This is a genomic window from Cumulibacter manganitolerans (assembly GCF_009602465.1).
Lineage (GTDB): Bacteria > Actinomycetota > Actinomycetes > Mycobacteriales > Antricoccaceae > Cumulibacter > Cumulibacter manganitolerans.
On record NZ_WBKP01000034.1, the window covers coordinates 1 to 43,101 of the forward strand.

The 43,101-nt window shown below is 72.1% G+C and carries 36 protein-coding genes and 1 pseudogene; 14 read left to right on the forward strand and 23 right to left on the reverse strand.

Annotated elements, in window-relative coordinates:
* The 3 genes and pseudogenes from F8A92_RS12400 to F8A92_RS12410 all read right to left on the reverse strand — a co-directional run.
* Positions 1-296: pseudogene (locus tag F8A92_RS12400) on the reverse strand (NAD(P)/FAD-dependent oxidoreductase); the annotation flags it as partial.
* A complete protein-coding gene (locus tag F8A92_RS12405) occupies positions 293-2,395 on the reverse strand; it encodes a molybdopterin oxidoreductase family protein (protein WP_153505483.1) in 2,103 nt (700 codons plus the stop codon). The gene F8A92_RS12405 and the pseudogene F8A92_RS12400, both read right to left, overlap by 4 nt.
* Before the next feature lie 2 nt (positions 2,396-2,397).
* Positions 2,398-3,795 carry an MFS transporter gene (locus F8A92_RS12410; RefSeq protein WP_228389414.1) on the reverse strand — a complete coding sequence of 466 codons (1,398 nt, stop codon included), beginning with the start codon at positions 3,793-3,795 and terminating at the stop codon, positions 2,398-2,400.
* A 149-nt stretch (positions 3,796-3,944) separates the two neighbouring features.
* Between F8A92_RS12410 and F8A92_RS12415 the strand changes: the two genes are divergently transcribed.
* On the forward strand, positions 3,945-4,703 hold the full coding sequence (locus F8A92_RS12415) for an SIR2 family NAD-dependent protein deacylase (protein ID WP_153505484.1): 759 nt from the start codon (positions 3,945-3,947) through the stop codon (positions 4,701-4,703).
* 126 nt (positions 4,704-4,829) lie between these two features.
* Here the strand turns inward: F8A92_RS12415 and F8A92_RS12420 are convergent, their stop codons facing one another.
* Entirely contained in the window at positions 4,830-5,468 is a 639-nt protein-coding gene (locus tag F8A92_RS12420; RefSeq protein WP_228389415.1) for an FMN-binding negative transcriptional regulator, read from the reverse strand.
* 96 nt (positions 5,469-5,564) lie between these two features.
* Here F8A92_RS12420 and F8A92_RS12425 point away from each other — a divergent pair, with 96 nt between their 5' ends.
* Complete coding sequence (locus tag F8A92_RS12425) at positions 5,565-6,569, forward strand: hypothetical protein (protein ID WP_153505485.1); 1,005 nt, start codon at positions 5,565-5,567, stop codon at positions 6,567-6,569.
* Between the two features lie 24 nt (positions 6,570-6,593).
* Here the strand turns inward: F8A92_RS12425 and F8A92_RS12430 are convergent, their stop codons facing one another.
* The 3 genes from F8A92_RS12430 to F8A92_RS12440 all read right to left on the reverse strand — a co-directional run bounded on the left by F8A92_RS12430 (position 6,594) and on the right by F8A92_RS12440 (position 10,446).
* Positions 6,594-7,607, reverse strand: a complete 1,014-nt coding sequence (locus F8A92_RS12430; RefSeq protein WP_153505486.1) for a hypothetical protein — start codon at positions 7,605-7,607, stop codon at positions 6,594-6,596.
* Between the two features lie 9 nt (positions 7,608-7,616).
* Positions 7,617-8,837 (reverse strand): chromate efflux transporter, encoded by a 1,221-nt coding sequence (gene chrA / locus F8A92_RS12435; RefSeq protein WP_228389416.1) that lies wholly within the window; start codon positions 8,835-8,837, stop codon positions 7,617-7,619.
* Positions 8,838-8,949: 112 nt separating this feature from the next.
* Positions 8,950-10,446 (reverse strand): amidohydrolase, encoded by a 1,497-nt coding sequence (locus tag F8A92_RS12440; protein WP_228389417.1) that lies wholly within the window; start codon positions 10,444-10,446, stop codon positions 8,950-8,952.
* A 95-nt stretch (positions 10,447-10,541) separates the two neighbouring features.
* On the opposite strand from F8A92_RS12440, the gene F8A92_RS12445 reads away from it, so the two are divergent.
* On the forward strand, positions 10,542-11,714 hold the full coding sequence (locus F8A92_RS12445) for a PucR family transcriptional regulator (protein WP_153505488.1): 1,173 nt from the start codon (positions 10,542-10,544) through the stop codon (positions 11,712-11,714).
* Here F8A92_RS12445 and ilvD read toward each other — a convergent pair.
* Entirely contained in the window at positions 11,711-13,753 is a 2,043-nt protein-coding gene (ilvD, locus tag F8A92_RS12450; RefSeq protein WP_323368437.1) for a dihydroxy-acid dehydratase, read from the reverse strand. The genes F8A92_RS12445 and ilvD overlap by 4 nt on opposite strands.
* Between ilvD and F8A92_RS12455 the strand changes: the two genes are divergently transcribed.
* Genes F8A92_RS12455 through F8A92_RS12480 form a run of 6 tightly spaced genes read left to right on the forward strand, consistent with a single transcriptional unit; the run spans position 13,650 to position 22,484 of the window.
* On the forward strand, positions 13,650-14,999 hold the full coding sequence (locus tag F8A92_RS12455) for an MFS transporter (protein ID WP_153505489.1): 1,350 nt from the start codon (positions 13,650-13,652) through the stop codon (positions 14,997-14,999). The two genes, ilvD and F8A92_RS12455, sit on opposite strands and share 104 nt — an antisense overlap.
* A 31-nt stretch (positions 15,000-15,030) precedes the next feature.
* Entirely contained in the window at positions 15,031-18,564 is a 3,534-nt protein-coding gene (locus tag F8A92_RS12460) for an indolepyruvate ferredoxin oxidoreductase family protein (RefSeq protein ID WP_153505490.1), read from the forward strand.
* Complete coding sequence (locus F8A92_RS12465) at positions 18,548-19,393, forward strand: 2-keto-4-pentenoate hydratase (RefSeq protein ID WP_153505491.1); 846 nt, start codon at positions 18,548-18,550, stop codon at positions 19,391-19,393. The genes F8A92_RS12460 and F8A92_RS12465 overlap by 17 nt, the downstream gene beginning before the upstream one ends.
* Positions 19,394-19,416: 23 nt before the next feature.
* Positions 19,417-20,202: an SDR family oxidoreductase gene (locus F8A92_RS12470; RefSeq protein ID WP_153505492.1), complete on the forward strand. Its 786-nt coding sequence runs from the start codon at positions 19,417-19,419 to the stop codon at positions 20,200-20,202.
* A gap of 16 nt (positions 20,203-20,218) precedes the next feature.
* A complete protein-coding gene (locus F8A92_RS12475) occupies positions 20,219-21,493 on the forward strand; it encodes an alpha-hydroxy acid oxidase (RefSeq protein WP_153505493.1) in 1,275 nt (424 codons plus the stop codon).
* A complete protein-coding gene (locus F8A92_RS12480; protein ID WP_153505494.1) occupies positions 21,474-22,484 on the forward strand; it encodes an alcohol dehydrogenase catalytic domain-containing protein in 1,011 nt (336 codons plus the stop codon). The genes F8A92_RS12475 and F8A92_RS12480 overlap by 20 nt, the downstream gene beginning before the upstream one ends.
* 59 nt (positions 22,485-22,543) lie before the next feature.
* Here the strand turns inward: F8A92_RS12480 and F8A92_RS12485 are convergent, their stop codons facing one another.
* The 4 genes from F8A92_RS12485 to F8A92_RS12500 all read right to left on the reverse strand — a co-directional run bounded on the left by F8A92_RS12485 (position 22,544) and on the right by F8A92_RS12500 (position 26,803).
* Positions 22,544-22,804 carry an HPr family phosphocarrier protein gene (locus F8A92_RS12485; protein WP_153505495.1) on the reverse strand — a complete coding sequence of 87 codons (261 nt, stop codon included), beginning with the start codon at positions 22,802-22,804 and terminating at the stop codon, positions 22,544-22,546.
* Positions 22,805-22,867: 63 nt separating this feature from the next.
* The gene (locus tag F8A92_RS12490) at positions 22,868-25,057 is read right to left on the reverse strand and encodes a PTS fructose transporter subunit IIABC (protein WP_153505496.1); all 2,190 of its coding nucleotides are present in this window, start codon (positions 25,055-25,057) and stop codon (positions 22,868-22,870) included.
* Entirely contained in the window at positions 25,050-26,039 is a 990-nt protein-coding gene (locus tag F8A92_RS12495) for a 1-phosphofructokinase family hexose kinase (RefSeq protein ID WP_153505497.1), read from the reverse strand. The genes F8A92_RS12490 and F8A92_RS12495 overlap by 8 nt, the downstream gene beginning before the upstream one ends.
* Positions 26,036-26,803 carry a DeoR/GlpR family DNA-binding transcription regulator gene (locus F8A92_RS12500; protein WP_153505498.1) on the reverse strand — a complete coding sequence of 256 codons (768 nt, stop codon included), beginning with the start codon at positions 26,801-26,803 and terminating at the stop codon, positions 26,036-26,038. The genes F8A92_RS12495 and F8A92_RS12500 overlap by 4 nt, the downstream gene beginning before the upstream one ends.
* A 160-nt stretch (positions 26,804-26,963) precedes the next feature.
* On the opposite strand from F8A92_RS12500, the gene ptsP reads away from it, so the two are divergent.
* Positions 26,964-28,625, forward strand: coding sequence for a phosphoenolpyruvate--protein phosphotransferase (gene ptsP / locus F8A92_RS12505; RefSeq protein ID WP_153505499.1), 1,662 nt, complete (start codon positions 26,964-26,966; stop codon positions 28,623-28,625).
* A 61-nt stretch (positions 28,626-28,686) separates the two neighbouring features.
* Positions 28,687-29,655, forward strand: coding sequence for a zinc-binding dehydrogenase (locus tag F8A92_RS12510; RefSeq protein WP_153505500.1), 969 nt, complete (start codon positions 28,687-28,689; stop codon positions 29,653-29,655).
* 193 nt (positions 29,656-29,848) lie between these two features.
* Here F8A92_RS12510 and tuf read toward each other — a convergent pair whose 3' ends face one another.
* The 6 genes from tuf to F8A92_RS12540 all read right to left on the reverse strand — a co-directional run bounded on the left by tuf (position 29,849) and on the right by F8A92_RS12540 (position 35,799).
* On the reverse strand, positions 29,849-31,045 hold the full coding sequence (gene tuf, locus F8A92_RS12515) for an elongation factor Tu (RefSeq protein ID WP_153505501.1): 1,197 nt from the start codon (positions 31,043-31,045) through the stop codon (positions 29,849-29,851).
* A gap of 121 nt (positions 31,046-31,166) precedes the next feature.
* Positions 31,167-33,257, reverse strand: coding sequence for an elongation factor G (gene fusA, locus F8A92_RS12520; RefSeq protein WP_153505502.1), 2,091 nt, complete (start codon positions 33,255-33,257; stop codon positions 31,167-31,169).
* 88 nt (positions 33,258-33,345) lie between these two features.
* Entirely contained in the window at positions 33,346-33,819 is a 474-nt protein-coding gene (gene rpsG / locus F8A92_RS12525) for a 30S ribosomal protein S7 (RefSeq protein WP_153505503.1), read from the reverse strand.
* On the reverse strand, positions 33,819-34,193 hold the full coding sequence (gene rpsL / locus F8A92_RS12530) for a 30S ribosomal protein S12 (RefSeq protein ID WP_106849762.1): 375 nt from the start codon (positions 34,191-34,193) through the stop codon (positions 33,819-33,821). The genes rpsG and rpsL overlap by 1 nt, the downstream gene beginning before the upstream one ends.
* A 296-nt stretch (positions 34,194-34,489) precedes the next feature.
* Positions 34,490-34,912 carry a hypothetical protein gene (locus F8A92_RS12535; protein WP_153505504.1) on the reverse strand — a complete coding sequence of 141 codons (423 nt, stop codon included), beginning with the start codon at positions 34,910-34,912 and terminating at the stop codon, positions 34,490-34,492.
* Between the two features lie 59 nt (positions 34,913-34,971).
* Positions 34,972-35,799, reverse strand: coding sequence for an isoprenyl transferase (locus F8A92_RS12540; RefSeq protein ID WP_228389418.1), 828 nt, complete (start codon positions 35,797-35,799; stop codon positions 34,972-34,974).
* 104 nt (positions 35,800-35,903) lie between these two features.
* Between F8A92_RS12540 and trhA the strand changes: the two genes are divergently transcribed.
* Positions 35,904-36,641: a PAQR family membrane homeostasis protein TrhA gene (trhA, locus tag F8A92_RS12545; RefSeq protein WP_153505505.1), complete on the forward strand. Its 738-nt coding sequence runs from the start codon at positions 35,904-35,906 to the stop codon at positions 36,639-36,641.
* Positions 36,642-36,651: 10 nt separating this feature from the next.
* On the opposite strand, the gene F8A92_RS12550 is transcribed toward trhA, so the two are convergent.
* Complete coding sequence (locus tag F8A92_RS12550) at positions 36,652-37,695, reverse strand: serine/threonine-protein kinase (RefSeq protein ID WP_153505506.1); 1,044 nt, start codon at positions 37,693-37,695, stop codon at positions 36,652-36,654.
* Positions 37,696-37,864: 169 nt separating this feature from the next.
* Complete coding sequence (locus F8A92_RS12555) at positions 37,865-38,641, reverse strand: 3-hydroxybutyrate dehydrogenase (RefSeq protein WP_153505507.1); 777 nt, start codon at positions 38,639-38,641, stop codon at positions 37,865-37,867.
* 107 nt (positions 38,642-38,748) lie between these two features.
* On the opposite strand from F8A92_RS12555, the gene F8A92_RS12560 reads away from it, so the two are divergent.
* Positions 38,749-39,741, forward strand: coding sequence for an NAD(P)/FAD-dependent oxidoreductase (locus F8A92_RS12560; protein WP_153505508.1), 993 nt, complete (start codon positions 38,749-38,751; stop codon positions 39,739-39,741).
* A 4-nt stretch (positions 39,742-39,745) separates the two neighbouring features.
* Here F8A92_RS12560 and F8A92_RS12565 read toward each other — a convergent pair whose 3' ends face one another.
* A complete protein-coding gene (locus tag F8A92_RS12565) occupies positions 39,746-40,132 on the reverse strand; it encodes a hypothetical protein (protein WP_153505509.1) in 387 nt (128 codons plus the stop codon).
* Positions 40,129-41,028 carry a mycothiol conjugate amidase Mca gene (gene mca / locus F8A92_RS12570; protein WP_153505510.1) on the reverse strand — a complete coding sequence of 300 codons (900 nt, stop codon included), beginning with the start codon at positions 41,026-41,028 and terminating at the stop codon, positions 40,129-40,131. The genes F8A92_RS12565 and mca overlap by 4 nt, the downstream gene beginning before the upstream one ends.
* Before the next feature lie 129 nt (positions 41,029-41,157).
* On the opposite strand from mca, the gene greA reads away from it, so the two are divergent.
* Positions 41,158-41,646, forward strand: coding sequence for a transcription elongation factor GreA (gene greA / locus F8A92_RS12575; protein ID WP_153505511.1), 489 nt, complete (start codon positions 41,158-41,160; stop codon positions 41,644-41,646).
* On the opposite strand, the gene ilvA is transcribed toward greA, so the two are convergent.
* Positions 41,647-42,894 (reverse strand): threonine ammonia-lyase, encoded by a 1,248-nt coding sequence (ilvA, locus tag F8A92_RS12580; protein ID WP_228389419.1) that lies wholly within the window; start codon positions 42,892-42,894, stop codon positions 41,647-41,649.
* Between the last annotated feature and the right edge of the window lie 207 nt (positions 42,895-43,101).

Sequence of the window (43,101 nt, forward strand, 5' to 3'; positions counted from 1 at the left end):
ACCGACGTGCCGTCCTCGAGCAGCACCGTGCGGCGTGCCCGATCGAGCGCCCGCACCGCGACCCCGCGCAGCACCCGCACCCCCGGCGGCGGCGCGGGCAGCGCCAGCGCACCGAGCTCGGCGCGGCCGGCGACCACGTCGCTGAGCAGCACCCGGTTGTACGGCGCGTGCGGCTCGTCGCCGACGAGCGTGATGCTGACCGGGCGACCGGTCCGGCGCGCCGCGGCGTCCAGGTCGGCGACGAACCGGGCGCCGACCATCCCGGCGCCGGCCACCACCACGCGGTGCGGGGTCATCGGGCGACCGCCGGACGCACCGCGACCGCGCAGACCTTGAGCTCCGGCATCCCGCTGACCGGATCGACCGCGGGGTTCGTGGCCCGGTTCACCGACCCGGCTCCGGCGAAGTGGAACGGCATGAACACCGAGTCGGGCCGGACGTCGTGCGAGAGCCGCGCCGGCGCGGTGACCACGGCGCGCGCCGAGACGACGTCCACGTCGTCCCCGTCGGCGATGCCGAGCCGGTCGGCGGTCAGCGGGTGGATCTGCACGTACGGCGACCGGCTCGCGGAGACCAGCTCGGCGACCCGCCTGGTCTGCGCGCCCGACTGGTAGTGCTGCAGCACCCGGCCGGTGATCAGGTACAGCGGCGCGTCCGCCCGCACGTCGTCCGCGGGCGGGCTCTCCTCGACGACGTGCATGCGGGCCTTCCCGTCGGCGTGCGCGAACCGCTCGGTGAACAGCCGCGGGGTCCCCGCCGTGCCCGCGGCGTACGGCCAGTGGGCGGCGACGCCGGCGTCCAGGTCGGCGTACCGGATGCCCGTGTAGTCCGCGGGGCCGCCCGCGCTGGCGGCCCGCAGCTCGTCGAACGCCGCGGCCGCGTCGGTGGGGAACGCGGCCGCCGACCCGAGCCGCCGCGCGAGGTCGTTGAGGACGCTGAGCTCGTCGCGGACGCCGTCCGGCGGCGGCCGCAGCCGGCGCCGGCGCAGCACCCGGCCCTCGAGGTTGGTCATGGTGCCCTCCTCCTCGGCCCATTGGGTGACCGGCAGGACGACGTCGGCCAGCAGCGCCGTCTCGGAGGGGACGAAGTCGCACACCACGAGCAGGTCGAGCGCGCCGAGCCGGCGGCGGACGTCGTCGGCGTCCGGCGCGCTGACGAGCAGGTTGGCGCCGTGCACCAGCAGGGCCCGCGGACCGCCCGGCTCACCGATCGAGCGCAGCAGCGTCATCGCCGGGACGCCGGCGCTGGGCAGCGACTCGGGGGCGACGCCCCACACGCCGGCGACGTGCGCGCGGGCGGCCGGGTCGGTGATCGAGCGGTACCCAGGGAGCTGGTCGGCCTTCTGGCCGTGCTCGCGGCCGCCCTGCCCGTTGCCCTGCCCGGTCAGGCAGCCGTAGCCGCTCCCGGCGCGGCCCGGCAGCCCGAGAGCGAGGGCCAGGTTGATCGCGGCCTGCACGGTGTCGGTCCCGTTGACGTGCTGCTCGGCGCCGCGACCGGTGAGCACGTACGCGCCGCGGCCGCCGCGGGCCGGGGCGGCGTCCGCCAGCAGCCGGGTGGCCTGCCGGATCTGCTCGGCCGGGACGCCGGTGACCCGCTCGGCACGCTCGGGCCACCACGCGCCCGCCGCGGCGCACGCCTCGGCGACGCCGGTCACCCGCCGCGCGAGGTAGTCGGCGTCCGTCACGCCGTCGGCGAGGGCGCAGTGCAGCATGGCCAGCAGCAGCGGGATGTCGGTGCCCGGCAGCGGCTGCAGGTGCACGCCGCCGCCGTCGGCGGTGAGGGCCGCGGTCGCGCTGCGCCGCGGGTCGATCACGATCAGCGCACCGCGGCGGCGCGCGCCGGCGAGGTGCTGCACGAACGGCGGCATCGTCTCCGCGACGTTGCTGCCGGCGAGCAGCACGGCGTCCGCGCCGCCGATGTCGCCGACCGGGAACGGAAGGCCGCGGTCCACGCCGAAGGTGCGGTTGCCGGCCGCGGCCGCGGACGACATGCAGAACCGGCCGTTGTAGTCGATGCGCGAGGTGCCGATCGCCACGCGCGCGAGCTTGCCGAGCAGGTAGGCCTTCTCGTTGGTGAGGCCGCCGCCGCCGAACACCGCGACCGTGTCGGGACCGTGGATGCCTTGCAGGGCGCGGATGCGGCTGGCGACGAAGGACATCGCCACGTCCCACCCGACCGGTACGAGCTCGCCGGCCGCGTCGCGCATCAGCGGCTGGCGGAGCCGGTCGGCGACGTCGAGCAGCCGGGCACTCGTCCAGCCCTTCTGGCACAGGCCGCCGCGGTTGGTCGGGAAGTCCCGCGCGTCGACCTGCACCGCGCCGGCGTCGTCCTCGCGGAGGGTCATCGCGCACTGCAGGGCGCAGTACGGGCAGTGCGTATCGACCGTCACCGCCATGGCTAGATCACCCCCGAGCCGAGGGCGCCGGCCCTGCGGCAGTACACCGCCCAGGTCACCGCGGTCATCACGGCGTACGCGCCGATGAACACGCCGATCGCCGGGACGATGCTGCCGGCGGCGGTGGTCGACAGCGCGAAGCCGCGCGGGATGAGGAACCCGCCGAACGCGCCGATCGCACCGGCGATGCCGATGCAGCCCGCGGCGGTCCGCTTGGCCGCGAGCAGCCCGCTCGGGCTGCGGTCGGCCGCGGTGGCGCTGAAGACGGCCGGGATCATCCGGTAGATCGAGCCGTTGCCGACGCCGGTGAACACGAACAGCCACAGGAACGCGCCGAAGAACAGCCCGAACGAGTGGGCGCGCAGGCCGAGGATCACCCCGCCCGCGCCGGCGATCATCGCGGCGAACGACGCGACGGTGACGACCCCACCGCCCATCCGGTCGGCGAGGACGCCGCCCAGGGGCCGGGCCAGCGAGCCGACGAGCGCGCCGAGGAACGCGATCGACAGCCCCATCTCGGGGAACTGCGACTTCAGCAGCGTCGGGAAGGCGCCGGAGTAGCCGATGAACGAGCCGAAGGTGCCGATGTACAGGAAGGACAGCAGCCAGGTGTGCCGCACGCGGATGGCCGCGGCGAAGCTCCGGGCGTCGGCCTTGGCGTCGGCGACGTTGTGCATGAGCCGCCAGGCGAGCAGCGCCGCGAGCAGCGCGAACGGGATGAAGACCAGCCCGGCGCGATCGAGGGCGATCCCGGCGCCGGCGGTGATGATCAGCGGCACGGCGAGCTGGACCGCGGCGGTGCCGAGGTTGCCGCCGGCCGCGTTGAGCCCGAGGGCCTTGCCCTTCTCGGTCTCCGGGTAGAAGAAGGAGATGTTCGCCATGGACGAGGCGAAGTTGCCGCCGCCGACGCCGGCGAGCGCGGCCACCAGCAGCAGGACGCCGAAGCCGGCCTGCGGGTGGTTCACGACCCACGCCAGCCCGAGGGCCGGGACGAGCAGCAGCAACGCGGAGACGATCGTCCAGTTCCGGCCGCCGAACCGCGGGACGGCGAAGGTGTAGGGGATCCGCAACGTGGCGCCGACCAGGCTCGGTACCGAGACGAGCCAGAACATCTGGTCGACCGTGAGGGCGAACCCGGCGGCCGGCAGCTGCGGTACGACGATGCTCCAGATCGCCCAGACGGCGAAGCCGAGGAACTCCGCGAAGACGGACACCGCGAGGTTGACCCGCGCGACCTGCCGGCCGCCGGCCCGCCACTGCGCGGCCGATTCGGGCTGCCAACCGTGCAGCCAGCGGCCGGGCGTCTCGGTGAGGCCGGGCAGCGCGCGGTACGGCTGCCCGGGCGTGGAGGTCTCGGTGTCGGTGGGTCGGACGGTGGGGCCGTTCTGCAGAGTGGTCACTGCATTTTCCTTCCGGGCGGCTCGTGCGGATTCCCCGACGCTAGGGAGGCGGTGTTTCGGCCAGCGGCACGATCGTGTTTCGCGCCCGTCAAGTCCCGCTCACCGTCGTCCCGGGCGGTTGTGAGGCCGGCCGGGTTACGGTGAGTCCCATGACGGATCTCGCCGAGCTGCTGCAGGCCGCCGATCGGATCGTCGCCTTCACCGGCGCCGGGATATCGACCGAATCGGGCATTCCGGACTTCCGCTCCCCCGGCGGCGTCTGGACCCGCTACGACCCGCGCGAGTTCACCTTCGACCGGTACGTCGAATCGGCCGACGTGCGGCGCAAGTCATGGGCGATGCGCGAGGAGCTGTTCGCGCACCGGCCCGCGCCGAACGCGGCACACCGGGCGCTGGCGCGCCTCGAGGAGGCCGGCAGGCTGAGCGCGGTCGTCACCCAGAACATCGACGGCCTGCACCAGGACGCTGGCTCGCGCACCGTCATCGAGATCCACGGCACGATGCGCGAGGTCGAGTGCATCGGTCTGCGGCCGGCGTACGGCACCCCCGACGGGTGCGGGTTCCGCCAGGGCACCGAGTGGGTGTTCGCGCGGCTCGCGGCCGGCGAGGACGACCCGCGCTGCCCGGAGTGCGGCGGGATCATCAAGTCGGCGACGATCAGCTTCGGCCAGATGATGCCGGCGCAGGCGATGGACGACGCCGTCCAGCAGGCGCAGGACGCCGACCTGCTGCTCACGATCGGGTCGTCGCTGCAGGTGTACCCGGCGGCCGACATCCCGCTGATCGCGAAGGACGCCGGCGCCCGGCTGGCGATCGTCAACCGCGAGCCGACGCCGCTGGACGGCTTCGCGGACGTCGTCGTGCACGGCTCCGCCGGCGAGATCCTCGGCGCCGCCGTCGTCTCCTAGGGTCGGCGGCGCCGCCGACCCGCGCCGGAAAGCGGGCTTCGTCTCCGAAAGCGGGGAAACTTCCCCGTTCTTGCCTCCGAACCCCGCTTGCCGCGTCGACCGTGATCGCGGGGCCGGCCGATGCCGCTAGCTGGGGGTGCCGAAGTGCGCCACGGCGCCGGCGCCGTCGTGGTCGCCGACGGAGCGCAGCCCCTCGATCACGCCGCGCTGGTCGGCCGGCGGCCGGTTCTGGCTGTGCTTGGCCTTCGCCTCGATGGAGTGGATGCGCAGCTCCATGCCCTTGATCGCCCGCAACTGCCCGTCGAGGTACTTCTCGGGCGCGTCGGTCACCTGCCAGCGCTCGGCGAACGGCTCCTCGAAGTGGTCGGTCAGCCGGGTCACGAGCCCGCGCAGCCACTCGGTGTCGTGCTGCACGATCATCTCGCCGCGGATGTTCAGCGTGAGGTGGTTCCAGGTCGGGACGACGCGGCCGTGCTCGGCCTTGGAGGGGTACCACATCGGGGTGATGTACGAGTCGCTGCCGTGCACGATGACCAGCGAGTCACCGGTGGGCTCGGCCTTCCAGTGCTCGTTGAGCAGCGCGAAGTGACCCAGCAGCGTGCCGTGCTCGCCGATGGTGGCGTCGTACAGCATCGGCATGAACGTGCACGCGAGCCCGTCCGCGGTCGGCGTCACGAGGTCGGCGGCGCCGAGGTTCTCCAGCACGTCCAGGACGTCGTCCTCGGACATCTCGAACGACCGCGGCACGTACATCGGGATACCCATGCCGACGATGATAGGCAGCCGCCGGCCGCCCGCTAGGATCCGCATACGCCGTACCAGCGGCGCCGGCCGACGGCGCCCCGAGGAGCGAGGGATCGCATGCGGATCGACGTGAGTGGTGTGAGCGATCGTGGTGGCGGCGACATCGGACCGATCGGCGAGATCCTGCTGCGGGACGCACCCGATCTCGGCGATCCGCTCGAGGTCGTCGAGGTGACCCTGGTTCATCCGGCCGTCGCCGACGAGGCGCAGTGGCTGGACCGCTTTCAGGAGGCCTTCGGCGTCGACATCACCGAGGCCGGTCTGGCACCAGGCGACTTCGGCATCACCGAGATCGCGCGGGAGCACGAGGCCCGTCGCGCCTCGCTGCCGAGGGTCACCATGCAGCGCACGAAGCGCCGCGCGTTCATCGAGATCGCGAGCGAGGTGCCACCGGAGTCGCTCGATCCCAGCGGCTCGTTGACTGCCGCTCAACTCCGCACACTGGCCGGGGAGGTCGTCGGTGCTCTGCGGCTGCTGGGTGCGTTCCTCACGCCAGCCGACCAAGTCGATCTCCCGGCGCTCCTCGCTCATTGCGAATGGGTGATCGGCACGCTTCCGACGCGCGACGAGGAAGTGGCCCGTCTGCTCGACGTGACCGCGGCCGCGCAGCCCAGCTCCTCCGCGACCGGGTGGGATTTCGTCGATGTCGACTGGGAGGAGTTCCACCCACGAGCGCGCGAGCTGCTCGACGACCCGTTCTTCTGGGATCCCGCCGACGATGTCGCACCCCACGGCAACGACACCGGCGCAGATCTTTTGGAGGAGATGAAGGAGCGGCTGGGCGATTCGGACGCCGGCTCGTTCACGGAGACGACCCTCCGCGGCTGGGGACTGCCCGCGGAGGCGCTGGACGACGACCTGGTGGGCCTAAGCGGCGACGAGGCGTGCATCGCCGCCGCGTTCGGCGAGATCAAGCTCCGCGGGCGGCTTTCCCGGCGGCTCGCAGCCGAGGCCCTGGCGAGCGTCGCCGCACAACGCCGGCGGTCAGTGGCATGGGCCGATCCCGAAGACTGTGCGACAAAGCTCGACAAGATGGCCGCGGTGCTGCGCAGCTACGCCTGAGGAACAGCGGGATACGTGGCCCGGCTAGCCGAAGTGCTGGCGCACCAGCGCGGCGACGTCCTCGGGGCCGACGTCCACCATCGCCTCGTTGTGCAGCTTCTCGAAGTAGGTCACGTCGCTGCGGTAGAAGGAGTCGATGTTCGAGCGGCTGACCATGCGCAGCAGCACCGAGTACCGGTCGCTCGGGTTAGGGCCGCCGCCGGTGAGCGCCCAGTTGAACGACGTCAGGTTCAGCGCGTAGTAGGTGCCGAGGACGGCGGACATGCCCGCGCCGAGGTCGGCGCAGTCCTGGTCGCTGAGGTCGGTGATGTCCGCGCAGCCGTCGACGACCGCCCACACCTCGTGGAAGCCGGACGGCGCGAACGGCGTGAAGAAGGAGACGCGGCCCTTGCGGCCGACCCACCGCTCGCCGCCTTCCTCCTGCGCGACGAGGGACGTCCAGTACGAGTCGCCGTCCCACGCCCGGGAGCGCTCGACCAGCTCGCGCTGCGTCGTGGTGCCGATGTCGTCGTGCGCCGACTGCCCGTGCGGATGGACCAGCGAGCTGCCGCTGGGCGGCAGGTAGTTGGCGTTGACCGACGACCACATCGGGCGCAGCCCGTGCACGCCCTTGGTGTATGCGACGAACGCCGACAGCAGGTCGCCGACCTTCTGCGGGGTGAGCTCGGGCAGGTCCAGGAAGTGCTTGTCGGTGTCGTAGAGCCCGACCGACGAGTACTCGGAGTAGGCCATCACGTTGGGCACGATGACGGCGCTGCCGCGCCGGATGCGGCCCTCGTCGGTGATCGACGAGTCGAACGTGCCGGTCGTCATCTCGATCTTGTCGGCGCAGAACGGGCAGAACGGCGGGTCGGCGGTGAGCTCCGAGAGGTCGGGACGCTCGGTGGGCGCGAGCTTGGTGCCGGTGATGACCCGCGACGTCCGCCCGGTGAGCGGATCGACGCGCACGCTCAGCGGGACGTCGATGACGTTGGTCGGGTTGGTCAGCTCGGGGACCCGGGCCGTGATCTTGTGCTCTACGAACTCGATGGCAGCCATGCCGCCAGCCTAGACAACGGCCAGGACGCCGACGACCCAGGTGAGCAGCGCGGTGCCCACCACGACGACCCACGGCGGCAGCCGCAGCCGGACCAGGGCGGCGAATGCCGCGAGCGCGATGAGCACGTCCGGCCAGTCCAGGATCGCGCTGGTGATCACCGGCCGGTAGAAGGCGGCGGCGAGGACGCCGACGACGGCCGCGTTGACCCCGCGCAGCGCGGCCCGCATCGACGCATCGCCCCGGATCCGGTCCCAGAACGGCAGCACGCCGATCACCAGGAAGAAGCTCGGCAGGAAGATGGCCAGCAGCGCGATCACCGCCATCAGCACCGGCCGGCTCATCGACGCACCGAGGTACGCCGAGAAGGTGAACAGCGGCCCCGGGACGGCCTGCGCGGCGCCGTACCCGGCGACGAAGTCCTGGGCGTTCACCCACCCCGGCGGGACGACCTGCGATTCCAGCAGCGGCAGGACGACGTGGCCGCCGCCGAAGACCATCGACCCGACGCGGTAGAAGGTGTCCGCCACGTCCACGGCCAGGCTGGCGGTCAGGCGGGCGGCGACCGGCAGCGCGATCAGCAGCGCGACGAACAGGCCCAGCGACAGGACGCCGGCGCGCCGCGAGACGGTCGTGCTGATCCGGCCGACCTGCGCGCCGGTGGTCGAGCGCCGGAACAGCAGCAGCCCCGCGAGCAGCCCGCAGCCGATCATCGCGATCTGCACCCAGGCCGCCCGCCAGGCCAGCGAGGCGGCGAGTGCCGCGGCGGCGATGAGGGCTTCCGGGAGGCCGCGGCACGCCGTCCGCGCCATCTGCCAGAGGGCCTGCCCCACCACGGCCACCGCCACGATCATCAGCCCGTGCAGCACGCCGGCCGGCACCCGACCGGCGAATCCGAGGGCGAACGCGAGCGCGATCGCCGACGGCAGCGTGAATCCGCACCACGCCGCGATGGCGCCCGGGATGCCGGCCCGCTTCAGCCCGACCGCGATCCCCACCTGCGAGGACGCCGGTCCGGGCAGGAACTGGCACAGGGAGACGAGGTCGGCGTACTCCTCGGCGCTCAGCCATCTCCGGCGGTCGACGTACTCGGTGCGGAAGTAGCCCAGGTGCGCGATCGGGCCGCCGAACGACGTGAGCCCGAGCTTGGTGCAGGTGCGCAGCACCTCCCCGACGGTTCCGGGGGGCGTGCGGTTCGCGGTCGCGGGCTCCGGCCGGTCGCTGTCGGGCACGGCCCCACCCTAGACGACGGCCGCACCCGGGCCGTCCCTTCGTCACGCGGTGGGTTGTACCCCGCTATCGGCCGCATAGCGGGGCAATACCCACCGCATCGCGCGACTGTGGTCAGGCGGTGTAGACCCGCTCGCCGGCCACCCAGGTCGCCGCCACCCGCGGGCGGGAGACGCGCACCGGGTCGTCCTCGAGCAGCACCAGGTCGGCCGGCTCACCGGGCGCGACGCGGCGGCCGTCGACGCTCGCCAACAGCGCCTCGCGGCGGGTGATGGACTCCGCCGGGTGCCACGGCTCGTCACCGTCGGCGCAGCGTCGGGAGGCGGCGTCGATCGCCAGCCACGGGTCGAGCGGCGCGACCGGGGCGTCGCTGCCGAGCGCCAGCGGCACGCCCGCGTCGATCATCGAGCGCAGCATGAAGCAACGGTCGGTCCGGTCGGCCCAGCAGGCGTCCGCCACCGCGCGGTCGTCGAGCAGGTGCGCCGGCTGCACGCTGGCCACCAGGCCGAGCCGCGCGAGCCGCGGCAGGTCCTCGCGCCGGGCGAGCTGGGCGTGCTCGACGCTGCCCCGGGCGCCGGTCTGCTCGAACGCGGAGAGGACGGCGTCCAGGGCGGCGTCGCCGATGGCGTGCAGCGCGACCGCGAGGCCGGCGCCGTCGGCGCGGCGCATCAGCGCGGCGAGCTCGTCGGGGCCGTAGTTGACCACGCCGGACGTCGGGTGGTCGGCCAGGGCGGACGTCGAGCCGTCGCCCACGCCGGACGTCGGGTGGTCGGCCAGGGCGGACGTCGGGCCGTCGGCGTACGGCTCGCAGCAGTACGCCGTCCCGGTGCCGAGGGAGCCGTCGACGATGACCTTCAGCGGCCCCATGGTGGCCAGGCCGCCGAGCGGGTCGCCGGTCCGCAGCCCGGCGGCGACCGCGGCGTCGAGGTCGTCGGGATAGACGCCGGTGCGCACCCGCAGCGGCGGCAGCCCGGGCGCGCGCCGCGCCCAGTGCTCGAAGCCGCGCTCGAACTCCAGGTCGACCACGCCGGTGACGCCGAGCCGGTGCGCCGCGGTGATCGCATCGGCGTAGTCCTCGGTCGTGGGGGCCAGCTCGAGCGCCGCGCCGATCCTCGGGTACGCGTCGAACCACTCGCGCTCGGCGACCACGTCGTCGCGCCACGGCAGGCCGGCCAGCTCGAGGGCCCGGCTGTTGAGCCACGCGTTGTGCGCGTCGCCGGAGATCAGCACGACCGGACGCTCCCCCGACACCCGGTCCAGTGCCCGGACGCCGGGCCGCTCGGCCCACGCGGCGAGGCGGTACCCGAAGCCGACCAGGACGCGCCCGCCGCCGCCGGCCGCGCCCACCCGCTGCAGCACCTCGTCGGGCGACGACGTCCCGGACAGGTCGAGCCGCCGGCCGGCCATCGCCCACTGGCCGAGGTGCACGTGCTTGTCCCACAGGCCCGGCATCAGCCAGCCGCCCGCGGCGTCGAAGGCGTCCGTCACGCCCGGCTGCGGGCCCGCATCGCCGACCGGTCCGAGCACGCCTCCGTCGATCACCACATCGGTCGTCCGGACGTCGGCGCCGACGATGCGGGCGTTGCGGATCAGGAGGCGGCGCGTCGTCACGCACCGATCCTGGCACAGGGATGGTCGGACGCCGGAGGCGTTGACATCGGCGATCCGCTCGGCCGACACTCTGCGGGATTCCCCGAAGGAGAACCGTGCCTCTGCCATCCGACGACGTGCAGCGTCTGTACGAGGCGATCCTCGGCGATGTCGAAGGACTCACGCGGCGCATCCTCGACGCCATCCGCACCGAGATCCCGCCGTACCAGGAGTTCCCGTACGACATCCACTACGCCGACAACGTCGTCAACCTCACCATGCAGCTCAGGTCGCTGGCGTCCGGCGACGAGCCGTCGCCCGAGGCGGCGGAGCACGCGCGCGCGATGGCCCGCACGCGGGTCGGCATGGATCTGCCGCTGGCCCAGGCCATCGCCGGCTATCACGTCGGGTTCCGCGAGCTGTGGAAGGAGGTCGTCCAGCGTGCCGGGGAGGACGCCGCGCTCCAGTCCCAGCTGCCGTTGGAGGTCGAGCGGATCTGGGGCTGGTTCCACCTCGTCTCCTCGGCGTACGCCGAGGAGTTCGTGCTGACCAGCCGTACCCGTGCCCTCAGCCGCGCCGACGCGCTGCGCCGGCTGGTCGCCGGGACCGGCGAGGACCTGTCCGTGGCGCAGCTGGAGACGACCGCCGCCGAGCTCGGCTTCGACCTCGGCACGCCGTTCCGCTCCTTCGTCACCGCGCAGCATCCCCGCGAGGTCCTCGATCGCCTCGACATCGGGTTCTCCGACCATGCCGACGCGACGTCCGCAGTCAGCGTCGGCGGTCACTGCGTGGTGGTCACTCAGCAATGCTCCGTGCCGGCGGGGGTCGCGCGGCTGCGCGCGGCCGGCGTGCGCGGGTGCATCGCGGTGGGGTTGAGCCGGCGCGGCGTCACGGGCATCCGCGACAGCTACGTCGACGGCTTGCGGCTGCTCGAGCTGCCCGACGACGGCAGCGACGTCCGCGAGTTCGAGAGCGAGTGGCCGCTGACGCTGCTGAACTCCGAGCGCGAGCGGATGCGGGAGCTGCTCGAGCCGGGGGTGGTCGTGGCCGCGGAGAACCCGCATCTCGCGCAGGTCGTGGTCGCATTCGCCGAGAACGAGTACTCCATCTCCGCCACGGCCCGTGCCCTGCACATCCATCCGAACACCGCGCGCTACCGGATCACCCGGTGGGAGGAGCTGACCGGCTGGAACCTGTTCACCGTGCGCGGTCTGCTGAGCTCGGTGGCGGCGCTGCAGAACGGCCGGTCCGGCCTCGCGCCCGGCGGACCGGATCGAGCGCGTCCCTAGAGTGCGCCCGTCGCCGTCGCCGTGGTCACCGCGCCCGATGCCGCGGACCCGACGGAGGCCGCGTATTTCGCGAACACCCCGCCCCGGTCCTTCGCCGGTGGCGCTGCCCAACGGGCACGACGCCGGGCGAGCACATCGTCCTCGACCAGGAGGACCACCGACCGCGCGGTGAGGTCGATGTCGACGGGATCGCCGTCCTCGACGAGCGCGATCGTTCCGCCGATCGCCGCCTCCGGCGCCACATGCCCGATGGCCACGCCGTGCGAGATGCCCGAGAACCGGCCGTCCGTGATCAGCGCGACCGACTCGCCCAGGCCCTGTCCGATGATCGCCGCCGTCACACGCGCGGTCTCGGACATGCCGGGACCGCCCACGGGCCCCTCGTACCGGATGACCACGGTGTCGCCGGGCACGACGTCGCCGGCGATCACCGCCCGGTACGCCGCGGGCTCGCTGTCGAACACGCGGGCGCGCCCGCGGTGCGAGCGCACCGTGGTGCCCGGCAGCTTCAGGACGGCGCCCTCCGGCGCCAGGTTGCCCCGGAGGATCAGCCACCCGCCCGTCGCGTCGATCGGCGCGAACGCCGGCGCCACGACGTCCTGTCCGGTCGGTAGGCCTCCGTCGCCGAGCCGCTCGGCCATCGTCTTCCCGTCGACGCCGCGGGCGCCCCCGTGCAGCAGCCCCGCGCGGAGCAGCTCACGCAGCACGACCGGCAGCCCACCGACACGATCGAGATCCGCCATGACGTACCTCCCCGACGGCGTGAAGTTGCCGATCCGCGGGGTGCGATCGCTGACCTCTCCGAACGCGTCGATGGCGAGGTCGCGGCCCGCTTCGTGGGCGATCGCCAGCAGGTGCAGGATCGCGTTCGTTGATCCGCCGATCGCTGCGGCAGCGGCGATCCCGTTCTCCAGCGCCTGGTCGCTCAGAACGTCGCGGGGCCGGATCCCGGAGCGGAGCGCGTGCATGACCAGGCGGCCGGACTCGTACGCGATCTCCGCGCGGCGGTCGCTGATCGATGGCGCCGACGACGAGTTCGCGGCGGTCAGCCCGAGCGTCTCGATCACGGCGCCCATCGTGTTCGCGGTGAACATCCCGGCGCACGAGCCGACGTGCGGTACGGCGACCCGCTCGAGCTCGGCCAGGTCGTCCGCGCCGATCTTCCCGGCGGCGAGCTCCCCCACGGCCTCGGCCACGCTCTGGATCGAGACGTCGTCGCCGCGGTAGCACCCCGGCGGCGTGCTACCGCCGTACAGATGCACCGCGGGGATGTTCATCCGCATCATGCCCATGACGCAGCCGGGGTTCGTCTTGTCGCACGCGCCGACCGTCACCATCGCGTCGAACGCGTACGCCGTCGCCGCGAGCTCGATCGAGTCGGCGATCAGCTCGCGGCTGATCAGCGAGGCGCCGCCGCGGGCGAGCACGCCGTCGCTGATCGAGACGGTGTTCACCTCCACCGAGGTCCCTCCCGCGTCCCGGATGCCGTCGGCCACGCGCCGCGCGAGGTCCCGCAGGTGGAAGTTGCACGGCATCGCGCCGCTCCAGGTGTTGGCGATGCCGACGATCGGGCGCTGCAGATCGTCGTCGGTCAGGCCCAGGGCGCGCAGCATCGAACGAGCGCCCACGTTACGGGGATCGGTCAGTGCCGCGCTTCTGGGCCGAGGGGCGCCGCCGGTGTGCTCGTCCACTACGGGTCCGTCCTGTCGTCGGGGGGTGGTGGTCCCTGGGTAGCGCCGTCGACCGGCCGCTGGCAAGGCCTCGGCGCACAATCCGTGAATTTCACGAAACGGCCGCCGAGATTCCTCGGGATTGTCAATTACCTCACAGGCCACCGGCGACCTAGCGTTGCTGCAACCCGCCGAGGTCGGTCGGACCGGCGGGCAATCCGGCGGGCGCGTCCGCATCGCGCCCCAGCTTCCTCCAGGAGATCCCATGACCACACCTGCCCTCGACGCGCGCGCCGGGCGTCCCGACATGGCCAGGCGCGCCACCGTGACCGCCATGATCGGCACCGTCATCGAGTGGTTCGACTTCATGATCTTCGCGCTGCTGGCCGCCGGCCTGTTCGCGAACCTGTTCTTCCCCGGGGACGACCCGACGCTCAGCACGCTGTCCTCCCTGGCCACGTTCACCGTCGGCTTCATCGCGCGCCCTCTCGGCAGCCTGATCTTCGGCCACATCGGCGACAGGTACGGCCGCCGCACCGTGCTGCTCTGGTCGATGGTGCTGATGGGCGCCGCGACCGCGGCCATCGGGCTGATCCCCGTCTACAGCACGGCCGGCGTCCGCGCGCCGATCCTGCTCGTGGCGCTGCGCATCATCCAGGGGCTCGCGCTGGGCGGCGAGTTCGCGGGCGCGGCCGCGATGATCGTCGAGCACGCGCCGCCGAAGAAGCGCGCCTTCCTCGCCGGCTTCGTGTCGTACTCCGCGGGCATCGGCTACCTCCTCGGCCTCGGCGTCATCTTCGGGCTCCAGGCGATCATGTCCAAGGCCCAGTTCGCATCGTGGGGCTGGCGGATCGCGTTCCTGATCAGCGTCGTCCTGATCGGCGTCGCGATCTACCTGCGCCGCTCGATCGACGAGACCGACACGTTCAAGAAGGTCGAGGCGCAGGCCGCGGAGCGCGCCACCCCGATCGTCGAGCTGTTCAAGACCCAGTGGCGCACCGTCGTCCTGGTGTTCTGCATGCACCTGGGAACGGCCACCGTGGCGTTCGTCGTGGCCACCTTCTTCATCTCGTACTCCCAGCTGGCGCTGGGGATCCCGGTCAACACGGTCCTCGGCGCCATCGCGCTGGGCACGATCGTCATCCTGTCGGTGGCCTGGTACTTCGGCAAGCTGGGTGATCGCATCGGACGTCGCAGGATGTTCCTGGCCGGGTGCACCGTGCTCGTCGTGGGCGCCTTCCCGATGTTCTGGCTGCTCGACACGGGCAGGTTCTGGCCGATCGTGCTCGCGGTGCTGATCGGGGCGCTGGCCCAGTACCTCGCCTACATGGTCGAGGGCGCGTACCTCTCCGAGCTGTTCCCGCCACAGGTCCGGGTCACCGGCGTCAACTTCGCCTTCCAGACCTCCTCGACCGTCGCCGGCGGCTTCGCCCCGCTGATCTGCCTCGCGCTGTGGCAGTGGGCCGGCCAGCGGTCGTGGGCGATCGCCGCCTACCTCGTCGTCATCGGGCTCATCTCGCTGGTGGCGGCGCTCATCGCCCGGGAGACCCGGCCGACGGACGCCGAGCACGAGCCGATCCGGCACGAGGACGACGCCGCCCTCGCCGGCATCTAGACCCACCACCGCACCGTCACCGAGGAGACCCATGACATCGGTAGCCGACCCCACCCGGCCAGATACCGACACGCCCGCCCGGACGCCGCGCCAGGAGATCCTGACCGGCACCGAGGCCGTCGTCCGCCTGCTGATCGAGCAGGCGAAGGCGGACCGGCGGGCCGGCCGCAACACGGGAGGATTCGCCTCCGGCTACCCCGGATCGCCCGTCGCCCGCATCCACGACCTGCTCGAGGAGCAGCGCGACGCCCTCGCCGCGCACGGTATCCACCCGGCCGCGGGGCTGAACGAGGAGCTCGCGGCGACCGCCGTCTGGGGCAGCCAGACCGTCACGGGGCTCGAGTCGGCGCAGGTGGACGGCGTGTTCGCCCTCTGGTACGGCAAGGCCCCGGGGGTGGATCGCGCGGGCGACGCGCTGCACCACGGCAACATCCGCGGGGCGTCACCGCACGGCGGCGTGCTCGTCGTCGCCGGTGACGACCCGAAGCCGAACGCGACGGTCTATCCCTCCGACAGCACGGCCACGCTGGCGTCGTGGGGCATGCCGGTGCTCTATCCGGGGAACATGCAGGAGGTCCTCGACCTGGGCCTGCACGGCTACGCCCTGTCCCGCGCGAGCGCGCTGTGGGTCGGGATGAAGCTGGTCACCGACGTGGCCGACGGCTCGGCGACGGTCGACCTCGACCCGGACCGGATCGCCCCGGTCGTGCCCGCCCTCACCTTGGACGGCGCGCCGTTCGTGCCGAAGATCCGGATCAACGACGCGGGCGTGGGCATGCTCGAGGCCGAGCGCGATCTGTACCTCGGCCGGCTGGCGATGGCCGCGGAGTACGCCCGCGTCAACGACCTGAACCCCGTGCACAGCGGCGATCAGCGGGCGACGGTGGGCCTGGTCGCTCCTGGCAAGACCTACTACGACCTGCGCCAGGCGCTGGACAGGCTCGGCCTGGACGACGCGCGGCTCACCGAGCACGGCATCCGGCTCAAGCAGGTGCGGCTGCTGCACCCGCTGTCCCCGCGGGAGTGGACCGACTTCGCCGCCGGGCTCGACGAGATCATCGTGGTCGAGGAGAAGCAGCCGCTGCTGGAGCGCCAGCTCAAGGACGTCTACTACGCCGCCGAGCATCGGCCGACCCTGGTCGGGCGGCACACCCCCGAGGGTGCCGAGTTCCTGCCGGTCGGCGGCGAGCTCGGCATCGACCAGATCGCGCGGATCGTGGGCAACCGGCTGCGGGAGACCCACAATCTCGTCCTCGACGAGCCCGCGCGCCAGCCGCGGGTGCGGCCGCTGCTGCCGCTCGCGACCGCCCGCACCGGCTTCTTCTGCTCCGGCTGCCCGCACAGCACCTCGTTGCGCGCCCCGAAGGACGCGCAGGTCGGGGCCGGGATCGGCTGCCACATCATGGGGCTGCTGATCGACCGCGACGAGTACGGCGACATCCGCAGCTACACCCAGATGGGTGGCGAGGGTGCGCAGTGGGTCGGGATGCAGCCCTTCGCCGCCGACAAGCACCTCATCCAGAACCTCGGCGACGGCACGTACCACCACTCGGGCAGCCTCGCCGTCCGGCAGGCGATCTCGGCCGGCGTCAACATCACCTACAAGCTCCTCGTCAACGGCACCGTGGGCATGACCGGCGGTCAGGACATCTCCGGCGGCATGCGGGTGCCCGACCTCGTGCGCGAGCTGCTGGCCGAGGGGGTCGCCAGGATCGCGATCACGACCGAGGACCCGGCTCGCTACCGGCGGGTCCGCCTGCCCCGCGGGGTGAAGGTGCACCACCGCGACGCCCTCATGGACGTGCAGGAGGAGCTGCGGGCGGTCCCGGGCGTCACGGTGCTGATCCACGACCAGGAGTGCGCGTCCGAGCGGCGGCGCCGCTGGCGCGCCGAGGGCTCGAAGCCGACCACCCGCGTCGTGATCAACGAGCGGGTGTGCGAGGGCTGCGGGGACTGCAACGTGCAGTCCCAGTGCCTGTCGGTACAGCCCACGACCACGCCCTTCGGGCGCAAGAACACGATCCATCAGTCGAGCTGCAACCTCGACTTCTCCTGCGTGAAGGGCGACTGCCCGTCGTTCATGACCGTCGAGGTCAAGAACGCGCGCAAGGATCGCGTCACCGCCCCCGAGCCGCCCGCCGTCCCCGAGCCCAGCAAGCTCGCCCGCGCGTCCGAGCTCAACGTGCAGCTCGCGGGCATCGGCGGCACCGGGGTCGTCTCGGTGAGCCGGGTCCTCGCGGCCGCCGCGGCGCTCGAGGGCCGCCAGGCCCGCGCGCTCGACCTGACCGGCTCGACGATCAAGGCCGGCCCGGTGGTCTCGCACATCCACATCCGCGACACCGACACCGCCGCGCCGTCGAAGCTCGACGCCGGGTCGGCGGACCTGTTCATCGCATTCGACCTGCTGACCGCCGTGACGCCCGAGAACCTGCTCGCGGCGTCCCCCCGACGCACCGTGCTGGTCGCCTCGACCAGCGCCGTGCCGACCGCGCAGATGGCGATCGACTCCACGGTGCGCTACCCCGCGCTGGCCGAGCTTCGATCGCAGATCGACGCCGTCACGCGTCACGAGCACAACGCGTATCTCGACGTCGAGCAGATCGCCGGCGCGCTGTTCGGGAACCACATGGCCGGCAACGCCCTGCTGCTCGGCGTCGCCTACCAGCGCGGCGCGATCCCGATGTCGTCGGACAGCATCGAGCAGGCGATCCGCGAGGACGGGATCGCCGTCGAGCAGAACCTCTCGGCCTTCCGCTGGGGACGCGCGCTCGTGCACGACCCGCAGCTCGTCGCCGGTCTCGCGCCGGACGCGAACGCCGCCGGGCACGGCCTGCTCGATGCGGCGTCGCGGGCGCTGATCGCCGGCGTCGGCGCCGAGGGCGCGCTCGCCGAGCTGCTCGCGGTGCGCATTCCCGACCTGATCGGCTACCAGAACCGGCGCTATGCGCAGGAGTACGCCGATCTCGTGGCGCGGGCCAAGCGGGCCGAGGACGCCATCGGCGGCGACGGCTCGTTCGCCGAGACCGTGGCGATCCAGGCACACCGCCTGATGGCCTACAAGGACGAGTACGAGGTGGCGCGGCTGCACCTGCTGGACTCGGCACGGATGCAGGTCGAGGGCGAGTTCGGGACCGGCGCGACCGTCTCCTGGAACCTGCAGCCGCCGATCCTGAACGGGCTCGGCCTCACCCGGAAGGTCCGGCTCGGCCCGTGGTTCGCGCCGGCCCTCGGCGCGCTGACCGGCCTGAAGAGGCTGCGCGGCACGGTCGCCGACCCGTTCGGCCGCGCGGTCGTGCGCCGCCTCGAGCGCGAGCTCGCGGCGCACTACCGCGAGCTGATCGAGTCCGTCTCGGCCGCGCTCACCGCCGGCAACCACGCGCACGCCGTCGAGCTGGCCGGGACGGCGGACGTGATCCGCGGCTACGAGCAGGTCAAGCTCCGCAACGTCGCCGAGTACCAGGACCGGGTACGCCGCGCCGCCGCGCCGGTCGGCGTCCCGGTACCCCGGCTCGACCGGATCGACACGCTCACTACGAAGGGACGGCAGCATGCCGCAGACCACTAGCCTCACCGACGACCTCGCGCACTGGCCGGAGACGATCGCCGCGAGCTACCCACGCGTGGTGCTCAGCCCCGGCGACTTCGTCGGCGGCCCCCTCGATCCGTTCCCGGCGGCGCTGAACGACCTCGACCCCGACGTGGCGTACGCCGTGGCCGACGCGACCCTGCAGCGGGTCGTCGCCCGCACCGGAACGCGGATCGCCGGCTACAAGATCAGCGTCGCGAGCGCCCGCGACCAGGCCTCGATCAACGCGACGGAGCCGGTGCTCGGGGCCCTCACGAACGAGCAGCTGCGGCCCTCGGGCGCGCAGATCGGCCTCGACCTCGCCAACAGCCCGCTGCTCGAGCCGGAGATCGCGATGCGCACGGTGCGCGAGCTGACGCCCGAGGCGACGCTGGAGGAGATCGCGGGCGGGGTCGAGCTCACCGCCGCCATCGAGGTGCCGACCTCGCGCTTCCGCGGCTGGCTGCCCGCCGACGGCCCCGGTGTCATCGGCGTCGGCGGGCTGATCGCCGACAACGCCGTCGCCGGCTGCGTCGTCCTGGCGGACCGCTGGATCCCGGGCATCAGCCCCGAGGCGATGGAGCGCGTGACGGTCCGGCTGACGCTCCCCGACGGCGGCACCGTCGACGGTCACGCGCTGAACGTGATCGGCGGGCCGTACGCCGCGATGCGGTGGCTCGTGGGCAAGCTCGGCCGGCTCGGGCGCGCGCTGCCGGTCGGGTCGATCGTCTCCAGCGGCACGCTCGCGCCACCGACCCGCGTGGTCGCCGGGCGCTACGTGGCGACCTTCGACTCGGGTCTCGGGACCAGCTCGGTTACGTTCAGCTGACACCGATAGGAAACGGAGCACACATGGATCTGCATCTCGAGGGCCGGCACTTCCTGATCACCGGCGGTTCCACCGGCCTGGGGCTCGGGCTCGCCCGCACGCTCGTCGACGAGGGCGCGCACGTCCTGCTGGTCGGGCGCAGCCAGGACAAGCTGGACGCCGCCGCGCAGCAGCTCACCGACGCGGGCGCGTCGGGCCGCGTGCTGACCAAGCCCACCGACGTCCGCGACCCGGACATCCTGCAGGCCGCGATCGACACCGCCGAGCGCGAGTGGGGCGTGCTCGACGGGCTGGTCAACAACGCCGGCGTGCACACCAGCGGCGGCTTCGAGAACACCACGGACGAGGAGTGGCAGGCCGACTTCGAGCTGAAGCTGCTGGCGAAGGTCCGCGGCATCCGGCAGAGCCTCCCGCTGCTGCGCAAGAGCGACGCGCCGTCGGTGCTGAACGTGCTGAGCATCTTCGCGAAGTTCCAGCCGCCGCGGTCGATGCCGAGCTCGGTGTACCGCGCGGCGGGGCTGGCGCTGACCAACGGCCTGTCGCGCGACCTGGCCGCCGACGGCATCCGGGTCAACGCGACCCTCATCGGCTTCGTGCACAGCGACCAGTGGGTGCGCGGCGCGGCGGCGTCCGACCAGCCGGTCGAGGACTGGGAGGCCAAGCGCGCGTCGGACCTCGGCGTCCCGCTCGGTCGGGTCGGCCGCACCGAGGAGTTCGCCGACATCGCGGCGTTCCTGCTGTCGCCGCGCGCCGGCTATCTGACCGGTACGGCGATCAACGTCGACGGCGGCCTGTCGATGGTCATCTGAGAGACCGGAGAACGACATGCCCCGCAAGGTTCCTACGGTCGCCGACCTCAAGCCCTTCTTGAAGGTCCGCAAGCCGATCCTCGACCGCACCACCAGCCGGCTGGCCAGATCCCAGAGCGTCGGCGATCTCGCCCGGTTCGCGCGCCGCCGCGTGCCGAAGTCGGTGTGGGAGTTCGTCTCCGGCGCCGCCGAGGACGAGATCACCCTCGACGAGAACCGGCGGGCGCTCGCCCGCGTGCGGTTCACGCCGCGGGCCTACGGCCAGGTCGCCACGCCCGACATATCCACGACGATCCTCGGCAGGCCCGCACCGTCGCCCATCATCATCGCTCCCACGGGGTTCACCCGGCTCAGCCACCACGAGGGCGAGTCCGCGGTGGCGCGCGCCGCGGAGGACGCCGGCGCCCCCTACTGCCTGTCCACGATGGCGACCACCTCGATCAGCGACGTCGCCGACGCGGCACCCGGCGGGCGGAACTGGTTCCAGGTCTACCTGATGCGCGACCGCAGCATCACCGAGGCGCAGCTGGCCGAGGCCAAGGCGGCGGGCTACGAGGCGCTGATGCTCACCATCGACACCCCCGCCACGGGGCTGCGCCGCAGGGACCTGCGCACCGGGTTCGACATCCCGCCCCGCCTCACCGGCCGTGCGTTGCTGGACATGACGGTCAACCCCCGCTGGGTGTACGACCTGGTGACCCACGAGCCGCTGAAGTTCGCCGCGCTCGGCGAGGAGTCCCCGTTCCAGCGGTGGGGACAGTCCGGCGTCGTGGTCGAGCAGGAGATGCGCCCCGAGCACATCGCGTGGCTGCGCGAGCGGTGGGACGGACCGGTCATCGTCAAGGGCGTGATGAGCGCCGAGGACGCGATCGACTCGGTGGACGCCGGCGCCGCCGGAGTCGTGGTGTCCAACCACGGCGGACGGCAGCTCGACCGCACCGAGGCCTCGATCACCGTGCTGCCGCGGGTTCGTGACGCGATCGGTGACCGCGCGGAGGTCTACGTCGACTCCGGGTTCCGCTCCGGCGCCGATATCGCCGCCGCGATCGGGCTCGGCGCCGACGCGGTGCTGATCGGCCGGCCGTACCTCTACGGGCTGATGATGGCCGGCCAGGACGGCGTGCAGAAGTGCCTGCAGATCCTCCGCGCCGAGCTGCGCCGCACCATGATGCTGCTCGGCACGCCGACGCTGCGCGACATCGGACCGCAGCACGTCTCGTTGGCGGCGCCGGGCGCACCGGAGCAGGCCGACGAAACGGGGAGGAGCAGCCGTGTGGGCCAAGCACGTTGATCGGCCGCGGCACGTCGCGGGGATCGAGGTCGACCCGCCGTCGGCCGACGATCTCGGCGAGGGCGAGGTGCTGCTGCGGTTCCTCGCGGGCGGCCTGTGCGGCAGCGACGGCCCCTTCTACCGCGGCAACGCCAATCCCTGGCTCGGCGCGGGCGAGGTGCACCCCGGCACCCCGATGCACGAGATCGTCGGCGAGGTGGTCGCCACCCGCTCCGAGCTGCACGAGGTCGGCACCCGGGTCGTCGGGTGGGCCGACGGCTGGAACGCCCTCCAGGAGTACGTGGTGGTGCGCGGCTCGTCGGTGCTGGCCTACGACCCCGAGCTGTCCCCCGCGCACGCGCTGATGCTGCAGCCGCTGGCCTGCGTGATCTACGCGGTGGAGCAGCTGGGACCGACCACCGGCCGCGACGCGGCCGTGCTGGGGCTGGGGCCCATCGGCGTGCTGTTCGCGCACGTCCTGGCCAACGGCGGAGCGGCCAGCGTCACGGGGGTCGACGTGATCGACCGCAGCGACGTCGCGGGCTTCTTCGGCGTGGACCGCTTCGAGCATCACACCACGAGCTCCTGGCTCGCCGCGCTGGTGGCCGCCGACGGTCCCCGGCGCAGCGAGTTCCTCGCCAGCGGAACGAACGAGAACCGGCCCGACCTCATCGTGGAGGCCATCGGTCACCAGGTGAGCTCGCTGACGCACGCCCTCGAGGCGGTCCGCGAGCGCGGGCTCGTCTTCTACTTCGGCATCCCGGACGACCCGGTCTACCCGGTCCCGGTGGAGCTGATGCTGCGCAAGCACCTCACGCTGAAGTCCGGGACCACGCTGGAGCGCCGGCGGGTCCTGGCAGCGGCGAACGACTACGTGAAGCGGTACCCCGAGTTCCCTGGGCGCTACGTCACGCGCACCTACCCCGTCGCCGAGGCGGACGCCGCGTACCGCGCAGCGTTCACTCCGGCACCTGGGCAGCTGAAGGTCGCCATCACCGACCAGCCGGCGTAGCCGCGACGCAGGAGCAGGGGCCGCGCCACAGCGCGGCCCCTGCTCCGGTGTCCTCGTCGCTACTCGGCGTCGAGATCCTGCTCGACGAGCGCCGCGATCGTCCGCATCGCGGCCTCGTCGTCGCTGGAGACCACCACGTCGTCGCCGCAGGACGCGCCGAGCGTCATGATCATCAGTGACGAGTCGGCGTCCACCGGGTCGCCGCCCGGGACGGCGAGGGTGACGTCGGCATCGAGCTCCTCGGCCTTCTCGGAGATGATCGTCGCGGGGCGGGCGTGCAGGCCCACGGAGGAGCCGACCTTCACGGTGATGCTGGGCATGGTTGTTCCTTTCGAAGGGGTGGTGGCGGGTCTCGAAGGGTCGCGACGAATCGTCGCACGGGCTCAGACGGTGACCGGGGCGTCGTCCTCGACGGCGGTCCGCCGCGCGCCGGTGCTCTTGGCGACCGTCACCGCGGCCGCGGCGACCAGGACGCCCGCGAGCAGCGCGACGAAGAACATCAGGATGCCGCTGACGGCGAACAGCACGAACACTCCACCGTGCGGCGCCGAGAGCTGCACTCCCGAAGCCATCGAGATCGCTCCCGTGACCGCACCGCCGGCCATGATGGAGGGGATCACCCGGACCGGATCCGCGGCGGCGAAGGGAATCGCGCCCTCGGAGATGAAGGACGCCCCCAGCAGCCACGCGGCCTTGCCGTTCTCGCGTTCTGCCGCGTTGTACAGCCGCGGACGGACCGCGGTGGACAGCGCCAGCGCCAGCGGCGGCACCATCCCGGCCAGCATGACGGCCGCCATGATCTTCAACGTCGCCGGCTGGTCGACGTTCAGCCCCGCGGTCGCGAACGCGTACGCCGCCTTGTTGACCGGCCCGCCCATGTCGAAGCACATCATCAGCCCCAGGATGGCGCCGAGCGCGATGGCACTCGTGCCCGACATGCCGTTGAGCGCGTCCTGCAGGGAGGTGGTGACCCAGGCGAGCGGTCGGCCGAGCACGACGAGCATCAGGCCGCCGGAGATGAGGGTGGCCAGCAGCGGGATGACCACCACCGGCATCAGGCCGCGCGCGAACGCGGGGACCTTCCAGCGGGCGATCCACGCGGCGACGAAGCCCGCGAGGATGCCGCCGACCAGGCCGCCCAGGAATCCCCCGCCGGTGAACCCGGCCACCGCGCCCGCGGTGAACCCGGGGGCGATGCCGGGCCGATCGGCGATGGCGTAGGCGATGTAGCCGGCGAGGGCCGGGACCAGGAAGCCGAACGCGAGCGCGCCGAGCTTGAACAGGGCGGCGCCGAGGTAGAGCGTGAAGCCGCTGCCGAGCAGCGCGTGCGGGCTCAGCGATCCGTCGGGGAGGTTGGTCAGCGAGTGGGTGCCGAGCACGAAGTCCGCGAGCGACGTTGCCCCGTCCTTGCCGAAGCCGCTCTTGGCGACCTCGTAGCCGCCGAGCAGGAAGCCGAGCGCGATGAGCAGGCCGCCGGCCGCGACGAAGGGGATCATGTAGCTGACGCCGGTCAGCACGGCGTTCTTCAGCTTCGCGCCCCAGCCGCCCGCGCGGGCCGGCGCTCCGTCCCCGGACGCCGCCGTCCCGGACACCCGGCGCGCCTGCGGGTCACCGGCCGCCGCGATCGCGCGCGCGACCAGTTGGTCGGCCTCGTGGATGCCGTTCTTGACGCTCGTGGAGATCTCCGGCAGCCCGGCGAACCGGTCCTTGTCGCGGACCCCGACGTCGGTGGCGAAGATGATCGCGCTGGCCTTCGCGATGACCGCCGGGTCGAGCTTGTCGGCGCCGACCGAGCCCTGCGGCTCGACGACGAGGTGGACGCCGGCCTTCTTGCCCGCGTTCTCCAGGGCCTCGGCCGCCATGAAGGTGTGCGCGATGCCGGTCGGGCAGGCGGTGACCGCGAGGATGGTCATCGGCTCACCCGCGCGAGCGCTGGCCGTGGCAGTGCCGGAAGCGGGGTTCGACGGCGAAAGCGGGGAAGCGTGCCCGCTTTCGCCGGCAAAGCCCGCTTCGGCGGCAGCGCCGCTCGTGGTCGCGGCAGCGCCCGTCGTGGTCGCCGCCGCGTCGCCCGTTGTCGCGGCCGAGCCGGCGGGTGCGGCAGCCGCCGCCTCCTTGGGGGCCGGCGGCTGGACCGCGTCGCGGACCAGGTCGACGATCTCCTGCTCGGTCTGCGCCGCGCGCAGCGCGGCGGTGAACTCCTTGCGCACCAGCGCCCGCGCCAGCTGGGTCAGCAGCTTCATGTGCACCTGGTCGCCGCTGGCCGGCGCCGCGATCATGAAGACCAGGTCGGCCGGGCCGTCCTTCGCCCCGAAATCGATCTCCGGCGAGAGCCGGGCGAAGGCGAGCGTCGGCTCGAGCACGTACTCGGACCGGCAGTGCGGGATCGCGAACCGGCCGGGCATGCCGGTCGACGACTTCGCCTCGCGGGCGAACACGTCGGCGGCCAGGCGGCCGGCGTCGGTGCTGCGCCCGGCCTCCGCGATGCGCGCGGCCAGCGCGGTGATCACGTCGTCCTTCGTCGCGCCGTACGCGGCATCGAGGTCGACCAGCTCGGTGGTGATGAGCTCAGCCATTGTTGCTCCTAGGGTCGGTCCGATGCGCGGGCGGCATCGTGGGTGAGGGGTACGCCGCACTGCGCGCGCCGTACAGGTCGAGGTCGTCAGGGGTGGGCATGGTGGTGCCGGGCAGCGCCGCCGCGGCGCTGCCGTAGGCGACGGCGTACCGCAGCCGTTCCGCGGGTTCCGCGCCTGCGGCGTCGGCGAGCAGGTACCCGGCGAGCGCCGAGTCGCCGGCGCCGACGGTGCTGGCGACGGTGATCGGCGGCGGCGTCGCCGTCCACGCGCCGTCCGGCGTCACCAGCGCGGCGCCGGCACCGCCGAGGGTCAGCAGCACCGCGCCGACGCCGCGCGCCAGCAGGCCGCGCGCGGCGGCGAGGGCCTCGTCGAGGTCGCTCTCGAGGACCGCGGCCGACGTGCCGGTGAGGCTCGCGAGCTCCTCGCTGTTGGGCTTGATCAGGTCGGGCAGGACGGCGCCCTCGAGCAGCGCGGTCAGCGGCGCCCCGCTGGTGTCGACCGCGACGCGGCGTCCGGCGCCCTTGAGGTCGGCGACCAGCGCGGCGTACCAGCGCGGGGGCACGCCGGCGGGCAGCGAGCCGGCGAGCACCACCCAGCCGCCGGCGACGGAGCTCTCGCGAAGCGCCCGCGCCAGCGCCGCGCGCTGCTCGGCGGTCGGCGGATGCCCCGGCGCGTTGAGCTTGGTCGTGCGTCCGCCGGGCTCGACGACGGTCACGTTGACGCGGCAGCGCACCCCGGTCGGCACGTTGACGACGTGGACGCCGGCGTCGTGCAGGCCCTCGATCACCGGGTCCGCGACGTCCGCGGGCAGGACGGCGCACGCCTCGTGCCCGGCGAGCGCGAGCACCCGGGCGACGTTGACGCCCTTGCCCCCCGCCTGGTCGACGACGCGCACCGCGCGGTGCACCTCGCCGGGGACCAGCGGCTCGGCGAAGGTCATCGTGCGATCGACGCTGGGGTTGGCGGTCAGGGTCACGATCATGCGATCACCACATCGATGTCGAGGGCCTCGAGGGCGGCGACGTCCTCGTGCGAGATGCCGTCGTCGGTGACGAGCGCGTCGATCGCGCTGAGCTCGGCGAACCGGTTGAGCGACTCCTCGCCGAGCTTGCTGGAGTCGGCGAGCACCACGACCCGGCGTCCGGCGCGCACCATAGCCGCCTTGGCGAACGCCTCGTCGGGATCCGGCGTGCTCAATCCGTAGTCCAGCGACAGGCCGTTGGTGCCCAGGAAGGCGACGTCGACGCGCAGCGCATCGAGCGCCGCCACGGCCTGGGGCCCGACCGCCGCCTGGCTCTCCGCGCGCAGCCGGCCGCCGATCATCTGCACCTGCAGGCTGCCGTTCTCCAGCACGATGGCCGCGGTCGCGGGGGCGTTCGTGGCCACGGTGAGGCGCGAGGCCGCGCCGAGACGGGCGGCGAGGGCACGGGTGGTGGTGCCGGCGTCCAGGATGATGCTGCCGCCGGCACCGGGCAGCAGCTGCAGCGCGGCGAGCGCGATCGCGTCCTTCTCCCCGGAGGCCACGAGCTCGCGCTCGGTGAACCGCGGCTCGAAGGAGGTCGTGGCGCCCGCCGGCACCGCACCCCCGTGCACCCGGCGCAGCACCCCTTCGCGCTCGAGCTGGTCGAGGTCGCGGCGCACCGTCTCGGTGGTCACGCCGAACCGCTCGGCGGTCTCGCGCACCGAGATCCGTCGTCGGGCGGCGACCTCCCGGGCGATCTCGGCGTGGCGTTCGGTGGCGTACATGCCTGGCTGCTCCTGATGTGGCTCTGCGTGGCTTCAGTGCGGAAGAATGTTGCTTTCATGTTGTTTTCTACGGCAGCAGTGTTGACCTGTCAAGACATTGCGCCGTACCGTAGCGGAAACCCCACATAAACCCACATGACTGCACACGTGGAGGACTCGTATGGCTACCAACGCGCAGGTTCGCACCGGCACCCCCGTCGTCCAGGGAATCGCCCTCGGGCCGGTCGTCCGCCCGGCGCCCGGCATCGATCTCGGCGAGCTGCCGGGCCCGCGCACCGACGCGGAGGGCGAGAAGCAGCGGTACGCCGACGCCGTCGCGGCGGTCAGCGAACGGCTGCGGGCCCGCGCCCGGGCGGCCACCGGCGTCGCCGCCGAGGTGCTCCTGGCGCAGGTCGCCCTCGTCGGCGACAAGGGCCTGCGCAAGAGCGCCGCCCGGCTCATCGACGCCGGCGCCGGCGCGGAGCAGGCGATGGACGGCGCGGCCGGCCAGTTCGTGGAGATGTTCACCAAGCTCGGCGGCCTGATGGCCGAGCGCACGACCGACCTGTGCGACCTGCGCTCGCGGGTCATCGCCGAGCTGCTCGGGCGTCCCGAGCCGGGGGTGCCCTCCCCCGACGTCCCCTCGGTGCTGATGGCGGACGACCTCGCGCCCGCCGACACCGCCACCCTCGACCCGGCCACCACGATCGCCCTGGTCACCCGGCTCGGCGGGCCGACCAGCCACACCGCGATCATCGCCCGCCAGCTGGGCGTGCCGTGCATCGTCGCGGCACCGGTCGGCGACATCCCCGCGGGTACCACGGTGCTGGTGGACGGCGGCAGCGGCACCATCACGATCGACCCCGATCCCGCCGAGGCGCAGGCGCTGATCGCCCGCGACCGCGCCACCCGGGCCGCGGCGGCCGCGTTCACCGGGCCGGGCGGGACGCAGGACGGGCACCGCGTGCAGGTCCTGGCCAACGTCCAGGACGGTCCCAGTGCCGAGCGGGCGCGCCGCGGCGCGGCCGAGGGCGTCGGGCTCTTCCGCAGCGAGCTGGCGTTCCTCGGCCGCGACCACGAGCCGACCGTCGAGCAGCAGTCCGAGGTGTACGGCGCGGTGCTGCGGGCGTTCGAGGGCCGCAAGGTCGTCATCCGCACCCTCGACGCGGGCAGCGACAAGCCGATGAAGTTCGCCAACCTGGCCCACGAGGACAACCCCGCCCTCGGCGTCCGCGGCTCTCGGCTCGCGGTGGCCAACCCCGGCCTGATGAGCCGGCAGCTCGACGCGATCGCCGACGCGGCGGCGCGGACCGCGCAGTCGCCGTGGGTCATGGCGCCGATGATCGCGACCGCCGCGGAGGCCGCCGACTTCGCCCGCCAGGTCCGGGAGCGGTCGCTGACCCCCGGCGTGATGGTCGAGATCCCCTCCGCCGCGCTGCGCGCCCGCGAGCTCCTGCAGCACGTCGACTTCCTGTCGATCGGCACCAACGACCTGTCCCAGTACACGATGGCCGCGGACCGGCTGTCGGCCGATCTCGCCGAGTTGACCGACCCGTGGCAGCCGGCGGTGCTGCAGCTCATCGAGATGACGGCGCGCGCCGGCGCGGAGGCGGGCAAGCCCGTCGGCGTCTGCGGGGAGGCGGCCGCCGACGCCATGCTCGCCTGCGTGCTCGTCGGGCTGGGGGTCACGTCGCTGTCCATGGCGGCGTCCGCGGTCGGCACGGTGGGCGCCGCTGTCGCGGGCGTCTCGCTGGAGCAGTGCCGCCGCGCGGCCGGGGCCGCGCTCGAGGCCGCGTCCCCTGCCGCGGCGCGCGCGGGAGCCGCCGAGGCACTCGGTCGCTAGCGCATCGCTACGATCGGGCTCAGCCTCGCGATCACCGCGCGCACAGCGAAAGGACCCGCCGATGTGGGCAAAGTACGTCGACCGTCCCCGCCACGTGGCCGGAATCGATGTCGAGCCCCCGGACCCCGCGACGCTGGCGGACGGTGAGGTGCTGCTGCGATTCCTCGTCGGCGGCCTCTGCGGCAGCGACGGCCCGCGGTGGCGCGGGCACACCCATCCGTTCACGCCCGGCCCCGGACCGCACCCCGGCACGCCGATGCACGAGATCGTCGGCGAGGTGGTCGCCACCCGCTCGCGGCTGCACCAGGTCGGCGACCGCGTCGTCGGGTGGGCCGACCGCTTCGACGGGCTCCAGGAGTACCTGGCCACCGGCGAGGAGGCGGTCCTCGCGTACGACGAGTCGCTCACGCCGGTGCAGGCGCTCATGCTGCAGCCGCTGGCCTGCGTTATCTACGCCGTCGAGCAGATGGGCCCGGTCGCCGGGCGGGACGCCGCGATCCTGGGGTTGGGGCCGATCGGCGTGCTCTTCGCGCACGTGCTGAAGCACGCCGGCGCCGCGAGCGTCACGGGGGTGGACGTCGTCGACCGCAGCGACGTCGCCGACTACTACGGCGTCGACCGGTTCGAGCACCACAGCACCAGCTCCTGGGCGGCGTCGCTGACGGCGTCCTCGCGGCGCCCGGATCTGGTCGTGGAGGCGATCGGTCACCAGGTCGGCTCACTGACGCACGCGGTCGAGGCGGTGCGCGACGGCGGGTTCATCTTCTACTTCGGCATCCCCGACGACCTGGTGTACCCCCTGCCGATGGGCCTCATGCTGCGCAAGCAGCTGACCTTGAAGGCCGGCACCACCGTCGAGCGGCGCCGCGCGCTAGCGGCTGCGGATGCCTACGTGCGCGAGCACCCGGACCTGCCGGGGCGCTACATCACCGGCGTGTACCGGCCCGAGGAGGCCGACGCCGCCTATCGGGCGGCGTACACCCCGGCGCCCGGCCAGCTCAAGATCGTCATCTCCGCCGTCCCGCGTTAGCCGCACGCTGCCCGGCCGCCGGACGCCGCCCACGACAAAGCGGGCTTCGTCGCCGGAAGCGGGGAAACTTCCCCTCTTTCGCCTTCGAAACCCACTTTGGCCCGCCGCCGCGGCCGCCGCGCCGCGGCACGGCGTACGACGAAGGGCCGCCTCCCTCGCGGGAAGCGGCCCTTCGGCTGATCGGTAGCGAGCGCTACTTCAGGATCTTGGTGACACGGCCGGCGCCGACGGTGCGGCCGCCCTCGCGGATGGCGAAGCGCAGGCCCTCCTCCATGGCGATCGGCTGGATGAGCTTGACGGTCATCTCGGTGTTGTCGCCCGGCATGACCATCTCGGTGCCCTCGGGAAGGGTCACGACGCCGGTCACGTCGGTGGTCCGGAAGTAGAACTGCGGACGGTAGTTGTTGAAGAACGGGGTGTGGCGGCCGCCCTCATCCTTGCCCAGGATGTAGACGTTCCCCTCGAACTCCGTGTGCGGAGTGATCGAGCCCGGCTTCACGACGACCATGCCGCGCTCGACGTCCTCGCGCTTGGTGCCGCGCAGCAGCAGACCGACGTTGTCGCCGGCCTCGCCGTAGTCGAGCAGCTTGCGGAACATCTCGACACCGGTGACGGTGGTCTTCTGCGACTGCTCGCGGATGCCGACGATCTCGACTTCCTCGTTGACGTTGACGCGGCCACGCTCGATGCGGCCGGTGACGACGGTGCCACGACCGGTGATCGTGAAGACGTCCTCGATCGGCATCAGGAACGGCTTGTCGGTGTCGCGCTCGGGATCCGGGATGAACTCGTCCACGGCGTCCATGAGCTCGGCGACCTTGGCGCCCCACTCCGGATCGCCCTCGAGAGCCTTCAGGCCCGAGACGCGGATGACCGGAGCATCGTCGCCCGGGAACTCGTACTGCGACAGCAGCTCGCGGACCTCGAGCTCGACGAGCTCCAGGATCTCGTCGTCCACGTCGGGCGAGTCGCACTTGTTGAGCGCGACGACGATGTACGGAACGCCGACCTGGCGGGCCAGGAGCACGTGCTCCTTGGTCTGCGGCATCGGGCCGTCGGTGCCCGAGACGACCAGGATCGCGCCGTCCATCTGCGCCGCACCGGTGATCATGTTCTTGATGTAGTCGGCGTGGCCCGGAGCGTCGACGTGAGCGTAGTGACGCTTCTCGGTCTGGTACTCCTGGTGCGAGACGTTGATCGTGATACCGCGCTGCTTCTCCTCAGGCGCGTTGTCGATCTCGTCGAAGGCAGCAGCCTTGTTCAGGTCCGGGTACTTGTCGGCCAGAACCTTGGTGATCGCGGCAGTCAGGGTGGTCTTGCCGTGGTCGACGTGACCGATCGTGCCGATGTTTACGTGCGGCTTAGTCCGCTCGAACTTGGCCTTCGCCACTGGTGTCCTCCTCGGGACGTTGGGTACGCCGTTTACGACGTGCCATGTTTGGAACCTTGTTGATTATTGCTGATGCGCCGGACGGACTGTCCGCCGCACCGGGAGCCGCGGCCCCGGACGATTACTCGCCCGTGGCCTTGGCGACGATCTCCTTCGCCACGTTCGCCGGAACCTCGGCGTACGAGTCGAAAACCATGCTGTACGACGCGCGGCCCTGGGTGCGCGAGCGCAGGTCGCCCACGTAGCCGAACATCTCCGACAGCGGAACCTGGGCGCGGACGACGCGCGAGCCGCTGCGCTCCTCCATGGCCTGGATGATGCCGCGGCGCGAGTTCAGGTCGCCGATGACGTCGCCCATGTTCTCCTCCGGGGTCACGACCTCGACGGCCATGACCGGCTCGAGGATGACCGCCCCGGCCTGGCGCAGCGCCTCACGCATCGCCATGGTGCCGGCGATCTTGAACGCCATCTCCGAGGAGTCGACGTCGTGGAACTGGCCGTCCATGAGGGTGCACTTGACGCCGACCACCGGGTACCCGGCGAGGACGCCGTACTGCAGCGCGTCCTGGGCGCCGGCGTCGACCGAGGGGATGTACTCCTTCGGCACGCGGCCGCCGGTGACCTCGTTCGAGAACTCGTAGGTGGCGCCGTCCTCGCGAGCCTCGAGAGGCTCGACACGGATCTGCACCTTCGCGAACTGGCCCGAGCCGCCGGTCTGCTTCTTGTGCGTGTAGTCCAGGCGCTCGACGGTCTTGCGGATCGCCTCGCGGTAGGCCACCTGCGGCTTGCCGACGTTGGCCTCGACGTTGAACTCGCGGCGCATGCGGTCGACCAGCACCTCGAGGTGCAGCTCGCCCATGCCGGAGATGATCGTCTGTCCGGACTCCTCGTCGTTCTCGACCTTGAAGGTGGGATCCTCCTCGGCGAGCTTCTGGATCGCGACGCCCAGCTTCTCCTGGTCACCCTTGGTCTTCGGCTCGATGGCCACCGACAGCACGGTGTCGGGGAAGGTCATCGACTCGAGGACGATCGGGTTCTGCGAGTCGCACAGCGTCTCGCCGGTGGTGGTCTGCTTCAGGCCCGCGACGGCGATGATCTCGCCGGCGCCGGCGTCCGAGCGCTCCTCGCGCTTGTTGGCGCGCATCTGGTAGATCTTGCCGATGCGCTCCTTGCGGTCCTTGGTCGAGTTGATGACCTGGTCGCCGACGGCGACGCGGCCCGAGTAGACGCGCACGAAGGTCAGCTTGCCCAGGTGCGGATCGGTCTGCACCTTGAACGCCAGGCCGGAGAACGGCTGGTCGTCGCTGGGCTCGCGGGTCGCCTCGGTCTCGCCGTCCTGCAGCGTGCCGTGCACCGCGCCGATGTCCAGCGGGGACGGCATGTAGGCGATGACGTTGTCCAGCAGCGGCTGGACGCCCTTGTTCTTGAACGACGTCCCGCACATCACCGGGTTCAGGCTGCCGGAGATGGTGGCGCGGCGGATGCCGGCCTTGATCTCCGGGATGGACAGCTCCTCGCCACCGAGGTACTTCTCCATGATCTCGTCGTCGTTCTCGGCGAGCGTCTCGAGCAGCTTCTCGCGGTACTCCTCGGCCTTGTCCTGCAGGTCGGCCGGGATGTCCTCGACGTCGTAGTCCTCGCCGATCTTCGTCTCGCCGCGCCAGGTCAGCGCCTTCATCTGCAGCAGGTCGACGACGCCGATGAAGTCGGCCTCGGCACCGATGGGAAGCTGCACGACCAGCGGCGTCGCGCCGAGGCGGTCGACCATCATCTGCACGCAGCGGTAGAAGTCCGCGCCGGTGCGGTCGAGCTTGTTGACGTAGCACATGCGGGGGACGTTGTACTTGTCCGCCTGCCGCCAGACGTTCTCGGTCTGCGACTCGACACCGGCGACGCCGTCGTACACCGCGACAGCGCCGTCGAGGACGCGCAGCGAGCGCTCGACCTCGACGGTGAAGTCGACGTGGCCCGGCGTGTCGATGATCTGGATGACGTGGTCTTTCCAGTTGCACTTGATCGCCGCGGAGGTGATCGTGATGCCGCGCTCCTGCTCCTGCTCCATCCAGTCCATGGTGGCCGCACCGTCGTGGACCTCACCGATCTTGTAGGTCATGCCGGTGTAGAAGAGGATGCGCTCGGTCGTGGTGGTCTTGCCGGCATCGATGTGCGCCATGATGCCGATGTTGCGGACCTTGGAGAGGTCGGTAGCCACTCGATTTTCTCGCAATCGCTTTGGTTGGGGTGTGTCTAGAACTGCGCCGTACGCCGCGCCCTCGTGAGGCGGCGGCGTACGGGGTGGATTACCAGCGGTAGTGCGCGAAGGCCTTGTTGGACTCGGCCATCTTGTGCATGTCCTCGCGACGCTTGACGCTCGCGCCGAGACCGTTCGAGGCGTCCAGGATCTCGTTCATCAGGCGCTCGGTCATGGTCTTCTCGCGACGCTGGCGGCTGTAGGCGACCAGCCAGCGCAGCGCGAGGGTGTTGGCGCGGTTCGGCTTGACCTCGACCGGGACCTGGTAGGTGGCGCCGCCGACGCGGCGCGACTTGACCTCGAGGGCGGGCTTGATGTTGTCGAGCGCGCGCTTGAGGGTGATCACCGGGTCGTTGCCGTCGGACTTCGCCCGGGCGCCTTCGAGCGCGCCGTAGACGATGCGCTCAGCGGTCGAGCGCTTGCCCGACAGCAGGATCTTGTTGACCAGCGAGGTGACGACGGGGTTGCCGTAGACCGGGTCGTTGATGACCGGGCGACGGGGCGCGGGACCCTTGCGAGGCATTAGCTCTTCTCCTTCTTGGCGCCGTAGCGCGAACGTGCCTGCTTGCGGCCACGGACACCCTGGGTGTCGAGCGAGCCGCGGATGATCTTGTAGCGCACACCGGGCAGGTCCTTCACACGACCGCCGCGGACGAGCACGATCGAGTGCTCCTGCAGGTTGTGGCCGACGCCCGGGATGTAGGCGGTGACCTCGATGCCGCTCGAGAGCTTCACGCGGGCGACCTTGCGCAGCGCGGAGTTCGGCTTCTTCGGGGTGGTGGTGTACACGCGGGTGCACACACCGCGACGCTGGGGGCTTCCCTTGAGCGCAGGCGTGTTGGTCTTCGTGACCTTGTCCTGGCGGCCCTTGCGGACCAGCTGCTGGATCGTAGGCATACTGCCTCTTCGTCTCCTCAAACTCACAGCGACTGCCGGGGCTCGAAGGCGCCTAGCGCTGCTGCTCTGTGTACTTGACTGTTGTGGTGGTGCGAGGTTCAGTTGTGCTCGCCGGTACCCGCGCTCGGGCGTGTCGGACGGGTCGACACGTTAACGGGCCTGGCTGCATGTGGCCACGGCTGCCGCAGCACATACCTGTGCATGGCGCCGTACGGCGTGAGCACAAGGGTCAACTCTACCGCCCGGTCCGCAGGCCGTCAAAGTGAAGGCCGACCCCAATAGCGTGATCCGGGTCGCTAGGTCCGGTCGGTGCCGCGGCGGCCCGGGGCTGTGCGCGGGTTCAGGAAATAGCGTACCGCGGCGCCCGGCACCACCTCGGCGTTCGGGCGTACCCCGAGCCGCCGCTCGGGTGCGGTGGCGAGCGCGCCGAGGGTGCCCTGGACGACGTCCAGGCGGCCCGCGTCGCTCGCGTCCTGCATCACCCGGCGCACTCGGGCCGGGAGCGACAGCGGCCAGGCGAGCAGCAGCAACGGGAGCAGCACGACCCACCAGGCGGTGGCCAGCGAGCTGGTCAGCAGCAGGATCACGACGACCACCGCGGCGGCCACCACCGGGAGGACGGCGCCGAGCAGCACGCCGCCCAGCAGGCTCGGCCAGGCCGACGGCCAGGCCTGCGGCAGCGCGGGATGGTGCGGCCGGCGGGCCGGTCGGGTCGACATGCGCACAGCGTACTGAACGCGGGCGCGGGCGCGGCGCTTCGGCCGCCGCCGGGCGGCGCTCAGCCGCCGAACCTGCGGTGGCGGTGCGCGTACTCGCGGACCGCGCGCAGGAAGTCCACGCGGCGGAAGTCCGGCCAGTACACGTCGGAGAAGTAGAACTCGGCGTTCGCGGTCTGCCACAGCAGGAAGCCCGACAGCCGCTGCTCCCCCGACGTCCGGATGATCAGGTCCGGGTCGGGCTGGCCCTTGGTGTACAGGTGCGCGGCGATGTCGTCGAGGTCGATCGCCTCGGCGGCCTGCTCGATGCTGAGCCCGCGGTCCGCGGCGGTGCGCAGCGCCCCGCGGACGGCGTCGACGATCTCCTGCCGGCCGCCGTACCCGACCGCGATGTTGATGGCCATCCCACCGTGCCCCTCGGTGGCGGCGGCGGCGTCCTGCAGGGCCGCGGCGACGTCCGGCGGCAGCAGGTCGAGGGCGCCCATCAGCCGGATGCGCCAGTCGCGCCCGCCACGGCTGAGCCGGCGGGCCACGTCCGAGATGACCTGCAGCAGCGGACCGATCTCCTCGGGGTCGCGATTGGTGAGGTTGTCGGTGGACAGCAGCCAGATGGTCACCACCTCGACACCGAGATCGTCGCTCCAGCGCATCAGGTCGTCGAGCTTCTCGCCGCCGTAGCGGTGGCCGTCGGCGACCTCGAAGCCCATCTCGCGGGCCCAGCGGCGGTTGCCGTCCACGATCACCCCGATGTGCCTGGGGATGTTGGCGCCCTTGAGGTCGGCCAGCACCCGGCTCTCGTAGGCGGTGTACAGCGCGGGCGACAGCACGCGCTTGGCGCGCTTGCGCGCCTTGGTCAGGGCGCGTCGCGCACGCGCTGCGGTGATCGCCACTCCCGGACCTTATCGCCTGGTCCGGCCCGCCGGCGCGCGGCCGAGGGGCAGCGATCCGCGCAACACTTACGGCACCGTAGGTTACGCGCGAGTAGCCTGAACTGGTGAACCGTAACCTGCACGTGGTGGATGTCGTCCAGCGGCTCGAGCTGGAGCGTGCGCTCGCCGACGCCGATCCCGACTACGAGCCGCTCGACACCCGCCCCACGTGGCGCGGCTGGATCCATTTCGGCGCGTTCTTCACCGCGATCGTGCAGTCCGCGGTGCTGATCCCCCTGGCCGCGGTGCAGAGCGGCCGCGCCGCGCTGGCGGTGTCGATCTACTGCGCGGCGATGCTCGCGCTGTTCGGGACGTCGGCGCTGTACCACCGCCGGCGCTGGACGACGCGCGGCTGGAAGATCATGAAGCGGCTGGACCACAGCATGATCTTCCTGTTCATCGCCGGGACCTACGCGCCGTTCGGGTTCATGGCGCTCGGCGGCGCCACGCGCTGGTGGATCCTCGGCGTGGTGTGGACCGGCGCGCTCGCCGGGATCGCGCTGAAGCTCTTCTGGCCCCTCGCGCCGCGCTGGGTCGGCGTGCCGATCTACCTCGCCGTGGGCTGGGCCGCGGTGTTCGTGCTCGGGCCGCTGCTGCGCAACGGCGGGGTCGGCGCCCTGGTGCTGCTGATGGTCGGCGGGCTGTGCTACACGGTCGGCGCGATCGCCTACGCCGCCAAGTGGCCCAACCCGCGCCCCGGCCACTTCGGGTACCACGAGGTGTTCCACGCGTTCACGGTGCTCGCGGCGACCAGCCACTACATCGCGGTCTTCCTGGTGCTCTACTCCAGCCCGCTGGTCTGAGGCCCGGCGCTCAGCCCAGCATCCACCAGGACAGCAGCACGAGCACGAGCAGGATCGCGGCGCCGACGGCGATCACCGCGGCCCAGGGCCGGCCGGCCGCCGCCGGCACGGCCGCGTGCCGCGGCCCGACGCCGGCCGCCGCCACCTGCGCCAGCGCCGGACCGCGCGCCGGGAGGGAGCGGACGACGTCCGCCGCCAGCACCTGCACCTCCGGCGGCGCCTCGTCGGAGACGATCGTCGAGGTCTCGGCGATCACGTCCAGGACGCGCAACGCCTCCGCGGCCTGCTCGCTGGTCCACCGCTGCTCGGGGTCGCGCTCCATCATCTGGCCGATCGGCCGTTCCAGGATGCCGGCGTGCACCGGCTCCCGGGGCTCCTGCTCGATCACCCGGTGCAGCATCGCGACGGGGGTGCCCGCGTCGTCGTACGGCGCCTTGCCCTCCACGGCGGCGAACAACGTCGCCCCCAGCGCCCACACGTCGCTCGGGAAGTCCGGCTCCCCGGTGCGGGCGAGCTCGGGCGAGAAGTACACCGGCGTACCGCTCATGACCCCTTCCAGGGTCACCTGCTCCTCGTTCTCCTTGCGCGCGATGCCGAAGTCGACCAGCTTGGCGTCGCCCTGCGGGGTGATGAGGATGTTGGCCGGCTTGACGTCGCGGTGCACCACGCCCGCGGCGTGCGCGGCGGCGAGGCCCTCGGCCAGCTGGGCGCCGATGTGCACCACCTGCTCGACGGGCATCCGGCCGCGGTCGGTGATGACCTTCTGCAGGTTCTCCGACTCGACGTACTCCATGACCAGCCACAGCTGATCGGTGTCCTCCACGATGTCGTGGATCTGCACCACGTGCGGGTTGGCGATCGCGGCGACGGTGCGGGCCTCGCGACGGGCGCGTTCGACCGACCGGCCGTCGATGCCGACACCGGCCGCGATCTGCTTCACGGCGACCTGGCGACCGAGCACCGGGTCGTCGCACAGCCACACCATGCCCATTCCGCCGCGGCCAAGGGCCCTGATCACGCGATAGCGATCAGCGATCAGCTCGGGGGGATTCATGCTCTGGACGGGCCTCTCTGGACTACTGGCGGCCTGCGCGACGGTCCGGACGCATGCTCGGGATCTATCATGCCTAGTTTCACGACGCTCTCGCAGGTGTAATGAGCACGATTGCGTCTCATCCCGGCCTCCGGCGGCATGTCGCCGCTCGTGCGCCGGCTCCCGGCGGCTAGTTCGCCGTCCAGCCGCCGTCGATCTTGTACGACGAGCCGTTGATGCAGTCCGCCAGCGGCGAGCACAGGTAGGCGGCCAGCTCGGCGACCTCCTCGGGCTCGAGCAGCCGCTTCACGGACGGACGCTGCAGCATCACCTGCTCGATGACCTCGTCCTCGCCGATGCCGCGCGTCCTCGCCTGGTCGGCGATCTGCTTCTCGACGAGCGGGGTGCGCACGTAGCCGGGGTTGATGCAGTTGGAGGTCACCCCGTGGCCGCCGCCTTCCATGGCGGTCACCTTGCTGAGGCCCTCGAGGCCGTGCTTGGCGGTCACGTACGCGACCTTGAAAGGCGAGGCGACCAGGCCGTGCGCGGAGCTGATGTTGACCACCCGGCCCCAGCCGCGCTCGTACATCCGCGGCAGCGAGGCCTGGATGAGCCGGAACGGCGCCTCCACCATCACCTTCTGGATGGCGACGAACACCGCGGGGTCGAACTCCTCGATGGGCGCGACCCGCTGGAAGCCGGCGTTGTTGACGATGATGTCGGCGGCGTAGCCGGCGGCGTCGATCCGCTCCAGGGCCGCCGGGTCGGACAGGTCGGCGCCGATCCCCCGGCCGCCGAGCGGCTCGGCGACGGCCTGCGCGGCACTCGCGTCGAGGTCGACGATCACAACGGTGGCGCCGGCCTGGGCGAGGCGGGTGGCGCACGCCAGCCCGATGCCGCTGACGCCGCCGGTGATCAGCGCGGTCTTGCCGGAGAGGTCGACATTGACGAGTGGCTCGGTGGGCATCGGGGCCTCCTGGCGAGTTGCAGCAGCGGTGCGCCCAAGGTAGCCGACCGGCCGGCTCGCGCACGCGGCGCCTCGACTCAGGGGAGTGCGCCCCCTAGGCTTTCGCCATGGAGCACACCCTGGAGTGCGATCTGCTGGTCATCGGCGCGGGGCCGGCGGGTCTGTTCGCCGCCTACTACGCGGGCTTCCGGGATCTGCGGGTCGTCGTCGTCGACTCGCTGCCCGAGCCCGGCGGGCAGGTGAGCGCGCTGTACCCGGAGAAGGTCATCTACGACGTCGCGGGGTTTCCCGCGGTCAAGGGCCAGGAGCTCGTCGATCGGCTCGTCGAGCAGGCCGCCCAGTACTCGCCGCGGTACCTGCTCGGCCATCGCGCGGAGCACCTCGCGGCGCATCAGGACCACGTCGAGGTGATCACCAGCCAGGACGCCGTGATCCAGGCCAAGGCGGTGCTGATCACCGGCGGCATCGGCACCTTCACCCCGCGTCCCCTGCAGGACGCCGAGGACTACGAGGGGCACGGGCTGCGCTACTTCGTGCCGAAGCTGGAGGACCTGCGGGACCAGGACGTGCTCATCGTCGGCGGCGGCGACTCGGCGTTCGACTGGGCCGACAGCCTGGACGGTGTCGCGCGCTCGCGCACGTTGATCCATCGGCGCGAGCAGTTCCGGGCGCACGAGGGCACGGTGCAGAAGGTCCTCGCGGGGGACCTCACCGTGCTCACGCCGTACGAGGTCGCCAAGATCAGCGGCGACCCGGAGATCACCGCCGTCGACGTGTTCCACAGCAAGACCGGCGAGCGCCGCACGCTGGAGGTGCAGGCCGTGGTCGCGGCCCTCGGGTTCACCGCGGACATGGGCATCTTCGCGTCGTGGGGCATCGAGCAGCGCAAGCGGCACCTGCTCGTGGACGCCGCGATGCGCACCAACCTCCCGCGGGTGTTCGCCGCCGGGGACATCGTCGACTACGCCTCGGACCCGGAGGCGAAGGTGCGGCTGATCGCGGTCGGCTTCGGTGAGGCCGCGACCGCCGTGAACAACGCCGTCCCGGTGATCCGCCCGGGCGCGAAGGTCTTCCCGGGGCACTCCTCGGACCCCGGCTGACGGGCTAGGGCTTGCGGCGGGCGCGCGCCTTCGCGACGCGCTCCCGGCGCTTGGCGCGCTGCTCGTCCATGAGCTGCTCGGGAGTGCCCAGCCGAGGGCGGGTCTGCGGGAACTCGTCGACGTCGTCGTCGGCTCGCGGCGGCACCGCCGGCTTCGCCTCGCCGAGGTGCTCCTGCGGCGGCGGCGTCGCGTCGGGCCGGAAGTCGGAGGGCACCTTCTTGATGTGCCGGTTCATCGAGCGGAACAGGAAGTAGCAGGCGACGACGAACACCAGCAGCACGAACAAGCCGGTCGGGGCGGCCTTGCCCCACTCGGGGTTGTTCGGTGGCGCGTTGTTCGGGCCGGCCTCCGCGAGCAGCACGCTCGCCGTGCCCACCAGGGTCTGGATCATCGGGACGCCACCTCCAGGCGTTCGCGGACACCGGCGAACAGGTCGTCCTCCGGGATGGCCGAATCGACGTGCGAGATCGCCAGCTCGTAGTCCTCCGTGGGCCACGCGGTGCGCTGGGACTCCAGCGATGCGGCGAACCACCGGCCCTCGGGATCGACCTGGGTGGCGTGCGCGCGCAGCGCGTCGTCGCGGACGTGGAAGTAGTCGCCGCACGGCACCCGCGTGGTGATGCGCCGGAAGTTGTCCGGCCGGTCGCCCCACGAGGCCAGCCACTCCTTGTAGACCGCCTCGCCGCCGTGTGTCTCGAGGTACTCGTCGATGGCTTCCATCCGGGCCCGCGAGAAGTTCATGTGGTAGTAGACCTTCAGGATCTGCCAGGGCTCGCCGAGCTCGGGGTGGTACGCCGGATCGGCGGCCGCCTCGACGGCCGCCATGGAGACGGTGTGCGTCATGATGTGGTCCGGGTGCGGGTAGCCGCCGTTCTCGTCGTACGTCAGCATCACGTGCGGCCGGTCGCGGCGGATCATCTCGACCAGCGGGGGCACCGTCTCCTCCAGCGGGGCCAGTGCGAAGCAGCCCTCCGGCAGCGGCGGCAGCGGGTCGCCCTCCGGCAGGCCCGAGTCCACGAAGCCCAGCCACCACTGCTTCACCCCGAGGATCTCGCGGGCGCGGGCCATCTCCGCGCGGCGGATCTCGCCGATGCGCTCCCAGGTCTCGGGCGTGTCCATCGCGGGGTTCAGGACGCTGCCCCGCTCGCCGCCGGTGCACGTGACGACGACGACGTCGACGCCCTCGGCGACGTACTTCGCCATCGTCGCGGCGCCCTTGCTGGACTCGTCATCGGGATGGGCGTGCACCGCCATCAGGCGAAGCTGCGCATTGTCGTTCGTCGGCATGCCTCCATTCTCCCTGATCGTCGTCGGGCACCGTCGGCCGCACGCTGTGACGACGACCGGCGCTCGCCGCCGGCGTTTGACATGCCGGGTACCGTGGGCAGTTCACTGTCGATTCTCCAGGAGAAACCCATGTCTGAACCCGGCAAGACCTGGCTCACCCAGGCGGCGTACGACAAGCTGAAGGCCGAGCTCGACGAGCTGATCGCCAACCGTCCGGCGGTCGCCGCCGAGATCAACGAGCGTCGCGAAGAGGGCGACCTGAAGGAGAACGGCGGCTACCACGCCGCCCGCGAGGAGCAGGGGCGCCAGGAGGGCCGGATCCGCCAGCTCGAGGAGCTGCTGCGCAACGCCGAGATCGGCGAGGCGCCGGACGCCGACGCCGGAATCGGCATCGGCAGCGTCGTGCGGGTGCGGTACGTCGGCGACGACGACGAGGAGAAGTTCCTCATCGGCTCCCGCGAGATCGCCGCGACCACCGACCTGCAGGTCTACTCCCCCGAGTCGGCGATCGGCGAGGCGCTGATCGGTCACCGCGCCGGCGACGAGGTGACCTACGAGACGCCCACCGGCGCCAAGATCACCATCGAGATCATCGGCGTCGAGGCGTTCCACGCCTAGCTAGACGTCGCAGCTGACCCGGTAGCCGGCCTCCTCGAGGGCGGCGACCAGGGCGGCCGCGTGCTCGCGGCCCTTCGTCTCCACCCGCAGCGAGATCGCCACCTCCCCCAGGCTGAGGTCCGAGCGCAGCCGGGAGTGCTCGACGTCGACGATGTTGGCCCCGTGGTCGGCCAGCAGGTGCACCAGCCGGGCCAGCGTCCCGGGCCGGTCGGCGACCGCGCAGCGCAGCGACAGGTAGCGTCCCACGGCGACCATGCCGTGCTGGATCACCTGCATCAGCAGCACCGGGTCGACGTTCCCGCCGGACAGGATCGCCACCAACGGCGGCTCGAACCGGTCGGGATGCGCCAGCACGGCCGCCATCGCGGCGGCGCCCGCCGGCTCCACCACGAGCTTGGCCCGCTCCAGGCAGAACAGCAGCGCCTCGGAGATGTCGTCCTCGCTCACGGTCACGATGTCGTCGACCAGCGCCTGCACGTGCGCGAGGGTGATCTCGGCGGGCTTCGGCACGGCGATGCCGTCGGCCATCGTCGCCATCCGCTGCAGCGCGACCGGGTGGCCCTGGCGCAGCGACTCCGGAAACGCCGCCGCGGCCCGCGCCTGGACCCCGACGATGCGCACGTCGGGCCGCCGGCCCCGGATCGCCGCCGCGACGCCGGACAGCAGGCCGCCGCCCCCTGTCGAGACGACCACGGTGCGCACGTCGGGACACTGCTCCAGGATCTCCAGACCGCACGTCCCCTGGCCCGCGATGAGGTCCGGGTGGTCGAACGGGTGGATGAAGATCGCCCCGGTACGCCGGGCGTCCTCCTCCGCGGCGAGCAGCGCCTCGCCGAGGTCGGCCCCGACCTGGTGCACGGTGGCGCCGTACCCCCGGGTGGCCGCGAGCTTGGGCAGCGGCGCGTTCACCGGCATGTAGACGGCCGCGGGCGCGCCGAGGATGGCCGCCGCCAGCGCCACCCCCTGGGCGTGGTTGCCGGCGCTGGCCGCGACGACGCCGCGGGCCCGCTCCTCCTCGCTCAGCCGGGCGATCCGCACGTAGGCACCGCGGATCTTGAACGACCCGGCCCGCTGGAGGTTCTCGCACTTGAGGTACGCCGGACCGCCGATGCGCTGGGCGAGAGCACGGGAGCTCTCCAGCGGGGTCTCGCGCAGGACGCCGGCGATCTCGCGGCGCGCCAGCTCGACGTCCTGGACCGTCACCAGCGGAATGCTCATGCCCAGGATCTTGCCACCCGTGGTCCACATCGTGGGATGCGACTCCTCCCGCCGGCCGCCGCCGGAAGGAGTGATCTGCCTGTTGTCCACAGGTGCGCGGTGGCCGGAAAGTTGTCGGGGTTGGCACGTATGTTCTAGTCATGGAGCAGGAGGCGACGAACGGGGTCATGGCCGACCCGGGCGATGTCGCGCTGGCCGAGATCATCGAGGTGCGCAAGCAGCAGGCCGCGCTGCACC

Bases quoted from the DNA above. Each gene is read 5' to 3' on its own strand.
- rpsL (WP_106849762.1), bottom strand. From the start codon at position 34,193: ATGCCTACGATCCAGCAGCTGGTCCGCAAGGGCCGCCAGGACAAGGTC.
- F8A92_RS12420 (WP_228389415.1), bottom strand. From the start codon at position 5,468: ATGGGTATCCCGATGTACGTGCCGCGGTCGTTCGAGATGTCCGAGGAC.
- F8A92_RS12455 (WP_153505489.1), top strand. From the start codon at position 13,650: ATGACCACACCTGCCCTCGACGCGCGCGCCGGGCGTCCCGACATGGCC.
- F8A92_RS12555 (WP_153505507.1), bottom strand. From the start codon at position 38,641: ATGCCCACCGAGCCACTCGTCAATGTCGACCTCTCCGGCAAGACCGCG.
- mca (WP_153505510.1), bottom strand. From the start codon at position 41,028: ATGCCGACGAACGACAATGCGCAGCTTCGCCTGATGGCGGTGCACGCC.
- F8A92_RS12535 (WP_153505504.1), bottom strand. From the start codon at position 34,912: ATGTCGACCCGACCGGCCCGCCGGCCGCACCATCCCGCGCTGCCGCAG.
- F8A92_RS12490 (WP_153505496.1), bottom strand. From the start codon at position 25,057: ATGGCTGAGCTCATCACCACCGAGCTGGTCGACCTCGATGCCGCGTAC.
- ilvA (WP_228389419.1), bottom strand. From the start codon at position 42,894: ATGTGGACCACGGGTGGCAAGATCCTGGGCATGAGCATTCCGCTGGTG.
- F8A92_RS12495 (WP_153505497.1), bottom strand. From the start codon at position 26,039: ATGATCGTGACCCTGACCGCCAACCCCAGCGTCGATCGCACGATGACC.
- ptsP (WP_153505499.1), top strand. From the start codon at position 26,964: ATGGCTACCAACGCGCAGGTTCGCACCGGCACCCCCGTCGTCCAGGGA.
- F8A92_RS12565 (WP_153505509.1), bottom strand. From the start codon at position 40,132: ATGATCCAGACCCTGGTGGGCACGGCGAGCGTGCTGCTCGCGGAGGCC.
- F8A92_RS12430 (WP_153505486.1), bottom strand. From the start codon at position 7,607: ATGGCTGCCATCGAGTTCGTAGAGCACAAGATCACGGCCCGGGTCCCC.
- F8A92_RS12465 (WP_153505491.1), top strand. From the start codon at position 18,548: ATGCCGCAGACCACTAGCCTCACCGACGACCTCGCGCACTGGCCGGAG.
- F8A92_RS12485 (WP_153505495.1), bottom strand. From the start codon at position 22,804: ATGCCCAGCATCACCGTGAAGGTCGGCTCCTCCGTGGGCCTGCACGCC.
- rpsG (WP_153505503.1), bottom strand. From the start codon at position 33,819: ATGCCTCGCAAGGGTCCCGCGCCCCGTCGCCCGGTCATCAACGACCCG.
- F8A92_RS12560 (WP_153505508.1), top strand. From the start codon at position 38,749: ATGGAGCACACCCTGGAGTGCGATCTGCTGGTCATCGGCGCGGGGCCG.
- ilvD (WP_323368437.1), bottom strand. From the start codon at position 13,753: ATGAAGTCGAACCACTCGATGACGGTGCCGATCATGGCGGTCACGGTG.
- F8A92_RS12460 (WP_153505490.1), top strand. From the start codon at position 15,031: ATGACATCGGTAGCCGACCCCACCCGGCCAGATACCGACACGCCCGCC.
- F8A92_RS12405 (WP_153505483.1), bottom strand. From the start codon at position 2,395: ATGGCGGTGACGGTCGATACGCACTGCCCGTACTGCGCCCTGCAGTGC.
- F8A92_RS12475 (WP_153505493.1), top strand. From the start codon at position 20,219: ATGCCCCGCAAGGTTCCTACGGTCGCCGACCTCAAGCCCTTCTTGAAG.
- greA (WP_153505511.1), top strand. From the start codon at position 41,158: ATGTCTGAACCCGGCAAGACCTGGCTCACCCAGGCGGCGTACGACAAG.
- F8A92_RS12470 (WP_153505492.1), top strand. From the start codon at position 19,417: ATGGATCTGCATCTCGAGGGCCGGCACTTCCTGATCACCGGCGGTTCC.
- F8A92_RS12510 (WP_153505500.1), top strand. From the start codon at position 28,687: ATGTGGGCAAAGTACGTCGACCGTCCCCGCCACGTGGCCGGAATCGAT.
- F8A92_RS12500 (WP_153505498.1), bottom strand. From the start codon at position 26,803: ATGTACGCCACCGAACGCCACGCCGAGATCGCCCGGGAGGTCGCCGCC.
- F8A92_RS12415 (WP_153505484.1), top strand. From the start codon at position 3,945: ATGACGGATCTCGCCGAGCTGCTGCAGGCCGCCGATCGGATCGTCGCC.
- F8A92_RS12425 (WP_153505485.1), top strand. From the start codon at position 5,565: ATGCGGATCGACGTGAGTGGTGTGAGCGATCGTGGTGGCGGCGACATC.
- F8A92_RS12550 (WP_153505506.1), bottom strand. From the start codon at position 37,695: ATGAATCCCCCCGAGCTGATCGCTGATCGCTATCGCGTGATCAGGGCC.